Raw genomic sequence first — 56,543 nt, 5'->3', positions numbered from 1 at the left:
CCCTTCGCCGGCGACCCAGCTGACCCCTCCGCGGCTCTCGATGCCATCGAGCCGGGCCAACCACTCGACCCCCACGAACGCCAAGCGGTCGAGGAGGATCTCGCTGACCTCGCTGTATACGAGGCACTCCTCGCTCACCGCGGTATCCGCGGTCTCGTAGTCTGCTGCGAGGACTGCCAACAGGATCACTACCACGACTGGGACATGCTGCGCGCAAACCTGCTGCAGCTGCTCGTGGACGGAACCGTCCGCCCCCACGAGCCTGCCTACGACCCGATGCCTGAGGCATATGTCACGTGGGACTACTGCCGTGGATACGCCGACGCGTCGATGAACGAGGCGATGCACGGCGACGGTTTCGACAGCTGAGCGAAACCTCACCCAAGCTCATACGAAAGTGGCCGACAAGCAATTGCTTGTCGGCCACTTTCGTTTGAATTCAGATCGGAACGGTGCGATCAGGGCGGGGGTGAAGAAGAATCACCCGACGGAGACGAGGCCGGCGCCAGAGGCGTCGTTGTCGTGGTTGTCGTCGTTGTTGTCGTGGTCGTTGCCGTGGGCGACGATGACGGTGTCGACGACGCCGCGCTTGGACCAGGCGCCTGCATGATTCCAGGATTGGGCGTTGTCGTCGTGGTCACACCCCCAGGCAGCTGAGGGTTCGCCGGATTGACGGAGATCCCCGGAATCGCCGTGGGAGAGGTGGCAATCGAGGACTGCTGGTCGGTCGTCGACGGCGGCACTGCGGGTGACGTGGTCTCCTGGACCTGCGTCATCAACTTGCCCCAACGCTCGACGAGGTCGGTCTTGTCCTGCGAGTCCTTGACCGCATCGGCACGGTGAGCTGCGTTGTCCAGCACCATCTTTGCCGCAGGAATGTCTCCGGCAGCCAACAGCCGCTCGGCCTTTTCCAGCTCGGAAGTCGTGTCGATCTTCGCAACTGTCGAGTTGGCCTCGTCGGCGAAGACGACCTGCTTGACGCCCCACAGGGCATCGCCGGGCTGGGCGTCGTACGCCATCGCCGTGGCGCCACCGAAGACCACTGCTGCAACTGCTGCAGCGGCGGCGATCGGACGAACCACACGCAATCGAGAACGGGAACGTGAACGCTGACGATCGGAGAAGCCGGACGGCGTCGCTGTGATTGCAGCGATGACATCGTCCAACAACGGACCCTCGGGCATCGGAGTCGCAACGACATCGTCACGCCATTGCGAGAGGATCAACGCAAGTTCGTACTGTTCGGTGCTATCGGTTGCTACCGGCCCACCATTCGAAATGGATTCGATCAGCGCATCGTCACGCCGAACCGCAGCCAAATCCACTGGCGTACCGTCGTCGGCGAGATCACCGAGATTCGAAGCGTCATGCCCCTCGTCTCTAGCCAAAGCTCTCACCTGCTTTCGTCACTTCTTTTTTCAGTTTCGCGATCGCTCTGTGCTGAGCGACTCGTACAGCTCCGGCGGTACTACCGACGGCGACGGCCGTTTCCTCGGCCGACATCCCGACCACCAGGCGAAGTATCAAGATTTCTCGATGCTTCTCCGGAAGTGTGCCGAGAAGTTCGTGCATCTGTCTGCTGGACTCCGAATCGAGAGCTCGCTGTTCGGGACCATCATCCAGTGCTATTACATCCGGTACTTCGGAAACGGGCTCCGACTTGTTACGGGCGGAGCTTCGATGTGCGTCCGCAACCTTGTGCGCGGCAATTCCGTACACAAAGGCCATGAACGGGCGTCCCTGGTCCTGATAACGCGGCAGCGCGGTCATCACGGCCAGACAGACTTCCTGTGCGACGTCGTCAGCGGACAGGTGTCCTCTCTCGGCCGCACCCACTCGACCGCGGCAGTAGCGCACCACCATCGGTCGGATGTTCTCCAGAACCAAAGCTAGAGCTGTACGGTCGCCCTGCGCAGCAGCAGCGACCGCGGTGTCCAACTCATCGCTCGTATTTGTCATCGTCAGCGAAAATCCTGGCGTTACAGTGGCACCTCCCGAGCGGGTGTGCTCCCGCTCTCAGCGGAACCCTCTAAGAGTAACCATCCGGACCGACTGGTCTCCGCATACCTGCCCAGCAGTCGCGATATCGATACAGCTCCTTCTGGAATGTTCTCCGGAGACTTCGGTGGAGTGGTTACGACAAAGGTAGGAGTGATCCACCACGCATCGCAATCAGATCGCCGATCTCCCGGGCACTCGGTGAGGTTCTCTCACCGCTGACACCTTCGATCAACAGAGACGACGCCCAGGCCAGGGGCAGCAGGCCGTATTGCCGGCACCGCGCGAACACATCTGCTGCCATCTTCACGGCTGCGCTCGCGTCGGTTCCGGTCAGCGCGGCGCTACGCAGCAGATCCGACTTCACGCGGTGCCGCACAGACTCCGATTCCGCTGACAATTCGACGGCGCGTTCTGCGTGTCTGCGGGCACGAGCGAAGTCGCCTCCCGCCAACGCCAATTCTGCGGAGACCCATTCGATCCGAATTTCCTGCCGCCACAGCCCGCCCTCGGCATCCAGACGCGCCCGACATTGCGCCAGCAGGCGCCAGCCGAGCGTGAGCCTGCCACAGCCGAGGGCGTCTGCGGCCAGACCGGTCAGAGCGTCACAGGCAGCCTCTGGATCACCTGGCAGGCCGCCGACGATCGCCAGTGCGCGCCCGTCCCACGTGGACGCGAGTGCATGGCGTCCGCTCTGGCGAAGAAACGACGCCCTCGTGCTGGTAGACAGAGAGGCAAGAACTCGATCCGAGTGCGTCGAGAAACCGGCCGTGAGCCGATCGAGGACATCCAATGCAGCCCGCGCTCTTGCGTAGCGGCCCTGACCACCCAGCACTACTGCCGTTGTCCACCAATCTCGGGTAGAGCAAGGCGCCGGGAGGCGGACGAGATCCGGATCCGCACCGAACGCGGCAGACTCGAGGGACCCTGGAAGTGCAGTTGTTTCGTTGGGCACAGGTGATTGAGGGCGCGCAGGTGTCGACACAGGTTGATCATCGCAGCAGCACGAGCAGACATTCGCACGACCGGCGTCACACCAACGATGCCAAAAGTCGCACGAAACACGAAAAGGCAAGTTTGTCGGAGTTAATCAGATATTCAACTGAGATTTGCCAAATGTACTCGTAATGATATTTAACGGGCATATATCCGTGACGTTAACTGCGCATTACTTATTGGACGGATGTCCTAGTTGAAACTTGGGCACTAAGTCCCGAAATGGAGTGCAACCACGCCCACGCAATATCGGACAAATGACGCAAACCGAGCCGAATGACCGAGTGATTTCGCCGGGCGATCAGCCTCGAACATATCCCTGATCTGTGGGTTTCGCATCTCGAGCAGCCAGGCTTGCCGGCCGCCACCTCGATCGACCCAATTTCGACATCGGCGCAGAACAACGCACGAGGAGCCCGAAATGTAAATATATACTTCGTTAACTCTCGCATTTCGATATATGCCGATCGCCACTGAACGAGCCTATTGACGCGATTTACTCAGCACCCTTACGGTTAGCAAGCGTGAACGATTCAGAAGGCCCGGATAACCTCCGGGCAACTTGGTCCGCTCGTTGATCAACGCGAGCTTGCAGTAAGGAGTCAACATGCCTGCACCGAATCACCTTCCAGGCCCCAACGCAGACATCTGGGACTGGCAGATGCACGGTCTGTGCCGCGGAGTCGACTCCTCCATGTTCTTCCATCCCGATGGCGAACGCGGTAGAGCACGTGCCCAGCGCGAAACCCGCGCAAAAGAGATGTGCCGTCAGTGCCCGGTCCTGATGCAGTGCCGCAGCCACGCGCTGACCGTCGCCGAGCCGTACGGCATCTGGGGAGGAATGTCGGAAACCGAACGTGAACTACACGCGCGCCACCGTCGCACCACCCGCATAGCTTCCTGATACATGTAGGTAGAGCGCACTAGGCCCCCGAGAGTTTTCGGGGGCTTTTGCGTGTGGACGGGACACCGTCGAAAAGAATTTCCGACACGACCCATCCGACCGACGCCCGCCTCCGAATGCCTTCTGACAGTGCACCTCAGCACATCCCTTCAGGAAGGCAGACCCATGAACACCTCTACTCGAGTTCTGGCAGTCACCGCAGCAGCCTCTTTCGCCGTCTTCGGCGTGGTCGGTTGCTCCTCGGACGACAACGATTCGTCGACCGACACGTCCAGCGCCGCCATGACGTCTTCTGCCATGGGATCGAGCATGTCTCCCAGCAGCGCGATGGCAGAGCCCGCTTCTGATCTGGTCGGTGCAGGTTGTGCCGACTACGCAGCTGCAGTGCCGAGCGGCGCCGGATCGGTCAGCGGAATGGCCCAGGATCCGGTTGCCACAGCGGCATCCAACAATCCGTTGCTCACCACCTTGACCGCGGCAGTCTCCGGCCAGCTCAACCCGGACGTCAACCTGGTCGACACCCTCAACGGCGGCGAGTTCACCGTCTTCGCACCGATCGACTCGGCATTCGCCAAGATCGACCCCGCCACGATCGACAGCCTCAAGACGGACAGCGCCATGCTGACCAAGATCCTCACCTACCACGTGGTTCCCGGCCAGATCGCCCCTGACGCGATCGACGGAACTCACCCCACCGCCGAGGGCGGAACGGTCACCGTCACCGGATCCGGTGACAACATCAAGGTCAACGACGCAACTGTCGTCTGCGGTGGAGTCAAGACCGCAAACGCCACCGTCTACCTCATCGATTCGGTGCTGATGCCGCAGTAGTCCCCACCTGCTGTGCGCCTTTATCAACCCCCCGCGGTTAATAAAGGCGCACAGCGGCCAACGGCGGGCCAAGAGAAAAGAACCGGACATGCACGCTACGGTTGTACGCGATGAAGCGAGACAACTCTTCGTGAGCGAGCCAGACCATGCGTCGGATGCGGCCGACGCATGCCCGACGGACAATTCTGCGGCCCGCACCGCGCGCATCGCGGAATCACGCGAGCTGGCAGTGATCCTCGCGAACGTCGCCGGTGGCGACCAGAGCGCCTTCGCCGAGTTCTACGACCGAACCAGCTCCCGTGTGTACGGCATGGTTCTTCGTGTACTCCGTGATCCAGGTTTCTCCGAGGAAGCGGTCCAAGAGGTCTACCTCCAAGCCTGGAAATCAGCCGACAGCTTCGACCCCGCCAAGGGGTCCGCGCTCTCCTGGCTCCTGACACTTGCCCACCGGCGCGCAGTGGATCGCGTGCGCTCAGAACAGTCGAGTTCGGATCGACAGGCTCTCTACGACACCACCAATGCCACTCCCGAGTTCGACGTCGTCAGCGACGAAGTGACACGAAGAGACGAGCATCGTGCTGTCACCGACTGTCTCGAAACGCTGACGGACACTCAGCGCCAATCGGTGACTCTCGCCTATTACGGCGGCCGAACGTACCGCGAGGTGGCCGAAGATCTCGGCGTGGCGATTCCCACGATCAAGTCGCGAATTCGCGACGGACTACTGCGCCTACGTGGATGTTTGGGGGTGATGTGAGATGGACGAAGAGCTGATCGACTACGCGTACGCCTACGCGATCGATGCGTTGGACCTCGACGAGCGCCGTGAGGTCGACAAACGACTTGCCGCTTCGGACTCCGCGACCCACGCCGAATTCGACGCCCAGGTCCGGCTCACCGCCGAAACCATGGCCGCGATGACCGTCGTCGACGCCGTCGAGCCCCCGCCGTCGCTGCGCAGCAGCGTCCTTGCCTCGATCGCAGAGCAGGCCGCTGCTCCCAATGCCCCCGTTTCGCTGGCCGAGCGCCGTAACCGTCGACGCCCGTGGACCGTGGCTCTTGCGGCGGCCGCCGCAGTCGCAATCCTGGTCGGCGGCATCGGAATCGGGCGCACGCTGTCCGACAACACGCCGCCGCAGAACCCCGCGTCCGAAATCATGGCAGCACCCGACGTTCATGCCACGACGCGTGAAATCCCGGGCGGCGGTAGTGCCACGACGCTGTTCTCGCCCTCCGAAGACGCCGCAGTCCTCGTGATGAACGATGTGACTCCCCCGAGTCCGGATACCGTCTACCAGATGTGGCTGGTGCCGGGCGACACCGACGACACCACGATGATCCCGATGGGGACGATGGCTCCGGGCGACGTCAAACCCACTACCCAGGTGGTGCTCGACGGCATCGGTCCGAATACGAAGTTGGCGTTCACTATCGAACCGCCCGGCGGATCGCAGCAGCCGACGAGCGAGCCGTTCGCAACGATCCCGCTCATCTGATCGCCAGACGAAAAAAGATCCCCCACCGGAATCCGGTGGGGGATCTCTTCTTTGTCGAAACTACGAGCAGCGAGTCAGTGGCTGTGACCGTGTCCGGTGTCGGCAACTTCCTCGGTCGGCTTCTCGACGACGGCGCTCTCGGTCGTGAGGATCATGCGCGCGACGGAAGCGGCGTTGACCACTGCCGAGCGAGTGACCTTGACCGGGTCGACGACGCCGTCGGCAAGCAGGTTGCCGTAGGTGAGGGTGGCAGCGTTGAAGCCTTCGCCCTTGGTCATCTCGGCGACCTTGCTGACAACGACGGAACCGTCGATGCCTGCGTTGCTGGAGATCCAGAACAACGGAGCGTTGAGGGCTTCGCGGACCACGGCAACGCCGGTGGCCTCGTCACCCGTCAAGCCGAGGTTCCCGATCAGAGCCGTACCGGCCTGAACGAGAGCCGATCCGCCACCGGGGACGATGCCCTCGGAAACTGCTGCCTTGGCTGCGTTGACCGCATCCTCGACGCGGAACTTGCGTTCCTTCAGATCGGTTTCGGTGGCTGCGCCGACCTTGATGACGGCCACGCCGCCGGACAGCTTCGCCAGACGCTCTTCGAGCTTCTCGCGGTCCCAATCCGAATCGGTGTTCTCGATCTCGCGACGCAGCTGCGCAACGCGGGTCGCGATGTCGTCAGCGGTGCCTGCACCGTCGACGATGACCGTCTCGTCCTTGGTGACGACAACGCGGCGAGCGCTGCCGAGCAGCTCGAGGCCGGCTTCCTTGAGCGAGAGGCCGACGTCGGTGTTGATGACGGTGCCTGCCGTGACGACTGCGAGGTCGTCGAGGAATGCCTTGCGACGATCACCGAAGAACGGCGCCTTGACGGCGACGGCCTTGATGGTCTTGCGGATGGAGTTGACCACGAGGGTGGAGAGAACTTCACCCTCGACGTCCTCGGCGATGATCAAGAGCGGCTTGCCGGATTCGGCAACCTTCTCGAGCAGCGGAAGGAAGTCGGGAAGTGAGCTGATCTTCTCGCGGAAGAGCAGGATCAGCGCGTCTTCGTAGACGGCCTTCTGCGCATCGATGTCGGTGACGAAGTAGGGCGAGAGGTAGCCCTTGTCGAACTGAACACCTTCGGTGACAACGAGTTCGGTTGCAACGGTGGAGGATTCCTCGACCGTCACGACGCCGTCGGTTCCGACACGGGTGAGTGCCTCGCCGACGAGCTTGCCGATCTCTTCGTCACGCGAGGAGACGGTGGCGACCTGAGCGATCGACTTCTCGCCCTCGACGGGGGTGGCTGCGGCGAGCAGTTCCTCGACGACCTTGTCGGCTGCGGCGTTGATGCCGACGCCGAGAGCCATCGGGTTCGCGCCCGCTGCGATGTTCTTGAGTCCGCCGCGGACGATGGCCTGGGCCAGAACGGTCGCGGTGGTGGTGCCGTCGCCGGCAACATCGTTGGTCTTGGTGGCGACGCTCTTGACGAGCTGTGCGCCGAGGTTCTCGAAGGGATCTTCGAGCTCGATCTCACGGGCGATGCTCACACCGTCGTTGGTGACGGTGGGGCCGCCGAATGCCTTGGCGAGCACGACGTGGCGTCCACGCGGGCCCAAGGTCACCTTGACGGCGTCGGCAAGCTTGTCGACTCCGGCTTCGAGAGCGCGGCGTGCGGTCTCGTTGAACGCAATTTGCTTGGACATCTGTTCTGTCAGCTCCTGAATCTTCGGGGCGTGAACGCATTCCGCCCCGGGATCCTGTGTGGACTCCGGGGCGGATCACGTGTGTCTTACTTGGAGACGACAGCCAGCACGTCGCGTGCCGACAGGATCAGGTATTCCTGGCCGGCGTACTTGATCTCGGTTCCGCCGTACTTGGAGTAGATGACCGTGTCACCCTCCTTGACGTCGACCGGGATGCGGTTGCCCTGCTCGTTGACGCGGCCTTCGCCGACTGCAACGACGGTGCCCTCCTGGGGCTTTTCCTTGGCTGTGTCAGGAATGACCAGGCCGGAAGCCGTCGTCGTTTCAGCCTCGTTGGCCTGGACGAGGATCTTGTCCTCGAGCGGCTTGATGTTGACGCTCGCCACGATGAGCCCTCCACTTTGGGGTATGTGCGTCCGAGGCGATCCTCGGACAGCTGTTTGGGTATGCCGTTTACGGCGCGTCACTGCAGTCCCGTCGTCGCGGGTGCCGGAACTCGATCAGCGCCAATTGGCACTCTATACGTGAGAGTGCCAACCCTCAAGGACTGGGCGCATTTTTCTCTTCGTCCAGAGCGAAACAGGACAGCCGTCCACCACGTTCACCTATTGTTCACTTCGTGACGAACATCAATCGCCGTAGTTTTCTGACCTTCGCCGGACTCGGCGCCGTCGGCGCGGTCAGCCTTGGCAAGCCGTGGGGCCTGCAATATGCAGGCGCGTCGACCATTCCGACGTCAGGTCCTGGCACCACTCTCGAGTCCGTGTCCACCCCCGTCAGCAGCAGCGGCTACACCAAGCTCACCGCCGGACCCGGTTGGGCGAACATCGTGCGCAGCGAGTTGGCCGAGCCGAAGTCGGGACGCGAGGACCGACGCACCGCGCTCGCCTCACTCGTGCAGTTGACCGACGTCCACATCGTCGACGCCCAGTCCCCCATGCGATTCGAGTACGTCCACCAGATCACCGGCTCGGCGTTCCGCCCCCAGGAGACCCTGACGGCGCACGGGCTGATTTCACTTGTCCGCCGGGTCAATTCGATCGGCAGTGGCCCGCACACGTCGCGACCCTTCGATGCCGTCGTCACCACCGGCGACAACACGGACAACAAGGAATTCGCCGAACTCGACTGGTTCCTCACCTCACTCAACGGCGGAACCGTCGTCGCCAATACCGGTGCCAAGGACCGCTACGAGGGTGTACAGAACTCGGGTGCCGATCTCTACTGGAACCCCGAGTCACCGATGCTCGACATGTACAAGAAGGCCGGATTCCCGGAGATCCCCGATTTCTTCGGTGCCGCTTTCACGCCCGTGTCGAGCCCCGGCCTGAACACCCCTTGGTACTGCGTGTTCGGCAACCACGACGATTCGGTGTCCGGCACGGTGCCCAGCGGCATCCCGCCGCTCGAAGCGATGTACACGGGATCTCTCAAATTCGAGGTGCCCGGTTCACCGGAGCAGGCCAAGCAGATCGACGTCGCCACCAAGTTCGATCCCAGTGCGATACCCGGAATCCTGTCCGCCTTCACGACGCCGCCGCGCCAGGTCACCCCCGACCCGTCGCGCGCGCCGTTCACACCGCGACAGTTCATCGCCGCACATCTTGATCCCGCGCACACCGGTCCCGGCCCCGTCGGACACGGTTTCGCCCCCGACGCCGGCGACACCGGTATCGGTTACTACTCGTTCGAGATCGCACCGGGCGTCGTCGGCATCAGCATGGACTCCACCAACCGCGCGGGCCTCGTCGACGGTTCGCTGGGCGCCGCTCAGTTCCAGTGGATCGAGAACACCCTTCGCGCCGGCAGCAGCACCTACTACGACGCCGCGGGCTCTCGCGTCACCGAGTCGCGAGGTGACACGTATTTCGTGCTGTTCAGTCACCACACGAGCGACACGATGGACAATCTCATTCCCGACCCCGAGAACGTCCTCGAGCCACGCCTGCGCGGTTCACAGCTTCTCGACTTGCTGCATCGTTTCCCGAACGTACTTGCCTGGGTCAACGGACACACCCACGAGAACAAGATCACCCCGTGGCCCGGCGCGACCCCCGAGCAGGGCTTCTGGGAGATCAACACCGCCTCTCACATCGACTACCCGCAACTCGGACGCATCATCGAGATCGCGGACAACCATGACGGAACGGTGTCGTTGCTTGCGACGCTCTTCGAGGCGGAGAGTCCCAATTCCGTCGACTACAGCGACAAGTCGGCAGCCGGGCTCGCCTCGCTGTACCGCGAACTGTCGTTCAACGACATCCACCGCGACCCGAAGCTGACGGGTACCGGCGTCGACCAGAACGTCGAATTGTTGGTCCACACCGGACGATGACTCCGATTGCCGCAGTGTCCTAGGTGATTTCAGGTCCGCTCGAAGGCGAGCGGTGCGATTTCGCCCACGACACTGCGGCAACGACGAATCGAACGCCGAATCCGATCAACACCAGATTGCAGACGATCTGAAGGCTCACGAGCCCCCGGGCAAGGTCCGTCTGCGCGGCGATGTCACCGAATCCGACTGTCGAGAAGACGGACAACGAAAAGTACAGCGCCGCCATACGCGACAGCGGTTCGGTGAAACTGCCAGGGCTTGCATGCTCGACCGAAAAATAGGTGATGGACACCAACAACAAGTACGTCGGCATCACCACCGCCACAGCTTCGACCGCCTGCAGAGATGGCACATCGGAACGCAGAATTCGCCACACCTGCCAGGTGGTCACGGCAAGTACCGCGGCGCCTCCACCGATCAAGAGGAAGATTGCACTGGCGGTATGTACATCGATCCACGGCAGAAAGAAATACGCGCATCCGAAGGCGATCACCGTCAGTGTGGGCCGAAGCACTGCACCACGGATCAGCGCGCGTCGTCGTTCCCGGTCGATGTGGGGAGAATCGCCTTTTTTCCGCATGAATCAATGATCGACAATTTCGCAGGTAAAACCACCCTTTCGGTCCGAAAAGGACGTCACGGAGACGAAAAGCACTGAGCAATCCTCACGAACCTTCTGTAACGTTCATATAACGGCGGTCGATTGAACATTGACCGGTATTGACTGTGAGGAGGTGTGCGATGAGTTGTTCACTGGGAATTTCCACTGGATCTTCCGGTGTCTATTCAGCACTCGTCGACACCGATACCAGCACAAACGCGCCAGGCGCCGTGCCTGCCGAGACTCGCTTCGTCTCGGCGGATCAGGCCAATTCCAACGTCGGTGACCTTGTCAGAGCATCCATCAAGCTGATGACGACGCAGGTAACGGACGGATCTGAAGCGCCGCGCTCGATCGGTGTCAGCTATCGCACGGACGATCAACTCGCGAGCATCAGGTCATCTCTTTCGCGCTCGCCGAAGCAGGTCCGTGCAATCCCCGAACCTGCCGCCGTACACGCGTATCTCGCCGAGACAGGGAAAACCGAGCGGTACGACACGACAGCTCAGGTGGACGTCGGCGATCAAGGTCTGACGGTGTCCGTCGTCGACCACACCGGTGAAGTTCTGCACTCCGACCGTATAGACGCCCTCGCAGGGGCCGGAATCGACCGGGCATTGGTCGACTTCGTGACGGAGAAGGCGCCAGGGCACTTGCGCCGGTACACCGACGCGGAACTTCTTGCCGCCCGGTGCCATGTCGCCAAAGAGCAACTGTCCACGTCCACCAAGGTGACCGTCGACCTTCCGATCGACGCGATGGCGATCACGCGCGACGAGTTCGAGGCCATCATCGCCCCGGATATCGAGCGCGCCGTCACCTTCATCCGTGAAGTCGTGAAGGGCTCACCGCGGCCCGTCGGTGCCGTTGTACTCATCGGAGGTGGCGCACATATTCCGGCCGTGCGGTCCGCCGTCGCCGCTGCCGTCGACGTCCCCATGGTCGAGATCGTCGAGCCCGAGACTGCGGCAACCAAAGGTGCTGCACTCCTGGCAGATTCGATCACCGCAATTCGTTTCCCGCTGCTGGGCTCCGGAAGTGACCAGCGCTCCGGATCCACCGCCAAGGTATCGGGAGCGTTGATCGGTGCGCTCGTGGTCGGCGGACTGGTACTCGGTTACGGCGCAAAGGAATTGGTGCCGACCGACGACACCGCGGTCTCGCCCGTCGGAACGGGGTCGACCACGACGACGGTGAGCCCCGAAGCGACACCGAGCACCGGATCGACGATCATTCCGTCTCATGATCCTCTGCCTTCGGTAGCCGGCAGCACGTATCCTCGGTACGGGTATCCCACCACCCCGTTCGACTCACAGCCTTACGACACGCACTCGTACACAACGCATCAGTACACACTTCCGCCTGCGCCGATCCCGGACACCTCGACGACAACCACGCCGCCGACCACGACAACGACCACTCCGAATTGGCCGACCATTCCCGGAATCACGCTGCCCGATCCACCGGCGTGGTGGCCGACGCTGCCGGACACCGAGGCGACGCCCCCGGTCGATCCGACCGAGGCAAACCCCGGCGGCGGTCTCGGCCCGGGTGAGAGCGGCGGCGAGAACCCGACGACGCCGGAGACTCCTGGATCCGGTTCCACCGAAACCGAAATCACTACCCCTGGTGGCGGTGATCCGACGACGAAGCCCGGTGAACCGAATACCTCGATGCCCGAAAACGGTCCCGCGACCACACCGGATCGGGAACCGGCCCCGGTCGGCTGATTCTCAGTCGGCCGATTTTCAGTGCATCAACTGGCTGACGGAGACCGACAGACCCGGGTCCGTCGCAACACTCAATTCCGAAGGGCCTGCGCCGTTTCCGATCAGGTGAGCGGCCAACGATGCGATCATCACGCCGTTGTCCGTGCACAGTCGAGGTTTCGGAATGCGCAACGTGATGCCCGCTTCGGCGCAGCGCTGCTCGGCGAGTGAGCGGATACGCGAATTGGCCGTGGCGCCGCCGCCGAGAACCAACGTGTCGACCCCGACGTCCTTGGCTGCACGCACTGCCTTCATCGTCAGGACGTCTGCAACCGCTTCCTGGAACGAGGCAGCGATGTCCGGGATCGAAAAGGTCTCGCCTGCGCGCTCTTTCGATTCGACATAGCGCGCGACGGACGTCTTGAGTCCCGAGAACGAGAAGTCGTGCCGCGAATCGCGCGGCCCCGTCATGCCGCGAGGGAAGGCGATTACGTTCCGATCTCCCTCTTGCGCAGCAGCATCGAGTGCCGGTCCACCGGGAAAGCCGAGTCCGAGCAGTCTGGCCACCTTGTCGAAGGCCTCGCCGGCGGCGTCGTCGACAGTCGTGCCCAGTTCGACAATGGGCTTGCCCAGATCTTCGACGTGAAGCAGGTGTGTGTGACCGCCGGAGACCAACAATGCGACGCACGAGGGCAACGGACCGTGCTCGAGAGTGTCCACCGAGACGTGACCGCCGAGATGATTGACCGCATAGAACGGGATGTTCCATGCTGCCGCATAGGCTTTCGCTGCGGCTACACCGACCAGCAGCGCGCCGGCCAGGCCGGGTCCGATGGTGACGGCCAGCGCGTCGGGCTTCTCGATACCGGCGGCAGCAAGGGCACGGCGCATCGTCGGCACGATCGCCTCGAGGTGAGCCCGCGAGGCCACTTCGGGAACCACTCCCCCGTACCTGGCGTGCTGATCCACGCTCGATGCCACCTCGTCGGCCAACAGCTCGCAGGTTCCGTCACCGTTCCAGCGGACGATACCGACACCTGTTTCGTCGCAAGAACTTTCGACACCCATGACGATCATGCTTGCTGCTCCTCAATTTCGCGGACACCGAGCACGGCAGGCCGTCTCATCGTGTACGCATCTGCCCCACTGGGCTGGTAGTACTTCTTTCGTGTTCCGACGATCTCGAATCCTTCGCGCCGGTACAGCGCGATGGCAGGTTCGTTGTCGGTGCGCACTTCCAGGAACACCGGGCACTGCCGTGAATCCGCCAGAGTCAGAAGCGCATCGAGCAACGCGCCGCCGATTCCGAGTCGCTGAGCCGAGGGATCTGTACCGATGGTGTGAACCTCGGCCTCCATGTTCGGCGACGCCCCCAACAATGCGACTCCGGCGTAGCCGAGGACGTGACCGTCAGGCTCCCGGGCAACGAAGTAATGATTATGTGCGCCTGCAAGTTCCGAGACGAACGCTTGTGCGCTCCAGGGTCCGTCGCCTGCGAACAACGCGCGCTCCAACTCCGCGCACCGTTCGGTGTCATCGACGTTCATCGGCTCGATGCTGTACTTCATCTGCTCTGTCTCACTTGCCACGTTCTGCAAGGGTCTTCGCGTCCGGGCGTCGGAGGTACAGCGGCTCCAGCGGGGCCGGAACCGAGCCGGCCAGGATCTCGCGAGCAGCGACTGTCACCAACCCGGCCGGTGAAGGTGTCTCCGCCGGGTCGACGGGTAGATCGAAGAAGTCCACGTGCGAAGCGGATCCGGCAATCAGCGTCGAAGGCGAAGGATCGACGTCGCCGGCGGAATTCACAGCCGGTCCTTCGACGCGCACTCCTCCGTCATAGCGCGCCCAGTAGATCTCGCGACGCCTCGCGTCAGTCACGACGAGCAGGCTCTGTGTGGTCGGTACCGCAGCCGCGATCGCATCGAGGCTGCACACGCCGTACACGGGAACACCGAGTGCGTCGCCGAAGGCAGCGCCCGTCGCCATGCCGACACGCAGTCCGGTGTACGGCCCTGGCCCGACACCCACGACGACGGCGTTCAAGTCGGCCGGTGTGAGCCCTGCCTCGGCGAGGCATTCGAGGACGTGAGGGGTCAAGACCTCGGCGTGCGCACGAGGATTGACCGTGACACGCACGGCAAGCGTCTCCACTGTGTCCGGTGACTCTGCGTCCGGTGACACTGGGTCCGGTGACGAAGCCGACAGGGAGACGACTCCGGCAGTGACTGCCGGAGTGGAGGTGTCAATTGCGAGAACAAGCACGATTTCTCAGGGTACCCGCACGTGAAGAACTACTTCCGGCCCGGGAGGGTCACGACGTCTGTGACACGAAACGCCGTTTCACGACGTCTGTGACACCAAACTCCCTTTCACGACGTCCAGGACCAACTCGCAGTCCGCACATCCGATTCGGGTTCCCGATGAAGCTGCACTCGCAGGTGCCGTTCGACGAGCCTTTCCACGACGTCACCACCCCATTCGACCACCACCACTGCATCGGTGAGGTCGGTGTCGAGGTCGAGGGCATCGAGTTCGTCGAGCGCATGCGGTCCGCTGTCTCCCAGCCGGTATGCGTCGACGTGGATCATGCCGACGGGAACTCCGCCGCCGGGGCGGGTGCCCGGACGATGCTCACGAGCGATGACGAACGTCGGGGACGTCACCCGGCCCTGCACCCCGAGCCCGGCGCCGATTCCGCGCGTCAACGCGGTCTTGCCTGCCCCGAGTGGACCGTCCAGCACCACCAGGTCGCCGGCAACAAGTCCCGCCGCCAAGCGTCGGCCGAAAGCCTCGGTATCCTCGGCCGTTTCCAACGTGATCTGTCCGGACACGGGAAGTCCCGTGGAGTTCTCAGCCGACATCGGACCGCTCTTCTACCTGCGCTCGCTGCACCAACTTGTCGATTGCGTCCGTCACGATCGCCGGGAACTCGAGCTGCACCAGATGGCCGGCCCCGTGAACTCGCACGAGTTCGGACTCGGGGAGATCGGCAGCGAGACGCTTGGAGCTGATGAACGGAATCATCATGTCTTGATCGCCGCAGATCACGACTGCCGGTGTGTGTGCGAGGACCTCGAGAGAAGCGGACTCGTCGTGCAGTTCCAACGTCCGCAGGAAATTGACGATGGTCACAACCGAGGTCCGGTCGAGCATGCCGTCCGAGAGTTCATGCAGCCGTGGGCTGACATCGGTGCCGTACGAGGCCGCACGCAGGATCGGCGTGATCAATACTCGCGCAGCGCCCCGGGCATGCTGAACCACTCCTGGTGAGGTGCGCACTGCCAACCGGAATCCGTCGATGATCGGATTCTGCAGATTGCGGGTCAGGCCGGTCTCCGCCAGGCCTGCCGCCGTCGTCGCGACCAGCCCCACGCCGATGACTCGGCCCTCGAACCATTCGGGTCGCTGACCGGCGAGCGCGAGTACCGTCATGCCGCCCATCGAGTGACCGACCAGAACTATCGGTCCCTTGGGTACCTTGGCCTCGACGACGGTCGCGAGGTCGCGGCCGAGCTGAGAAACCGTACAACTCTTCGAACGCGGCATGCCCGAGTCTCCGTGTCCGCGCTGGTCGTAGAACACCATGCGAACCTTGTTGCCCCATCGCTCTTCGAGCTGGCGGCGCTGGAAATGCCAGGACAGCGCACTCAGGCAGTATCCGTGCACGAAAACGACTGTCAGCGGAGCGTCGTCCGGTCCCACTTCGCGAACTGCCAGCTCGACACCGTCCTCGGTGCGCACCGTGCTCTTGCGGTCGCGCGTCATGAGGTCGAAGTCCTCGTCCGCGTAGATTTCCCGGCCCGGACGCGTCGCGGTCTTGAATGCGTTCACGCCGGCCATCGAGCCGAGCGCCACGGCGCTGAGCAGGCCACCGAGAATGCTCATCTTTCCTGCAGTCTTCATGACGTCTCTCCCCCGATGTACGTACGCACAGTGCGTCCACGTATCCCGGTCACGACCTCGTAGTGAATGGTGTCGAGTACGTCGGCCCAGGCCTGCGCGTTGGGTTCGCCGTGATCGCCGTTGCCGAAGAAGATCGCGGTGTCGCCTTCGCGAACTCCGTCACCGTCCGGACCCAGGTCCACCAATACCTGGTCCATGCAGATTCGCCCGACAGCCTGGCGACGCTTACCGCCCAACTGCACTTCGAACTTGCCACTCAGTGAGCGAGACAAACCGTCGGCGTAGCCGACGGGAAGCAGCGCAAGAGTGGTGTCGTGCGGTGCGACCCACTGATGCCCGTAGGAGACGCCCTCTCCGGCGGCTACCTTCTTCACCAGAATCACCTTCGCTCGCAGCGTCATCGCCGGTCGTAAACCGAAATCTCCGAGTTCGGGCACCGGAGACAATCCATATATCGCGATTCCGGGCCGAACCATGTCAAACCGCAGGTCAGGACGGGTGACTGTAGCAGCGGAGTTGGAAAGATGAACAACTTCGGGGTCGAATCCGCGAGCGCGGACGTCGGCAACCGCGTCGATCAAACGCTGCTTCTGCATGTCGATAACGTCGTGATGCGGTTCGTCCGAGTGCGCGAGGTGAGAGAACACTCCGCGCAGCCTGATCGTGCCCACGTCCCGCGCAGTGGCGAGGTCGTCGAGCATCTGCGGCCACTCGGTTCTCGATACGCCGTTGCGATTGAGACCGGTGTCCACCTTGAGCGTCACCATCGCCTGTTGTCCCAGAACCCGTGCCGCGTCGACGACAGCGGCCAGGTGTCGCGGGGAGGACACGCCGATCTCGACGTCCGATCGGATCGCCGAGGCGAAATCGGCGTCGACGCCGTGCAGCCAGGCAAGAACGGGAGCGGTGATGCCTGCCTCGCGAAGGACCAGTGCCTCCGCGATGGTGGTGACGCCGAGTTCCCGGGCTCCCGCCGAGAGCGCCGTCCGCGCCACCGCAACTGCGCCGTGGTTGTATCCGTCCGCCTTGATGACCGCCATCAACGCTGCATCCCCGGCAAATTCACGCAGAACACGCACGTTGTGCGCGATCGCGTCCAGATCGACGACTGCCTCCGTCTGCGGCCCTACTGCGTCGTCGAGTCGGCTCGCCTTCCCCTCCGCAGGCTCCTTCGGTGCTCTTCCCTGGGCAAGCGTCATGGCGACAATCCTGCCACCCACGCAGAATCGGACACGTGTTCGGGTTTGAACACCCTCAATCGAGGGCAAAAGAGCGAAGCACACGCACTGATTCCCGCAGACCTCCCAGCAGGGGTGAAGCCGAAATCGGTGCTCCGGCGACATCGCTCTGACCGCCGGCAGCGGCGATGTTCGCAGCCAACGCGTGAGCCCGCGCCCCGACGGCCCCGGCTTCGAGAGGGCTCAGACCCGCCGCCAGCAACGCACCGATCACACCGGAGAGGATGTCACCCGAACCTGCCGTCGATGCCCAGGAGCCGCCGGCGTCGTTGACCAGCACCTCACCGCCGGGATCCGAGATCACCGTCGTATGGCCCTTCAGCAGGACCGTGACTCCGAGGCGTGCGGCAAGAGCACGCGTGGCCGCGATCCTGTCGTCGCCAAGAGTTGTGAATCGAGCGAACTCGCCGGCGTGGGGCGTCAACAGTGTCGGCGCGGTCCGGGCTGCGACAAGTTCGGGACGCTGAGCGAGGAGGGTAAGTCCGTCCGCATCGACAACAACGGGTACATCAGTAGCCAGCACCGACGCCAGAAGTCGCGCGGCGTCGTCGTCGGTACCCATACCGGGGCCGACCACCCACGCCTGAACTCGCCCGGCGGCTTGGAAGGTCTCACTCGCAATCACCTCCGGGAACCGGGCGAGCACCTCGGTGGCGCCGTGCCCGGCGTAGCGGACCAGGCCGGCGGTCGCGGTCACCGCGGCACCGGTACAGAGCACGCCCGCGCCGGGATACTGCTCACTTCCCGCAACGATGCCCACCACACCCTGCGAATACTTGTCGTCCTCCGGACCGGGCACCGGCCACAGCGCACCGACCTCCGCCGGATCGAGCGAACCGAATTCGGGTTCGCCGACGCTCAATCCGATGTCCACGAGTTCGACACGACCACACAGCGGAGCCGCGAGTACGTGTACCGGCTTGAGCGCACCGAATGTGACCGTCACATCAGCGGTCACCGACGGGCCGTCCACTGCGCCGGTGTTCGCGTCGACGCCGCTCGGAAGATCGACCGCCACGATCGGTGCATCCACCTGGCCGACGAGATCGGCCGCGTCAGGCCGTAGACCGCCGTGCCCGGAAATCCCGACGATGCCGTCGATCACCAGATCCGGCGACCCGACTTCGGCGGCGACTCGGCCGCCGGCCTTCAAGAGAGCATCGAGGCCCGCCCGATGAGCGCGCGCCGGATCGAGCAACACGGCCCGCACGCTCACACCTCGTTTGCGGAGCAACGCACCGGCCCACAGGGCATCACCGCCGTTGTCGCCCGTACCGACCAGCAGCGTCACCGACCGATGCGCGACCGACCCTGTACGGGAACGCAATTCGTCCGCGACTACTCGCGCAAGACCGTACGCCGCTCGACGCATCAGCACCCCGTCGGGCAGCTTGTCGAGCAGCGGCGCCTCAGCTGCTCGCACCTGATCGGCTGTGTAGTACCCACGCATGTCGGAACCCTTCAGTTGCCGTCGCTACCCTCGAAACCATGAAATCACGTCTTCGCCCGGCAATCGCGGGTCTCGTGCTCGCTCTCGGTCTGGTCGGGTGCAGTTCCGGCACCGACTCCACACCACCGGCTCCGGAAACGACGGCCAGCGGACCCGTGGTGACCATCTCCGGGATGGCGTACTCCCCCGCGTCCATCACCGTGAATGTCGGCGAGACGGTCACGTGGGTGTTCGACGACAACGGAATGGCCCACGACGTCAACGGCCTCGGGGACGCCAAGGGCAAACTCCGCAGTCCGCTCAAGAAATCGGGAACCTACACCTACACGTTCACCGAACCCGGAACCTACGACTACACCTGCACACCGCATCCCGAGATGCGCGGAACCGTCGTCGTCGAGACGCCGTAACGCGCTCGGGCCCCACAGTCTTGCGACTGCGGGGCCCGATTTTCTAGCGAAAGCTACTCGACCGTAACCGATTTCGCCAGGTTACGCGGCTTGTCGACGTCGTAGCCACGCGCCGCGGCAACCTCGGCCGCAAAGATCTGCAACGGAACCGTGGACAGCAACGGCTGCAGCAGAGTCGGTGACGCCGGAATCTCGATCAGGTGATCCGCGTGCGCCGCGGCGACGGTGTCGCCTTCCTCAGCGATGACGATAGTCGTCGCCCCGCGCGCCTTGATCTCCTGAATGTTGGACACCAACTTCGAGTGCAGGACAGCGCGGCCCTGCGGCGACGGCATGACGATGATGACCGGAAGGTCCTCCTCGATCAAGGCGATCGGGCCGTGCTTGAGCTCACCGGCGGCAAAGCCCTCGGCGTGCATGTACGCGAGCTCCTTGAGCTTGAGCGCACCCTCGAGCGCCACCGGGTAGCCGACGTGACGCCCCAGGAACAGCACGGTCGACGCGTGCGCGAACTGGCGCGCCAACGCGCGCACCGGTTCTGCCGTCTCGAGTACCTTGCTGACCAATGCGGGCATCGCTTCGAGGTCGGCGTACTCGCGGGCGACCTCGTCCGGATACTTGGTTCCGCGAGCCTGCGCCAAAGCCAAACCGACGAGGTAGTTCGCGGTCACCTGCGCCAGGAACGCCTTGGTGGACGCGACCGCGATTTCCGGTCCTGCCCGGGTGTAGAGGACTGCGTCGGCTTCACGCGGGATCTGTGCACCGTTGGTGTTGCAGATCGCCAGGACGCGTGCCTTCTGGTCCTTGGCGTGCTTGACAGCCTCGAGCGTATCGGCCGTTTCCCCCGACTGCGAGATTGCGACAACAAGCGTCGAGCGATCGAGAACCGGGTCGCGGTAACGGAATTCGCTGGCGAGTTCGACCTCGACAGGTAGACGCGTCCAATGCTCGATCGCGTACTTCGCCAACAGACCGGAGTGGTAAGCGCTACCGCAAGCGACAACGAACACCTTGTCGACGTCGCGCAGTTCCTGATCGGACAACCGCTGCTCGTCGAGGACGATCTTCCCGTTTTCGAAGTGGCCGAGGAGCGTGTCGGCGACAGCGGTCGGCTGCTCTTCGATCTCCTTGAGCATGAAGTAATCGTGACCACCTTTTTCGGCGGCCGCGAGATCCCAGTCGATGCGGAACGGGCGTCCTTCTGCCTCGTTACCCGCGAAGTCGGAGATCCGGTAGCTGTCGGCAGTGATCACCACTGCCTGATCCTGTCCGAGTTCAACCGCATCGCGTGTGTGCTCGATGAATGCAGCGACGTCGGAGCCGAGGAACATCTCGCCCTCACCGACACCGACTACGAGCGGTGTCGAGCGGCGCGCGGCGACAATCGTGTCCGCGTGATCAGCGTGCGTGAAGACGAGCGTGAACGCACCTTCCAACCGACGAACCACCGACAGCGCACTCTCGATGAAATCACCTGCCGTCGGCCCCTGGGCGTAAGCCCGGGCGACGAGGTGAACCGCGACCTCGGAATCCGTGTCGCTCTGCAGTTCGACGCCTGCAGCCTCGAGCTCCGCACGCAGCGGGGCAAAATTCTCGATGATTCCGTTGTGAACGACAGCCAGCTTGCCCGAGGCATCACGATGCGGGTGCGCATTGCGGTCCGTCGGACGCCCATGCGTCGCCCAACGTGTATGGCCCATACCGGACGTACCGACGAAGTGATCCGCACCGTACTCGCCGAGCTCCGCCTCGAGGTTGGCCAACTTACCGGCCTTACGCTCGATCTCGACCCCACCGGTTCCGTCGAGAATCGCGATTCCCGACGAGTCGTACCCGCGATACTCCATTCGTCGCAAAGCCTCCACCACAACGCCCAGAGCTGGGCGGTGGCCGACGTATCCCACGATTCCGCACATGGTGACTCAGGGTACTTGGACATCGGCGGTGGGCGCATTTTGCGGTTCCCGCACCTGGTTGCAGCGTCCGCTCCGCATACACGAGGCGGCTCATCGGATAACGTCTTCAACCGTGGCACCGAAACTGAAGACACTGACCCGTGAGCTGTCCAAGCGCGGCCCGCACCGAGTTCTCCGCGGCAACCTCGCCCTGGCCGGACAGCCGGGTGTCGTGTACACGCCGGAAACCGGTTTCAATCTCCCCGCCGTTGCCTTCGCGCACGGGTGGATGGTCGGGTCCCACAAGTACGAGCAGACACTCCAGCACCTCGCTTCCTGGGGAATTGTCGCAGCGGCGCCCGACAGCGAACGCGGTCCGGTCCCGTCACATCTCGGATTGGCTGCAGATCTTCGAGCGACGCTCGACATCTGCGTCGGCGTGCGACTCGGCCCCGGACAGATCAGCGTCCAACCCGATCGGGTCGCCTTTGCCGGTCACGGCATGGGCGCGGGCGCGGCGGTACTGGCCGCAGCGCAGCGCGGGGATGTCGGTGCGGTAGCCGCACTGTTCCCGGCCCCGACAGCACCCAAGGCGGAGAACTACGCGTCGAAGATCACAGCGCCCGGATTGATCCTCGCCGGCGAAGACGACGTCGATTCCTTGACCAGCAATGCCCGGCCGCTGAGCGTGGAGTGGGGCGGTCCTGTCATCGCACGTACCGTGAATGACGCCCAAGACGCCGGACTGATCGAAGGCCGCCGACTCCTCGGCGCCCTGGGCCTCGGTGGATCCGAGCGCAAGACACAGGCCGCCACACGGTGCCTGCTCACGGGCTTCCTGTTGTTCCATCTGACCGGCGACAAGAAGTACAAGGATTTTGCTGATCCCGACGTCGAGATTCCGCACACGGCGCCGTTGCTGCCGGTCGAACCTCACTCCGACGCGCGGGCCAGCCAGCTGTTGCGTAAGTAGGAGTCCGTACTCGCCACCGACTCCGGCGGCGAGCACGGCGGCGTCGGCGTCGGCGTCGGCTCTGACGCGGATCGCAGATACGGGCCGGACCTGACCGGCCCATCCGTGTCATTCTCGGCGGATGTCGTTTCGGACGGCGGCTCCTGGTGCGATTCCGCGCTCGCTGCGGCCACTCTGCGCTCACGGAAGTCGTCGAGTTGAGAATCGAGGGTTCGACGGATCGCTTCGAACGGCGCGTGAACGGACTTCACAGCGGACCAGCTCCGGCCAACTCAGCGCCCGTCTCTCCGTCGGGGACCACGATCGACTCGTCGGGGACTGTGGAAGGCGGCTCCGGGTCCGGCGCGGGCGAGAACTCGGCGTTGGATTCAACCGGCACCTCGTGCTCGCGAATCTCAGGGTCGGGAGTTTCGGGCTGGAGTGTCGCAGGCTGGGACGCTTCTTGCGGGCGCGCCTCGTGCAGCGACATCTCCGGATCGGCATCGAGCACTATTCTCGGCCAACCATTTTCGCTCAACTCCAGGGTGGCCGACACAGAGTTCCCGTCAGCACCTGCAACATCCAGACTCACCCCACGACCGTCGGACGCAATCGAGAAGCCCCAAGTGTTGCCGCCGATCGAGAAAGAGACAGGAGCGGCGGCGACACCTGATGCACTCGGCTCGGCGATCGGAAAGGTTGACGTGAACGCGTCTGTCACCCACTGGGTCGCGGCGTCAAAAGCATGACCAACCGCGCTCGCGCACTCCGCACACGCCCTGTCGAATTCATCGCGAGTATCGAGATACGCCGAACGAAAAACCGTGTCCAGCCATGGCGCCGCACCACGACCGGTGGAAGCGACGTGAGTCAGCTGGTCGATCTCCCCCGCACCCAGACCGCCGATCGTCGCCCGGTCGAGGCTTGCCACCTTGAAAGCCTTGTCTGCCAAAGCCGTTCGAACCGTCCGCGCGAACTCGTCGGCCAGCGTGATCAACAGTGGCGCCGAATCCGCATCGGACCGAGCTTCACGCCGCGCCGCGAAGGCATGATCTACGACCGCACCCACGCCGGAAACATTCCACACTGCAGGAAGATTCTCCGCCAGGGTCGTCAGCATCGCGATCTCGGCGACCGAACCGTCCACCGCTGCCGCCATGTCCGACGCATCTCGCATTAGTGCCTCGAAATCGATACCAGCCTCTGCGCGATACGCATCCTCGTAGGACGTAAGCATCCGTTCTTCGAAGCCCAACCGAGAGGCCAGGTCGTGAAATCGATCGAAGAACTGCAGTCCCCTCGCACCAGCATCCAGGATTTCGTCAGGACGCACGCGCGAATCACGCAGTGCAAGAATATCTTCGACGCAATAGTAGCTGTTTGGTACTGCCTGTGCGGTACCGCTCGTCCGTCTCATGAGACCGACCCGCTGGAGTCTCGCAATCGCTGCGCACCCTGACCGTCCACCTCAGCGATCACCTCAGCCGAAGAGGAAAGCCGACGCGCCAACGCATCGAGAAGATCCGCACGGCCAGTCAAGCGAGAATTCAGGACCGCCAATGCCGACGCCAACGCGGCTCCATGCTCGGCGTAATCACGGCCCGAAACGGCACCGCTGAATCGCAGACGCCTGATCGGCTCGGCAGAATCGCGCAGAGCCTGGGCCGCCGACACCGCATGGCGCGCCAATTCATCTGTTCCAGCGCGGTCGACATCCACGAGCGCTCCCAAGTTTCAACGGAACCACTCGAACGTCGAGCGGCCTTTGACTCCTTGGACGCAGCAGGGCGCAATTACGTTCCCTCAAAACGCGAACGCGTAATGAGGGGCTAAACCGAACCGACGATCTCGGCCAACTCGTCGGCCAGCTTCTGCGCGAGCGGAAGTTCGGTGGCCTCGACCATGACGCGGACCAGTTGCTCTGTCCCGGACGGGCGCAGGAGCACGCGACCACCGTCACCGAGGACGCGCTCTGCGTCCGCGACTGCTGCGAGTACCGACGGCGATGCTGCGACTGTCGCCTTGTCCCCGACCTTCACGTTGATCAGAACTTGCGGGAGGGTTGTCATCGTTGCGGCCAGCGCGGATGCCGACTTACCCGTGCGAGCCATGCGTCCGAGCAGCCGGAGGCCGGTGAGAATCCCATCGCCCGTGGTGCCGAACGCCGGCAACACGACATGGCCTGACTGCTCGCCACCGAGGCTGTATCCGCCCGCGCGCAGTTCCTCCAAGACGTAGCGGTCGCCTACGGCAGCAGTCACGATGTTGATACCGGCCTCGCGCATCGCGATGTGCAAACCGAGATTGCTCATGACAGTCGCGACGAGAGTGTTCTCGACCAACTCACCGGCGTCGTTCATCGCGATCGCCAGAACTGCCATGATCGCGTCACCGTCGACCACCGCTCCGGTCTCGTCGACGGCCAGGCAGCGGTCGGCGTCGCCGTCGTGCGCGAGGCCTAGGTCCGCCCCGTGATCGACTACGGCTTTCTGAAGATTCTCCAGGTGCGTCGATCCGCAGCCGTCGTTGATGTTGAGGCCGTCGGGATCGGCGCTGATCGCGATGACGCGAGCGCCCGCTGCCGCGTAGGCAACCGGTGCGAGCGCGGAAGCGGCGCCGTTGGCGCAGTCGACCACAACGGTGAGTCCAGCGAGTGGCTCGCTCGCCGCGCTCGCCAGATGCGCAAGGTACAGCTGAGCGGCGTCGTCGACCGTACGGACGCGGCCGATCCCGGCACCTGTCGGTAGGACGGGCGGTGCAGTGCCCTCGAGTGCATCCTCGATCGCCACCTCGACAGCATCATCGAGCTTGTGTCCACCGGCTGCGAAAATCTTGATTCCGTTGTCCGGCATGGGATTATGCGATGCAGAGATCATGACACCGAGACTGGCGTCGAGCTTTGCCGTCAAGTATGCAACTGCCGGAGTCGGAAGAATACCCACGTCGAGCACGTCGACACCCGCGGAACTCAATCCTGCGGTCACCGCGGCTTGAAGCATCTCACCGCTGGCGCGAGGATCGCGGCCGATCACGGCGGTCGGACGTGCGTCCGAGGTGTCGGCTGTCAGTACGCTCGCCGCGGCAACTGCCAATCTCAATGCAAGATCTGCAGTCAGATCCGAATTGGCAAGTCCACGAACACCGTCAGTACCGAACAACCGACCCATAGAACGACTCCTGAATCCTGTGAACCTCGAGAAGGGAACTCGAGAAGGGAATTTCTCCGAGAAACACAAGAGCGAGCGTCCGGTAACGATGGACGCCCGCTCTTGTGGTGAACAGGTGCCGAAGCAGACCCGTCGGGTCAACCTCGGCAAAGCATCAGCGCTTGGAGTACTGCGATGCCTTACGGGCCTTCTTCAGGCCGTACTTCTTACGCTCGACCGCGCGGGCGTCACGCGTCAGGAAGCCTGCACGCTTGAGGGCCGGACGATCATCAGGGGTTACCTCGATGAGTGCGCGCGCGATAGCCAGACGCAGTGCGCCTGCCTGACCGGACGGGCCGCCACCGTGCAGCAGTGCAATGATGTCGAAAGACTCGGGACGCTCGACGAGCACCAGCGGAGCCTTGATCAGCTGCTGGTGAACCTTGTTGGGGAAGTAGTCCTCCAACGTACGACCGTTGAGCTTGAACTGACCGGTACCGGGAGCCATCCGGACGCGAACGACAGCCTCCTTGCGGCGACCGACGGTCTGGACCGGGCGATCGAGGACGATCGGTGCGAGCGTAGCTGCAGCAACCTCTTCGACGACCTCGACTGCGTCAGAGACAAGCTCTTCCACTGCTTCGATGTTCTCTTCGGACACGTTCTGCTCTTCCGGCGATGTCACTGTGCGACCTGCTTGATCTCGAACGGCACCGGCTGCTGCGCGGTGTGGGGGTGATTCGGGCCCGCGTAAACCTTGAGCTTGCTACTCATTGCGCGGCCGAGCTTCGTCTTGGGGAGCATGCCGACAATGGCCTTCTCGACGAGACGATCGGGAGTCCTGTCGAGGACCTCACCGACAGTGCGGGACTTCAGGCCACCCGGGAATCCGGAGTGGTGGTAAACATTCTTGCCCTGCAGCTTGTTGCCGCTGATGGCAACCTTCTCTGCGTTGATGATGACAACGAAGTCACCACCGTCGATGTGCGGCGCGTAGGTGGGCTTGTGCTTGCCACGCAGCAAGTTCGCTGCCTGAACGGCAAGACGGCCGAGCACCACGTCAGTGGCGTCGATGACGTGCCACGTGTGGGTCACATCTCCGGCCTTCGGGGTGTACGTAGACACAGATCTTCCTCGTCTTAATTCATTCCACTGCTGACCATGTGCGTATCGCGTAAACGATCCTCGGCGGCCAGTTGAGACCCGAGAACCGCCGGTCTCCACGCATTTCTGCCGGAGCCCTACGGCACGCCACCGATAGACGATACCGGTCTACCCGCTGCCAGGTCAAAGCGCAGCCATTCCTGCCAACAGCATCATCGTCCAGCACAGCGACGCGAGCGATCGACATGCGCCTGCCCCGGCAACCTGACGGTACCGGGGCAGGCGGGGTGTCATCACGGCATGGGATGTTGTCAGCGACCGAACCCGTTTGCGGCGATCCGATCAGCTTCCTGCATCTTCTCCGAGCCGCTCGCCGTCGCTCCGGCGATCTGCGCGAGAACCATGTTCAGTTCTTCGGAAGCCTGGGCCCAGCGACGCTGTGCGTCGTTCCACGCTTCGGAACCTGCCCCTTCCCAGCCTGCTTGCAGCTTGTCCACGACAACCTTGATGTCGCCCTGTTTGTCGTTGATCGCTTTGGCCTGCTGTTTCATCTGATCGGACAGCATTGCGAGGCCGCTGAAGTCGTACTTGATCCTGTCGGACATAACTGCTCCCGGTTCGGTGTGACTGGAGAGAACTTGTGAGAACTAACTTGTGAGAACTACTGGCTGAGGATTGCTTGACCGGACGATGAAGTGCTGGCGGTCAGGACATGTTCACCGTCGCGCCGCGAAGCGAGCTGACGTTGTCGTCTTCGGTCGAGTCGAAGGTTCCCGCGGCCTGTTTGATCTGCTCGCAGATGTCGGTCAGAGCTGTGTCCAACTTCAGGGCCGCGCTGTTGTATCGCTCCATGATTCCTGCGTATTCGACCTGCGCCGCACCGTTCCACGAATTGTGCGAAGCGTCGGCCTCCGACCGAACAGCGTTGACCAGCCCCCTGATGTCACCGAGATGTCCGTCGATGGTCCCCGCCGAATCGATCAATTCAGCGGTAGTTGCGGTAAAGCCCATGTCGTCCCCCTGGATTCGGTGAGTACCGTTCGGTATCGGCGATCACACACAACGGGCTTTGTCCGTCGGATGTGCACCGGGGTCGAGCGGAACTCCCTGATGTGCGCTACACATACTTTGACGCGACCTTCGTACCAACGGTTCCGGCCCGACCGAAGAATATTTTCAGAACCGACCGATCCGGTCACGGTGTGAATTCGACCGACTGCCACATCCGCAGGCAGTCCGCTTCGAGACTGCCCCACTCACCGACCAGATACTGGCAGCCGATACTCACTTGCCGTCCGTTGTCGACGTATACGTGCCAACGCACCTCGGAGAAATCGTCCGGAAACTCGACGTACACCACTGCCCGTTTTCCTGCGGCATCGTCGAGCACAGCAAACTCTGCGAACCGCAAGGGGTCCTCGAACGTCGAAAACTGCTGACGCAAAACAGCTTCGACGGAATCGAATCCCACACCTTCCGCAAGACGTTTCTCGATGACCACGATCTTGCGATCCGCACCCGAACCGGGTACCAAATCGGTACGCCCGCTCGAGGTCCCTCGCGACAGAAGCTTCCAATCGGAAGGCAATTCTGCCGCAACGCTTCCCACGTCCACACGAGTAAGTTCCGGAGTGGCCCCGGACTCGATCGACGAGATCGAAGTCTTCGGTGCAGGCGTTTCCTGCTCTTTCGACGCCTCCACGATCTCGACTTCGACTTCCGCCGTGGCTGCGACCGACCCCGCCAACCGAGAATCGCCTCGATCGCGAGTGGACACCACGACCGTTGCTGCGACCGCACCGGCGACGGCGACCACCGCAAGCGCCGCCGCGAACCATCGACGGCCTCTTCGCCGCCCGCCGACGCGACGCGGCGAAGAGGCATTCGAGTCCGCGCCAGAAATCGACTTCGCGCCATCCGTATCGCCTACCCACCCGGCGCCGAAAGCCGAATTGTCGACAATTCGTCCCGAACTGTCCCGCGCGGTTGTCTGGCGAACGAGCGTCTGAGGATCCACCAGAGACGCAGCCACCCGGCTCTCGTCCAGAATTCGGATGCTCGCGTGGCCGTGAACATTCGTCGACCCCCGTTCGAGCGAAGCCGCAACAGCATGAGAGCTCGGCCCGACCAACACCACAGCGTCCCGAACCGATAGATCCCCGATTGCGGAAAACAACCCCGCAACGTCTGCGATCTCCGAACTTTGTGTTCCGTCGATTCGGAGTTCACCGTCGACCTCAGCGACAACAGAAGCGACCACCGTTCCGCCTCGCAGTTCGAGGACGACACACCGCGATCGCCAAGCCGTATGAGCCGACCTCGCCGCCGCGATCGACGTCGGAACGAGTACGACGTCGTGCGCCACTCGACGTGCGGCATCGAGCAATCGCCGCCTGCGTGGGGCACCCCAATCCGAGGGATGACTGAGATGAAGAATGTCTGCGTCGACGATTCCGCACCCGTCCATCGCACTGGAGATCAGCCTGGCCACCTCCAAGACTGTCGGGACAACCCGACCATCCACGTCGACATAATCGTCGTCGATGTAATCGATCGCATTCTCGCCGGCCGCACCGGGGCCCGACGCCGGTTCGCGTCGGAGGTCTGCACTGCAACAGAATTCGCGTTGACCCGATACGACCCAGATATTCGATGCACCCCAATGTAACGAGACCGACACTGCGGACGGAGCGGTCACAGCGGTGGCATCCACGGAACTTGGACAAGTTGGGTTTGCGAGCGGGAAACGTAGACCCCACGGCCTTCCGGCATCGCCGACGCGCGGACAGTGCCGACGAGATTTCCCTCGTCACGGCTTCCGCTCATGATCAATCCGGCCGGCGCCATGTCGCGAATTCTCGCAATGACCGGCTCGTACAGTGCTCTGGCCGCACCACCGGAACGGCGGGCAATAACCAGGTGCAAACCGATGTCCTTGGAGTGCGGAATGTATTCGAGCAACGGCGCCACCGGATTTCCACTCGGTGTGGCCACAAGGTCGTAGTCGTCGATCAGTACGTAAATCTCCGGCCCACTCCACCACGACCGTTCCCGCAATTGCTGCTGCGTTGTTTCGGCGTTCGGCATTCTGGCAGCGACGATCCGAGCCAAGTCGACCATCAATTCACCGAAGGTCGTCGACGACGCCGAGTACCCGCCGAGGTGATTCCCTTCGACCACGCCCAGCAGGGAATGCCGATAGTCACCGATGATCAGCTTGGCCTGGGCCGGTGTGTTCGACGCGATGATCCCTTCGGCTATTCCACGCAAGAGAGATGTCTTCCCACACGCGGTGTCGCCGAATATCAACAGGTGCGGGTGTTCCCGGAAGTCCATGTACACCGGGGCGAGGTCGGTCTCACCGAGCCCGATCGGCACCGTGAGGCACCGACCGTCGGCCGCGCTCGTTGAGGGCCACCGGGTCCCGACAGCTTCGAGAAGTTCTGCCCGCGAGTAGAAATCCGGGAGCATCCGCACGGTGGGTGCCGGACGCGAATTCGACATGGCTGCAATACGTTCAACCGTCGCCACCACAGCCGTACTCGAGTTCTCACTACCCGGTAGGCCGTCGATTCGAGGTAGTCCGGTGAGAAGGTGGAGTCCGTCGCGAGTGATGCCACGACCCGGTCGACCTTCCGGCACCAGGCCGGCTTTCCGGCGACCCGCATCCGAATCTCCCGGATCACCCAAACGAAGTTCGATGCGAGTACCCAGTTGATCCTTGAGTGCCGGCCGGATCTCGGCCCACCTCGACGTCGTGACGATCACGTGTACACCGAAGGACAAACCTTGACCGGCGAGCATGTTGATCTGGGGCTCGAGTGATTCGAAATCCGAACGAACGCTTGGCCAACCGTCGACGACGAGGAAGACGTCACCGTACGGGTCCTCTCGGAGTCCCGCAGCCTCACCTTCCCCGGTGGGATCAGCTGTTCGCAATCTACGGAAATCGGCCATCGATTCGATGCCGAGGTCACGAAACAGTCGCTCCCGTTTAGCGACCACACCGAGTACCTCGGCAACTGTGCGCCGGACGCGGTCGGAATCCAAGCGGTTTGCCACCGATCCGACGTGCGGCAGATCTTTCAATCCGAGGAGCGTTCCACCGCCGAAGTCGAGGCAGTAGAACTGAATCTGTTCCGGCGTGTGCGTCATGCTCAGAGACAAGATCAACGTGCGCAACGCCGTCGACTTTCCCGACTGCGGGCCGCCGACAATCGCGAGGTTGCCAGTCGATCCGTTGAGATCGGCGACGAGTAGATCGCGGCGCTGATCGAACGGCCTGTCGACTATGCCGAAGGGAGCGCTCAGATTTCCGCGAGGTTGATCACCGGTCGCCCACCGCGGCAACAACTGGTCAAGCGTCGGAGATGACTCGAGCGGCGGGAGCCACACTTCATGCGCACGTGGACCGTGACCGCGCATGCGGTCTACGAGGACTCCCATGAGAGTACGTGCATCGTCACCGATTTCACCCATGTCGACGACGTCGGGCTCGACGGGAACGACAACGGCCTCTGGTCCGATCACGGGCTTCGCGGTAAACGGCAGCGGCGCCAGTTCGACGGGGGAATCGACCGAGAATCGAGTGGGCACGATCCGCTCGCCCTCGTACGGGCCTGACACGTACGCACCTTGGAAGCGAACGATCTCAGCAGAATCGGACTTCAGGTATCCCGCACCGGGTGTGCCCGGAAGGTGATAAGCATCGGGAACGCCGAGGACGGAACGAGACTCGTTCGCCGAGAACGTTTTCAACCCGACGCGATACGAAAGATGGCTGTCGAGACCCCGGAGCTTTCCTTCGTCGAGTCGCTGACTGGCCAGCAGCAGGTGAATGTGAAGTGACCTGCCCAATCGCCCGATGGCCACGAACAATTCGGCAAATTCCGGCTGCTGACTGAGCAGTTCGGAAAACTCGTCGACAACCACGAAGAGTGCCGGCAAGGGATCTAGTGCAGCGCCGGCCAGCCTCGCCTTCTCGTAATCGGACACGTTTGCGAAGTTTCCTGCCGCACGCAACAGTTCTTGTCGACGATTCATTTCGCCGGCGAGCGCGTCCTTCATACGATCGACCATCGCCAATTCCTCGGCAAGGTTGGTGATGATCGCAGCAACGTGCGGCGCCTCCTCGAGGCCGAGAAAGGTTGCACCGCCTTTGAAGTCGATCAGGACGAGGTTCAGTGCGTCGGGAGAGTGGGTCGCGATCAGGCCGAGCACCAAGGTTCGCAGGAACTCCGACTTGCCAGAACCGGTGGCTCCGATACACAGCCCGTGCGGACCCATACCGTTCTCGGCCGACTCCTTCAGATCCAGTTCGACGGGGTTTCCGTCTTGTCCGACACCGATCGGCACACGGAGTCGGTCGCGCCCCTGACGTGGAAGCCAGCCATGCTCAGGATTGAACCTCGCAACGTTTCCTATCCCCAACATCTGGCTCCACGTCCGAAGGGATCGGTCGTCGTCAGCTGCGTCGACGGCATTCTGCGATGCCGCACGGAACGGTGCGATGCGACGGCCGAACGCCTGCGCCAGGCTCGTCGTCGCAGCGTCGGGCCTCGCAAAGTTCTCAACTCCTGCGCTGCTCACCGCGCCGATCTGATCGCTACCGACGACCAGTCGCAACCCACGCGTCGCCACCAGCCGCGGGCAGAACCCGCAGAGGTCGAGGACGGTCACCGAGTCGAGCCCGGATTCGGACAACAGGCCGGTGTCACCTTCGAGTAAGCCACCGTCCACGACCAGCACGAGATGCGGAACGCCCGCACTGGCTGGAGTGTTGCGAGCGAATCGAGCACGCATCGAAAGCGGTTCCCCGAGGGAACTTTCGAATTCGAGATACGAACCGAACACCATGCGTGCAGTGCCGGTGCCGTCCTGAGACTGCGGGTGTTGCACGTGTGGGAGCCACTTGACCCACTCCCACTCGGATTCGGTATCGGGACCGCACACCACCGCAACTTGGAGCGTGTCCGGACCGTGGAATGTGCACAGCTGCATCAACATCGAGCGGACAAGCGCACGAGCGGAATCTCTCTGCCCCTCGATGGACATCGCAGCAAATCCGCGAAGCGAGACGGCGGTCGGCAGGTCCTGCACAACCGAATGTGCACGGACGAATCGCCGAAGTGAGACAGCAGCGACGGGTTCGAGATCCTCGACCGGCCCGGTCTCCGGAGACACGAGTCTGGTGGCCAATCGCTGTGTACCCAGACCTACCCGAACGTGGCAGTAGTCCGAGTCGGTGATCTGACGCTCCCACATCCGCACAGTCCCGGCCAGTGTCCAGAGCAGCGACGGCTCGGGATTGCTCCACTCGAGAGCAGCACGCTGCGCACCAGTCGTCGCAGCAACATCACTACGCATCTGATCCAGGTACCGGAGGTAGTCCTTGCGGTCCTCGTTCGCTTCGGACGCTCTTGCTCCACCGCTACGACCGCCCCCGGCGAGCATTCCGAGCATCGACACCATCATCATGACCGGAAACAGCAGGGACATCGGATTGCGCGCCATGCCGGAAGAGAACATCAGCGCCACCATGCCGATCATGGCAACCACCATGATCACCGGAAGTAGTTTGGTCAGTAGGTTTCCCGGCGTGACGCGAGGTATCTCCGGTGGGGGCTGAAGCGTCACCTCGCCGCCCGGTGTGCGCGGCGATTCACGGCGTGCTCGACGCGCAAATCTGACAGTGCTCAATTCACCCACCCCCATCGGTGCTGCAGCTGTTGCCGCCAGACGCCTCGTCCGACTACCGCCGGCCCCCCAAGGCGTACTCGCGCAATTGCAAGAGAGTAGATCACAACACCGACACTCGGGTCGGTGCCACCTGTTGTCGGCGCTGTCTCCGATACAGGCGCGCAGTTCATGTCGTATTGTTCGGGTGAACTGGGGTGACGCGAAGGGGGAATCGCGTCATGGGAGGGGACAGATCTTGACCAGCACCACTACAACCAGCGCTGCGAACACCGGAAACGGACGAGGCGCGAGTCATTCTGCCGAACTGTGCAGGTTGACGGTACTTTCAGCCCATTCGCAGGTGGATCTTGCGGTGCCGCTTCGTGTTCCACTCACCGTGGTCATTCCGGGCATTGTGGACACAATTGTCAACCACAGCAATTTCAACGAGTTCGACCACACCACCGAACAATTCGAGCCCGTCGACTGGACTCTGTCGAAAGTCGGCAGGGCACCGCTGGCACCGACGCTGTCGCTGCACGAGCACGGAATCCGCGATGGAGAATTGCTCGTACTCGAGGCCTCGGACACCGCTGCCCCGCCCCCACTCTTCGACGACATCATGTACACCGTCGCGGCCACGGATGCGGACGTCTACCGACGCTGGACTCCGGTCACCGCGCGCATTGTCGGCTCGACCGCCGCCCTCGTCGCTGCGCTCGTCGCGGCCCTCGCCCTGGTCCTCGGCGACACGGGACTGATCGGCGCCGTCTGCGGCGGAGTGACGTCTTTGGTGCTCACCGTCGCCGCCGTCGTGGCAGCGCGGGTGTACGGAGACTCTGGAAGTTCCGTCACGCTCGGATGCGCTTCGGTGCCACTGGCGTTCGTCTCCGGCGCACTCTGCGTGCCCGGCACTGTTCTTTCGGCTCATCTGCTTCTCGGTTCGGCATCTGCCGCTGCGGTAACTCTGATCTGCTTCCGCTTGTGCGGCACCGGATTAGCTGTCTTCACAGCACTTCTCGTCGTCCTTCTCGCGGCGGTGGGCACCTTTGCCGTCACTACCACGCTTCCCGAGGCGCGCACCGCGACCGTCAGCGGCGCGGTGATTGCCGCCGCATTGATCGTTCTCACGTTCACCGCTCGACTGTCGATGTTGTTCGCGCGACTACCGCTTCCCCCTGTTCCGACGCCGAGTAATCCCCTCGACGACGACCGCGACGGACTGCCCGAACCCGAACTACCCGGGCTGACCGAGTTGGCGGAAAGGGCAGGGCGGGCGCGTAGCTATCTGACTGGGCTGATCGTGGCCACGTCAGTGGTCGCGCTCGTCGCTGCCGTCGCACTCGCGTGGTCCTGGCCTGGTCAGGGGATCGTCTGGCCGAATCTTGCTCTCGCATTCGCGACGGCCGTCGTGCTGATGTTTCGCGGGCGCACCTACGCGGGCGCACAGCAGGCTGTGCCACTCATCGCGGCAGGCATCTCGGTGATTCTCGTTCTCCTGGGCGACATGGCATGGACCCATCGCGACCATGCATTGGTCGTCTTCGCCATCACGATGACCGTTCTCCTCCTGGCACTGGTTCTGGGAATCCTTGCCCCCCAGAACACATTCAGCCCCGTGATGCGACGCGCTGCCGAGCTGTTGGACCTCGCTGCGATTGCAGCAATCGTTCCGCTGATCTGCTGGGTCAGTGGCCTCTTCGCGCTCATGCGTAGCCTCTGAGCGATCGGTGATCGATGGTGATTCGACGTGCAACAAACATCTGCGCCAGTCTCGTGATCGTTGCCTTCAGCGTTCTCGCCGGGGCAGGTGGCGCATCGAGCGCGGTTCCCTCCCCCATCGATCCTGCCGTGCTGCCGGAGGACAGTCCGCCTGCACCTCCACAACCCACCGAACAACGAACCCTGTGCGTCCCAGCCGTGGCAGGTGGTGACAATGCGGACATTCCACGTTCTCAACGAGATCTGGGATTCGATTCTGTGTGGCCGATCACCAGAGGGGCAGGACAGCGAATTGCTGTCATCGACACCGGTGTCAGCAGACATCCCCGGCTGCCGTCGCTCGACGGCGGCGGTGATTACGTCGGTACCTCCGACGGCACCGACGATTGTGACGCACACGGAACTGTCGTGGCCGGTCTCATCGCCGCCCAGCAAGTCGAGGGTTCCGGATTCTCCGGAGCTGCGCCGGACGCACAGATAATTTCGATCAGGCAGTCCAGTGCCGCCTTCTCGGTGGCCGGCCAACGCGAAGACCCTGCTGTAGCCGAGAACTCATCCGGGTACGGAAACGTCGACACCATGGCATCGGCCGTCCGTCACGCTGCGGACATGGGTGCAAGCGTCATCAACATCTCCGAAGTCGCCTGCAAGCCTGCCGGGGACGGGATCAACGACCAACGACTCGGCGCTGCAATCGAATACGCCACGATCGCGAAGAACGTCGTAGTCGTCGCAGCTGCAGGTAACGTCGGATCCGGAGGTTGCAAGAACCAGAATCCGCCGCCGGATCCCGTCGATCCCCTAGCCGATCCATGGAACTCGGTTGCGACGATTGCCAGTCCGGCTTGGTACGACGACTATGTCCTCACGGTCGGGTCGGTAGACCCCAATGGCGCCGCCAGTTCCTTCAGCCTCGGCGGTCCGTGGGTCGACGTGGCGGCGCCCGGCACCGGAATCACCTCACTTCACCCGACGTCGCCCGGTCTGACCAACGGGGTGTACGGCTCCGACGGCGCCGTACAGTCGTTCAACGGGACCAGTTTCGCTGCGCCCTTTGTCGCGGCGACCGCCGCACTGGTCCGGTCGGTTCACCCGGAACTGACTGCGCTTCAGGTCATGCAACGTATCGAAGCCACCGCCCACGCTCCGGCGCAGGGTTGGAATCCCTACGTCGGTCACGGCGTCATCGATCCACTTGCGGCAGTGACGGGCGAATTGGCCCCAGGAGAACGCGTCAAGGTCAACCATCAGTCGGTGTCGATCGATCCCCTACCCACGCCGCCGACCCCCGACAACCGATCTCGCGACACGGCACTCGTCGGAGCCGGAACGGTCGGCACCCTCGCCCTACTGACGCTGTTGGCATCGATGCCTCTTCGTCGAGTAATTCGTCGGCATCTTCCCGAACGCCAGAACATCGATCCCTGAACCGTCAGCAGTGTTCAGTTCACCGGAGCGGCCGGCGCTGTATCGGGGGCGATTCCGTCGTGAGCTATCAGTGCATTGCTCTTCTCGAGCGCGGGACCTGATGCAAGCAGGTCGAGAATCTGCCAAGGCGCGCGATCAGGCGTTCGCGTCAATCCGAGCGCGCGAGCGGAGGTTTCGTCCGGTACGCCGTACTTCACACCGGTATCGGCTACGTAGAACACTCCGTCGTGCCTGGTGCTGTTCGTCTCGATTCCGGTCGCTTGAACAAATCCGCCGAATCCCTGTTCGACATGGACGTTGTCGAGATTGTCACCCGATCCGTCCGCCTGCGCCAAGGACACCAACTTGCCACCCTCCGGGATCGGAACCTGCAATCCAGCGACAAGTTTCAGCGTTGCAGAACTACTTTCGCCGCCCTCGACTGCAGGTGGGGGAGCCCATTCCAGACAGCCGACAGGTGCGCCGTGATCATCGACGATCTCCGGAACCACCCGCGGCAACAAGTCGACGGCCAGCTCACTCACCGAGGGAATACGACTGATGGCATCAGGGGTGACGCTCGCGATCCCGGTGGCGCCCTGCGAATCCGAGAAGTAGATCAGTTGGGCGAGCGCCGCACCGATCTTCTGGATCCCGTTCTCGAGTACCACGTAGTACTGCGGGTCCGCACCCACCGAAACCTGGACGACGGAGCCGACAGTCTTGTTCTGCAGAGGAAACCGGGGCGCCGATCCCAGTTGGCGGATTCGCGGAGCCTCGATGCGCGGAACTTCGGGAATCGAATTGAGGAATCCGATACTGATCGGTCGCGCCTGTGCTCCTTCCAGGCCTAAAGCCCGCATGATCGCCGGATCGTCCACATCGATTTCCGCTCGCTTCCCGTCGTACACGAGAAAGTGATCGGAACCCGACTTCACCAGGAATGCACGGTCATTCGTCAGATATGTCGTGTTTTCGCCGACATTGGACGAGCCGACCAGGACCGAAGTCGTCAACGATTTTCTCCCGTCGGATCCGACGGAATCGCACACCGTCCACGCGGCGTTGGTAGGGTCGGCCGATTCCGGCAGCGCGGACGGTGCGCCGGGAATGCCGACGAGCGCGCCCCGGGGTTTCGCCTCGACCTCGGATGCCTTGACTATTGCCGGTTTTCCTGGCGAACCCAGAATCAGTCGTGCGGAGGCCAAGTTCAGCACAGGGCGAAACGTACCCTCCATGGCGACGAACATCGCGCCCGATTCCTTTGCAACGACGATCTCTGCATCGCCGATTCTGTCCTGTGGCCGAAACAGAGCGAGTACAGCGCAACCCGCCAATCCCAGTGCAGCGAGGACTATTCCGACGGTGAAGGCGCGCGAATGTGATCGCATCGGATCGTGAAGCATCCGCACGTCTCGTCTGACCAGCGCATGTTCCATCCGCCTGACCAAGAATCGGTACCCGTTGACCTGCCAGCGCGTGGTAGGTGTCGCAGCCATCATTCCCCCCGTGCCTTACATCCCCTTGCGAAGACACAGTACAGTTCCGCTGGGGCGGAAATTTTCGGGTAGTTCGCAGGTCAGGTATCGGGGAGGAACCGTGGACCGATCGCGGTTGAAGCATTGGCCGTCGTCACACAGGATTTCGACGCGCGAGTTCGTGCCGGCACAGATTTTCGGAATCGGTGCGGGCGGAATCGCGATGGCCAGTGGGCTCGATTGGTTCTGGGCGCTGGCAATCGGTTGTGTGGTTGCCGGATCAATGCTGCTTCATGTGGGCGGTTGGTCGGTAATGTCCTGGATTGTCAGGTACTTTCGCTATCTGCACCGCAAGGACGTCGACCGCAGCACGATCGTCAGTTTTCACACTCCCTCCGAGCAGTCCATCGGGCTCCGAGTGGACGGATCTTCGCTCGTCGCTGTCGTCGAGATCGCTCCCCCACGCGACTACCTGACCAGGATCGGCCGTCATTCGTTCGACGCTTCCCACCTTCTGCCCACGGCAGCCCTCGCCAATTGTCTCTATCAGCACGACATCTCACTCACCGGCATCGACATCGTCAGTCACGGATACCGCGCCGCGTCGGGAACGCCTGCCACCGAAGTCTACGAACGTCTCATCGGACCACTACCAGCCACCGCCACCAGAAGTGTTTGGCTTGCACTACGTTTCGACGCGCTGGAGGGTGGTGCAGCAGTCGAACGCCGGGGCGGGGGCGAACAGGGCGCCGGCCGCGCGATAGCTGTTGCCGCCAATCGTGTCATCCGGGTGCTCGATTCAGCGGGATGCAAGGCGCGGATCCTGACCGCACCGGAGATCGCGTCGTCCTCTGCCCAGGTGACAAGAGGAGTGGCCGGCCACGAGGTCACCGAAACGTGGCGAAGTACCCCCTTGCCTGGCGTGTCCAACGTCGGATTTGGGATCGAACCCCGTTTCATCACCACTGCGACCCTGACCCGAGTGTGGGCAGTGGCAACGGTCGGGACGTCCGTGACAATTCGGTTACGACCCACCGGACAACGCGGAGAGGCGAAGGTCAGTGCGACATGTCGCTTCACCACGCGCAATCCACCTGAGAACGCACCGCTGGCCGGTTTGGTCTCGCTACGTGGGCGCCAGCGCGACGGATTGCTGACCAATTTGCCAACCGCATTGGCCGCGCTGGACGGCATCACGCCGGGCGTTCGCATGGACGGGGGCACACTCGACTCACTCGCTCTACCCCTTGCCGGGTGCGGCCAACTCATCGGCTCGGACCGAAACGGGCACGGTGTCGCGGCCAGAATTTCGGGGCCGGGCGTCAACACCGTTCTTGTCGCCGGCGAACTCTATCTGGCTCAGCAGTTGATCTTTCGAGCCATCGCGACCGGCGCACTGGTACTCGTCCACACCGATCGACCGCAAGCGTGGACCGCGCTCACCGACTCGATGGGAGTGCCTGACCGACTCCGCGTGTCCGGGCAGGGCGGTGGGCCTGAGGGCGCCTTCAACACTGTCGTGTTCGACGGCGTCGAGGGGTTGTCTCCGCGTGCCGGCGTGACCGCAATCTATGTGTACGGACATCCACGCCAATGGCCTCGGGTCGACCCTGAAATCTCGATAGTCCAGCCATTCGCACTCGGTGACAAGATCACGGTCGAAACCGGCCGTACACGCGTCGACCTGACTCTGGTGACCATCGCTTCCGAGACATCGTTCATCGGCCGTCCTCGAGCCGGCGACGCTCACCAGATGGCGTGATCGCGTATGTCCAAGATCAGCCGGGATAGGGATCACTTGCACGTTGCATCCGCAATCCGCTTCCCCACCAATCCAATTCACGAATCATCTTCTCGCTTGCATCGATCGCAATCGAATCGACGCCGTACGGCTCGTGTCCGAATTGCTTACGCACCCGGTGAATGGTCACGCTTTGACGCACCGAGACCATGTGCAACTCCGCCACCACTTGCCTCAGTTGCTCGACGGCCCGAACACCACCTGAAATCCCGCCGTAGGACACGAATCCGATCGGCTTGGCACGCCACTCGTGTTTCACCGAATCGAATGCGGTCTTGAGGGCAGCCGGATACCCGTGGTTGTATTCGGAGGTCACGGCGACAACAGCGTCGGCGCGCCCGATTCGCCGGCGGAAAACCTCCGTGGCAGGTGAATCCGAGAAATCCTGGGGCAACGACAGCTCTCTGAGGTCGATCACCGATACGTTCCACGACGGGTTCGCGGTTGCGCGCTCGACAAACCAGTCCGCCACTGCTCGTCCCATTCGCCCTTCGCGGACCGAACCTACGATGACTTCGACGTTCAAAGGTGCCATGAACGTCGATGCTAGCGACTGATCACGCAGTGATCCCGTCCGTGATGAGTGCTGCCAGTTCCCGATAAGCGCTGGCATCGTCCAGACCAGTTGCCCGGTAGACCGCGCGTTGCTGGATCCGAACCATCGTCGCCGCAGCGGCATCGGCGACAAATGATGCGTGTACCTGCCGGAATGCGCCCGAATCGACTCCCTCGACGATGAGCGATCGCACACGATCAGCAGCGATCGACGTGTTCTTCTCGTAGACCTGGCTCGCCGACACCGATTCGGCCAGGTCTTCCATGAACTGACTGGACGCCGCGGACAGCCGATCACCCACTGCTTCGAGATACACCGCGACTCGACGAGTCGGGGCCGTTTCGGCGGCGACTGCACTCTCCACTGCATCGGTCGCCGCCCGGAAGAAGTGCACTGTCACCGCCCGCACCAGATCCTCTTTGCCGGCCGCCACGGTGTACAAGGTGCTCTTGGAGCAGTGCAGACGAGCTGAGATCTCGTCGAGCGTGAGGTGGGCGAAACCCTCGCTCAAGAACAGTTCGACCAATTGATCGAACAACTCTGCCCTGCGCGCAGTCGTCTTGTGAACCAGCCTTGCCATACCCACGACAGTACTGCAGTATCGTTCTCAGTACTATTACCTAGCTAGGAGCCGACCGTGCCCGTCGAACGCCTGATGCCCAGCCAAGAAGCTCGAGATCTCATCGAACTGACGCGTGATGTCGCGGACAAGGTACTCGCGCCCAAGGTCAACGAATACGAGAAGGCCGAGAAGTATCCAGACGGAGTGTTCCCCGCACTCGGACAGGCGGGTCTGCTGAGCCTTCCGTATCCCGAGGAGTTCGGCGGCGGCGATCAGCCGTACGAGGTGTATCTCCAAGTGCTCGAAGAGATCGCCTCACGCTGGGCAGCGGTTGCAGTGGCGGTGAGCGTGCACAGCCTGTCGTGCTTCCCGCTGTTCACCTTCGGCACCGACGAACAGAAGAACCGCTGGCTACCGGACATGCTGGGCGGCAACACCATCGGCGCGTACAGCCTTTCCGAAGCGCAGGCCGGATCCGACGCCGCCGCGTTGTCGTGCAAGGCGACGCCCACCGACGGTGGCTACCGCGTCAACGGTTCGAAAGCCTGGATCACCAACGGCGGCAAGGCGGACTTCTACAACCTCTTCGCACGCACCAGTGACGACGGTTCACGCGGCGTCTCCTGCCTCCTGGTGGACAAGGACGCCGAAGGCCTCAGCTTCGGAAAACCCGAAGAGAAGATGGGGCTACGCGCGGTTCCCACTGCCTCCGCGAACTACGACGACGCCTTCATTCCTGAGGAGCGATTGATCGGTCAGCGCGGCCAGGGGCTGCCGATTGCCTTCAGCGCTCTCGACTCCGGCCGACTCGGAATCGCTGCCGTTGCCGTCGGAATCGCTCAAGGCGCGCTCGACGACGCGGTCGCTTACGCGAAGGAGCGCAAGGCATTCGGCAAGCGGATCATCGATCACCAGGGACTCGGTTTCGTGCTCGCGGACATGGCTGCCGCAGTCGACTCCGCGCGAGCCACCTACCTCGATGCAGCCCGCCGCCGCGACGCCGGAGTTCCGTATTCACGCAACGCGAGCGTCGCCAAGCTCGTGGCCACCGACGCGGCAATGAAGGTCACCACCGACGCCGTTCAGGTATTCGGCGGGTACGGATACACCCAGGACTTCCCCGTCGAGCGCTACATGCGCGAGGCCAAGATCACGCAGATCTTCGAGGGCACCAACCAGATTCAGCGATTGGTCATCGCGCGCCAACTGGCGGGATAGCCCCCCCGATACGAATGCCCTCCCACACAGAGTGGGAGGGCATTTTGCATGGTGATGTTCAGTCGCCGCAGCATCCACCCGAAGACGGAATCTCGCGGGTCTCACGGGTAATCGCGTTGCGGGCAGCCAGTTCCGAGTAGTCGGGGTAGTCCACGCGGACCAACGAAAGTCCGTGCGCCGGAGCAACGAGGATGGAACTGGATCGCGACGTTTCGTCGAGCAACCCTGCCACCCAGTCGGCGGTGCGCCGTCCCTCACCGACGGAGAGGACTGCGCCGACGAGACTGCGAACCATCGACCAGCAGAATGCGTCAGCATTCACGTAGGCCGTGAACACCGTGCCCACTTGGGTCCAGTCGAAACGCTGCAGCTCCCGCACCGTCGTAGCGCCTTCTCGACGCTTGCAGAATGCCGCGAAGTTGTGCAGACCCAGCAGCCGATTCGACGCATCCTGCATCGCTCCGAGATCGAGTGGTTTGGGATACGAGACGGTGTCGCGTGCGCGTAGTGGTTCCACTCCGAACGCCGCGTTGGTCACCCGGTACTCGTAATAACGTCGCATCGCGGAGAAGCGCGCATCGAAGTCACCCGGAACCACCGATATCTGTTTGACCCGAACGTCCTTGGGCAGAAATCGTGCAAGTCTGCGCACGAGTCGAGACGGATCGTCCGGGAGCAACTCTCCCGGAACGTCGACGTGCGCTACCTGACCGGTGGCGTGGACACCGGCGTCGGTTCGACCGGCAACGGTCAACTGAACCGGGCGTCGAAGCACCGTTCCCAACTTGTCTTCGATCTCACCGCACACGGTGCGCAGATCTGTCTGGCGGGCCCAACCCGAGAAGTCGGTGCCGTCGTAGGAGATGTCGAGCCGCAATCGAACGAGCCCGCCGTCCCCGATGGGGGCGGCGGGCTCGTTCGATTCAGCGTGTGCCGAAACCAAGGGAGACTAGTCCTTCTTGGCCTCTTCGGCCTCGGGAGCGTCGGCCGCAGTTGCGGTCTCGTCCTCGATGGCCTCGACGACTGCGTCAGCGTTCTCGACCTCAGCGTCGGTCGCGTCGGCCTCTACGGCCTCGACGACGTTCTCTGCGGCGGGAGCTTCCTGCGAGGACTTGACGCGACGAGCGCGATCGGCCTCGGAGGTGACGGTCTTTTCCTTGACGAGCTCGATGATTGCCATCGGAGCGTTGTCGCCCTTGCGGGGGATCGTCTTGATGATGCGGGTGTATCCACCGTTACGGTCCGCGTAGAACGGGCCGATCTCGGCGAACAGGGTGTGAACGACATCCTTGTTACGGATGACCTTCAGCACCTCACGACGGTGAGCCAGCGTGCCGGCCTTCGCGTGCGTGACGAGCTTCTCGGCGTAGGGGCGCAGTGCCTTGGCCTTGGACTCGGTGGTGGTGATGCGACCGTGCTCGAAGAGCGCGGTAGCCAGATTGGCGAAAATCGCCTTCTGGTGGGAAGCCGACCCGCCGAAGCGGGCACCCTTCTTGGGCTTGGGCATGATGATCTCCTAGTAAAGGACCTGAGCTGCTACAGCTGTTCGGTCTCGGCGTAGTCCTCGGTACCTTCGGCATCGCCGAAGGAACCGGCATCAGTGTCACTCCACGTTCCGGTGGCGGCGTCGTAGCCGGCAACGGTGGTGGGATCGAAGGATGCGGGGCTGTCCTTGAGGGACAGGCCGAGCGAATGCAGCTTGACCTTGACCTCGTCGATGGACTTCTGTCCGAAGTTGCGGATGTCGAGCAGATCGGACTCGGTACGGCCGACAAGCTCACCGACGGTGTGAACACCTTCGCGCTTGAGGCAGTTGTAGGAGCGGACCGTGAGGTCCAGATCCTCGATGGGGAGTCCGAAGGAAGCGATGTGATCGGCCTCGGCAGGCGAGGGTCCGATCTCGATTCCTTCTGCTTCGACGTTCAGCTCACGGGCCAGGCCGAAGAGCTCAACCAGGGTCTTGCCCGCCGAAGCGAGCGCGTCCCGTGCGGTGATGGAGTTCTTCGTTTCCACGTCGAGAACGAGCCGATCGAAGTCGGTGCGCTGTTCGACGCGAGTGGCCTCCACCTTGTAGGTGACCTTGAGCACCGGCGAGTAGATCGAGTCGACCGGGATACGGCCGATCTCTGCGCCGGACGCCTTGTTCTGAACGGCGGGGACATAGCCGCGACCGCGCTCGACTACGAGCTCGATCTCCAGCTTTCCCTTGTCGTTCAGGGTGGCGATGTGCAGATCAGGGTTGTTCACGGTGACGCCTGCCGGGGGCACGATGTCGCCTGCAGTAACAGCGCCGGGGCCCTGCTTGCGGACGTACATGGTGACCGGCTCGTCCTCTTCGGAGTTCACGACGAGGCCCTTGAGGTTCAGGATGATGTCGGTGACATCTTCCTTCACGCCCGGGACGGTGGTGAACTCGTGGAGAACGCCGTCGATACGGATGCTGGTGACAGCAGCGCCGGGGATCGACGAGAGCAGCGTGCGGCGCAGCGAATTGCCGAGCGTGTACCCGAAACCTGGCTCCAGGGGCTCGATGACGAACTTCGAGCGGTTATCAGCGATGACCTCTTCGGTCAGCGTGGGTCGCTGAGAAATGAGCATTGGTATTTCCTCCTGTACGGACGTCCACTATTTGACGCCCACGATGGGAAAGGGCCTGCGGCCCTGTGAGTGGTTGAGGAGTCCGGAGACTCCTCAACCACTCACGGGGTGCGAAGCGCCTTACTTCGAGTAGTACTCGACGATGAGCTGTTCCTGCAGAGCGATGTCGATCTGCGCGCGCTCGGGAAGCTGGTGAACCAGGATCCGCAGACGCGAGCCGACAACCTGCAGCCACCCGGGAACCGGGCGATCGCCGACGGTCTCACGCGCAACCTGGAACGGAAGCGTGGAGAGCGACTTCTCCTTGACATCGATGATGTCGTACTGCGAGACGCGGTAGCTCGGGATGTCGACCTTCTTGTTGTTCACGAGAAGGTGACCGTGCGTGACCAGCTGACGTGCCTGACGGCGCGTGCGAGCGAGGCCTGCGCGGTACACGACGTTGTCGAGACGCGACTCGAGGATGCGAAGCAGGTTCTCGCCGGTCTTGCCGGGGCGGTTGTTCGCCTCCTTGTAGTACAGGCGGAACTGCTTCTCCATGACGCCGTAGGTGAAGCGAGCCTTCTGCTTCTCCTGCAGCTGGAGCAGGTACTCGCTCTCCTTGATACGCGCGCGGCCGTGCTGTCCGGGCGGGTACGGGCGACGCTCGAATGCCTGGTCGCCTCCAACGAGGTCGACGCGCAGACGACGCGACTTGCGGGTGATGGGTCCGGTATAACGTGCCATTTTCTTCTACCTATCCTTCCCGCTATACCCGACGCCGCTTGGGCGGACGGCAGCCGTTGTGCGGCTGGGGGGTTACATCGGAAATGGTGCCGACCTCGAGGCCAGCGGCCTGGAGGGAACGGATTGCGGTCTCGCGACCGGATCCCGGTCCCTTGACGAACACGTCAACCTTCTTGACACCGTGCTCCTGCGCCTTACGGGCAGCGCTCTCAGCAGCAAGCTGAGCGGCGAAGGGAGTCGACTTACGCGAACCCTTGAAGCCGACGTGTCCCGAAGACGCCCAGGAAATGACATTTCCGGCGGGGTCCGTGATGGACACGATGGTGTTGTTGAAGGTGCTCTTGATGTGAGCGGCGCCGTGCGGGATGTTCTTCTTATCCCTGCGACGCGTCTTCTGGGTCTTCTTCGGACCGGTGCTACGTGACTTCGGGGGCATTACTTCGCCTTCTTCTTGCCGGCAATGGTGCGCTTCGGACCCTTACGGGTACGGGCGTTGGTCTTGGTGCGCTGACCACGCACGGGCAGACCACGACGGTGGCGCAGGCCCTGGTAGCAGCCGATCTCGATCTTGCGACGGATGTCGGCCTGAACCTCGCGGCGAAGGTCACCCTCGACCTTGAGCGACTCCTCGATGTACTCGCGGAGCTTTGCCAGGTCCTCGTCCGAGAGGTCCTTGCTCCGGAGATCCGGGCTGACGCCGGTGGCGTCAAGGATTTCCTTGGAGCGGGTACGGCCGATGCCGTAGATGTATGTCAGTGCGATCTCCATGCGCTTTTCGCGAGGAAGATCAACACCAGAGAGACGTGCCATGGTGGCATTTCCTTATCGGTGTGCGGAGGTCTGCTCCCAGCCCTTCCCCTGTGCCTCTTGCCGAGTACCGACGCCCGAAGGCGCAGATGATCTCATCAACTAACTCAGTGGGGCCCCGGCCTCCGTGCCGGGGGTGAACCATTGTCCGACCTTGGCGATCGGTGAACGATCGCGTGGGGTCTCGTCAACAATGGCTGGTACTGGGAGGTCTTCTTTGCTTGTTGCCAAGCAGATCTTCGAAAAGCTAGATCTAGCCCTGACGCTGCTTGTGACGCAGGTTCTCGCAGATCACCATGACTCGACCGTTACGGCGAATCACTTTGCACTTCTCGCAGATCTTCTTGACGCTCGGCTGAACCTTCACGTCTTCTGATCTCCTGTTTTGTCGCAGCCCGCCGCGATGAACCGCGGCAGACATACTTCTCCCTGACCCAGGTCAGGTCCGGGAAGTTCGTTACTTGTAGCGGTAAACGATGCGTCCGCGCGACAAATCGTAGGGCGAGAGCTCTACGACAACGCGATCTTCCGGGAGGATGCGAATGTAGTGCTGACGCATCTTTCCGCTGATGTGGGCGAGGACCTTGTGGCCATTCTCGAGCTCAATGCGGAACATCGCATTGGGCAGCGGCTCGACTACTCGTCCTTCGACCTCGATGGCCCCGTCTTTCTTAGCCATATCCTCCGCGATCCGTTTGGTTTGGCATGCTTCGTGCATCGGCTTCCGTTACATTGGCACGCAATGGAAAGATCGCCGGCAGTTCGAAAGCCCGATCCCGGAGCGATCCGGGCGTAGGCACACGAACTATCGACGCGCATAGCGCACCGCCTAGCCATGTTACGCGATGTAAACGACCAGGCCAAATGCGCCTCCGGTCAGGGTGACGACGCACACCGCTCCCCCATCGAAAAAGTCCCAGCCTCGAAATGAGGCTGGGACTTCTCGAACATGAATCATGCTCGCTGCCAACACTTGTCAGCGACTGTGTCGACTACTCCGGCCGGAGTGTCAGAATCCGCGGACCGTCTTCGGTCACTGCGACAGTGTGTTCCCAGTGCGCCGCACGGGACCCGTCGGTCGTCACAACGGTCCAGTCGTCGTCGAGAATCACCGTGTCGGTGGTGCCGAGCGTGAGCATCGGCTCAATCGCCAGGCAAGATCCGACAACCAGTTCAGGACCCTTACCCGGGGCACCTTCATTGGCGAGGAACGGATCCATGTGCATTTCCCGGCCGATTCCGTGTCCGCCGTATCCGTCGACGATGCCGTAGGAACGACCGTGCAACTTCTCGGCGGCATGAGTACCGACCTCGATCGCGTGCGAAACATCCGTCAGACGGTTGCCGGCGATCATTGCCGCGATCCCGGCTTCCATCGAAAGCCGAGTGGCTTCGCTGAGCTCCTGATCGGCGACGCTGATCTCACCGACACCGAACGTCCAAGCGGAGTCACCGTGCCATCCGTCGAGGATCGCGCCACAGTCGATGGAAACCAGGTCGCCTTCAGCCAGGATGTCCTGAGCTGAAGGGATTCCGTGAACGACGCGATCGTTGACCGAAGAGCAGATCGAGCCGGTGAAGCCGTGGTACCCGAGGAACGAGGGCACGGCGCCGGCGTCACGAATGACGGATTCAGCGACCGCGTTCAATTCCAAAGTGCTGACACCGGGCTTCGCCGCAGCGCGAACCGCCACCAGAGCCGAACCCACGATGGCGCCGGCAGCAGCCATCGCGTCGAGTTCGCCCGCGGAGCGGAACGGAACAACCTTGCGTTTGCGCCCGAAGACCATTACTTACCCAACGCTGCCAGTGCGCGAGCGTTGACCTCTTCGACCTCGCCGATCGCGTCGACGGAGACGATGCTGTCCTTGTAGTAATCGAACAGCGGTGACGTCTCGTCGCGGTAGACCCGGAGTCGGTTGCGAATGACGTCCTCGGTGTCGTCTGCACGACCGCGGGCGAGCATACGCTCGACCACGATGTCCTCGTCGACGACGAAGGAGAGGACACCGTCGAGCTTGGTGTCGAGATCCTTCAAGATTCCCTCGAGTGCCTGAGCCTGTTCGACCGAGCGCGGAAATCCGTCGAGAAGGAAACCGTTTGCTGCGTCCGGTTCTGCGACGCGAGCCTTCACCATGTCGTTGGTGATCGAGCTCGGTACGAGTTCGCCGGCGTCGATGTACTTCTTTGCTTCCACACCGAGAGCGGTGGCCTGACCGATGTTCGCGCGGAAGAGATCACCCGTGGAGATATGGGGAACGCCGAACTTCTCGGACAAGATAGCGGCCTGGGTGCCCTTGCCGGCACCGGGAGGACCAAGGAGGACAAGTCTCACTTGAGGAACCCTTCATAGTTACGCTGCATTAGCTGACTCTCGATCTGCTTCACGGTGTCCAGGCCGACGCTGACCATGATCAGCACCGCGGTGCCACCGAACGGCAGGTTCTGCGCGCCGCCGCCATTCCCGATGTCGAGGAACAGGTTGGGCAGAACAGCAATGGTGCCGAGGTAAATCGCACCCGGAAGGGTGATGCGACTCAGCACGTAGTTGAGGTAGTCCGCGGTCGGCTGACCGGGTCGGATACCGGGGATGAAGCCGCCGAACTTCTTCATCTCGTCGGCGCGCTCTTCGGGATTGAAGGTGATGGCGACGTAGAAGTACGTGAAGAAGACGATCAGGCCGAAGTAGATCGCGATGTACACCGGGTTGGCCGGATTCACCAGGTAGGTGTTGATGAGGCGCTGCCACCAACTGGGGTCGACCGCTGTACTGGCCGAAGTCAGCTGTGCAATCAAGTTCGGGAGGTACAGCAGTGAAGACGCGAAGATCACCGGGATGACGCCGGCCTGGTTCACCTTCAGAGGCAGGTACGTCGAGGATCCGCCGTACATCTTGCGTCCGACCATCCGCTTCGCGTACTGCACCGGGATACGACGCTGACCCTGCTCGACGAAGACGACACCGGCGATGATCAGCAGCGCTGCGAGGCAGACGAAGGCGAAGACCAGCGGACCACGGCTGTCGAGGATTGCCTTGCCCTCGCTCGGGATACGCGATGCGATACCGGCGAAGATGAGGAGGGACATGCCGTTGCCGACGCCACGTTCGGTGATGACCTCGCCGAACCACATGACCATGGCAGCACCGGCAGTCATGACCAGCACGATGATGACAAGACCGAAGATCGACTTGTCGGCGATGATGTCGTCACAGCCCTGGAGCAACTGTCCGCGTGCCGCAAGAGCGACGATGCCGGTCGACTGCAGGATTGCCAGAGCAATGGACAGGTAACGCGTGTACTGCGTCATCTTGGCCTGGCCGGACTGGCCTTCTTTCCGAAGTTCCTCGAACTTCGGAATCACCACGGTCAGGAGCTGCACGATGATGCTCGCCGTGATGTACGGCATGATGCCGATCGCAAAGATCGACATCTGCAGCAGAGCGCCGCCGGAGAACAGGTTGATCAGCGAGTAGATACCTGCTGAGTCACCGGAGTTGGCGATATCGATGCACTGACGCACACGGCCGTAGTCGACACCTGGGGACGGGATGAGAGCGCCGACCCGATACAGAGCCACCAAGCCGAGGGTGAAGAGGATCTTCCGCCTCAGGTCTGGGGTCCTGAGGGCCGAGACGAAGGCGGAAAGCAAAGATCCTCCTGGCACGACGGTAGGGAGACAGATCGTTTTGACCTGTCGAACTTTTGAACTCTAACAGTGAGCATTTGGGAACTAGGCGGGCAGACCACGAAAACCGGGTAAGCCGAAGATACATTTGCCACTCGGTGACCAGAATACTGGCCCGTCCGAGCATGCACGACCAATCTGTGACACGACCTCGTACCTGTGACACGACCTCGTAGACGCCGATGGCCGCACCGCAGCAAACGCTGCGCTGCGGCCATCGGACTAGCTACGCGTGATCACTCACAGCTCGGTGGCGGAACCACCGGCAGCAGCAATCTTTTCCTTGGCGGAACCGGTGAACTTGTCGACGGTCACCTGAACGGCAACTGTCAGTTCGCCGTCGCCCAGAACCTTGACGAGCTGGTTCTTGCGGACTGCGCCCTTGGCGACGAGATCCTCGACCGTGATTGCTCCACCTTCGGGGAACAGACGGGCGATGTCGCCGACATTGACGACCTGGTACTCGACGCGGAACGGGTTCGTGAAGCCCTTGAGCTTGGGCAGACGCATGTGAAGCGGCATCTGTCCACCCTCGAAGCCCACGCGCACGGTGTTACGTGCCTTGGTGCCCTTGGTACCGCGACCTGCGGTCTTACCACGCTTGCCGCCCTCACCGCGTCCAACACGAATCTTGTTGGACTTGGATCCCGGAGCGGGGCGCAGGTGGTGCAGTTTGATGGTCATGGTTAGACCTCCTCAACTGTTACGAGGTGGCGCACCACGTTGATCAGACCGCGGTTCTGTGCGTTGTCCTCACGAACAACGGTCTGACGGATGCCCTTGAGACCCAGCGTGCGCAGAGAATCCTTCTGGTTCTGCTTGGTCCCGATGATGCTCTTGATCTGAGTGACCTTGAGATCTGCCATTACTTCACACTCCCAGCAGCCTGTGCGCGAGCGCGAAGCATGCCGGCGGGTGCAACCTCTTCGAGGGTGAGGCCGCGGCGAGCCGCAACTTCCTCGGGACGCTGCAGACCCTTGAGCGCAGCAACGGTCGCATGCACGACGTTGATGGCGTTGTCGCTACCGAGCGACTTCGACAGGATGTCCGCGATACCAGCGCACTCCAGCACGGCGCGCACAGCGCCACCGGCGATAACACCGGTACCGGGGCTTGCCGGGCGAAGCATGACGATGCCGGCAGCAGCCTCACCCTGAACGGGGTGAGTGATGGTGTTGGCGATCATCGGGACGCGGAAGAAGCTCTTGCGAGCCTCCTCGACACCCTTCTGGATGGCCGCGGGAACTTCCTTGGCCTTTCCGTAGCCGACGCCGACCAGTCCGTTGCCGTCTCCGACGATCACCAGAGCGGTGAAGCTGAAGCGACGACCACCCTTGACGACCTTGGAAACGCGGTTGATCGTGACAACGCGCTCGATGAACTGTGACTTCTCCGCAGCGTTTCCGCCACGGCCACCGTCGCGACGGTCACGGCCGCCACCACGGTTGTCCCCACGAGCGTTGCTGTTGTCACCGCTGTTGGGGCCATTCTGTCCGGCGGGTCCGCTTCCGCCGTCACGCCTTTGACGTCCCGGCATCAGGCTGTCCTTCCGTTGAAAATGTTGGTCATCAGAACTTCAACCCGCCTTCGCGAGCCGCGTCTGCCAGGGCCGCGATGCGACCGTGGTAGCCGTGTCCGCCGTGGTCGAAGACAACTGCTTCCACGCCGGCAGCCTTGGCGCGCTCGGCGATCAGCTGACCGACCTTCGCGCTCGCAGCCTTCTTGTCGCCTTCTGCCACGCGCACGTCTGCTTCGATGGTCGACGCGGAGGCCAGGGTGTGGCCGGCCAGGTCGTCCACGAGCTGGACGTGGATGTGGCGCGAGGACCGGTTGACGACCAAGCGGGGACGCTCGGGCGTGCCGGAGACCTTCTTGCGGAGACGGAAGTGACGACGCGTCTTCGAGAGACGACGCTTGGTGGACGCATCCTTGCCCAGCGGAATCCGCTTGGCTTTCTGGTTTGCAGTCTGGCTCATATCACTTACCCGTCTTTCCGACCTTGCGGCGGATCTGCTCACCCTCGTAACGCACGCCCTTACCCTTGTACGGGTCCGGACGACGGAGACGACGGATGTTGGCCGAGATCTGCCCGACCTTCTGCTTGTCGATGCCGGACACCGAGAACCGGGTGGGCGACTCGACGACGAAGGTGATGCCTTCAGGAGCCTCGATCGGCACCGGGTGGCTGAAGCCGAGCGCGAACTCGAGGTCCTTGCCCTTCAGTGCCACACGGTAACCAACACCGTGGATCTCCATCTTCTTCGTGTAACCCTCGGTGACACCGGTGATGATGTTCGCAACCAGGGTCCGCGACAGACCGTGCAGCGCGCGGCTACGACGCTCGTCGTCGGGGCGCGTGACGCTCAGCGAGCCGTCCTCTGCCTTTTCGATTGCGATGGGCTCGGAGATGGTCAGCGCGAGGGTGCCCTTGGGACCCTTGACGGTGACATCCTGGCCGCTGATCGTGACGTCAACGCCCGCGGGGACGGTGACCGGAATCTTTCCAATACGCGACATTGTGGTGGCCTCCCTTACCAGACGTAGGCGAGGACTTCCCCGCCTACTCCTTGATTGGCCGCCTGGCGATCGGTGAGCAGACCGGACGACGTGGAGATGATGGCCACGCCGAGGCCTCCGAGGACCTTGGGCAGGTTGGTGGACTTCGCGTAAACCCGGAGACCGGGCTTGGAAACGCGACGCACGCCGGCGAGGCTACGCTCGCGGCTGGGACCGTACTTCAGATCGACGATGAGGGTCTTGCCGACCTCTGCGTCTTCGGTACGGAAATCGGAGATGTAGCCCTCGCGCTTGAGGATCTCGGCGATGTTCGCCTTGATCTTCGAGTGGGGAAGCTTCACCTCATCGTGGTACGCCGTGTTGGCGTTGCGCAGACGCGTCAAGAAGTCTGCGATGGGGTCAGTCATGGTCATAGGTCGACCTCGACACCTTTCTCGCTGTGGTTCCCATGCAACACCGGACGAATCCGATCGTGGGCCTCCAGCAATTCGGCTGGGCCGTCCGACTTGTGTCAGACGGCGTAAGTTACCGCACCGAGCTGAACGCATGCGTCAGCCACGGCAACCGCTCTAGTGTAGGGAACTTTGGCGCAGGTGTCCACCGGGATCCCATGTCGCCTCCCCCACTGCCGCCCGAAGGATGCGATCGGGAAGCTATCGACGCACCCCGAAATCTGAACTGCTCGTTCGGCACCGAAGAACGACACCGACGAACGATGATCGCTTTCAACCAGAGTCGCAGCGGGGCAGTTCTTTTCAGGATCGGCACGATTCACATCTCGATGAAAACCACGAATGGGCGTGGGTTCCAAAGGAACCCACGCCCATTCACATGCGTGGTGTGACGAAGCCCGAGGGCCTCAGATCACCAAGAGCTCTTGCGAACTCCGGGAAGCTCGCCGGCGTGAGCCATCTCGCGAACGCAGATACGGCACAAGCCGAACTTGCGGAACACCGAGTGCGGGCGACCGCACCGCTGGCAGCGGGTGTAGGCGCGAACCGCGAACTTGGGCTTCTTGTTGGCCTTGTTGACCAATGCCTTCTTAGCCATGCGCTCAGTTCTCCTTGAACGGGAAGCCGAGGTGCTTGAGCAGTGCACGGCCTTCTTCGTTGTTGGTTGCGGTGGTCACGACGGTGATGTCCATGCCGCGGGGGCGATCGATCTTGTCCACGTCGATCTCGTGGAACATCGACTGCTCGTTGAGGCCGAACGTGTAGTTGCCGTTGCCGTCGAACTGGTTGCCCGAGAGACCGCGGAAGTCGCGGATACGGGGCAGAGCGACAGACACGAGGCGGTCCAGGAACTCCCACATGCGGTCACCACGGAGGGTGACGCGTGCACCGATGGGCATACCTTCGCGGAGCTTGAACTGCGCGATGGACTTACGTGCCTTGCGGATCTCGGGCTTCTGGCCCGTGATCAGCGACAGGTCATGGACAGCGCCGTTGATCAGCTTGGCGTCACGGGCAGCGTCGCCGACGCCCATGTTGACGACAACCTTGACGACGCCGGGGATCTGCATGACGTTCGAGTAGTCGAACTCGCTGTTGAGCGCGTCCTTGATCTCAGCGCGGTAGCGTGCCTTGAGGCGCGGCTGGACCTTGTTTTCGGTGGAGGTCATGTCAGATGTCCTTCCCGTTCTTCCGGGAAATCCGAACGCGCTTGCCGGACTCTTCGTCGGTGCGGTAGCCCACGCGGGTGGGGTTTCCGTCCGAGTCGACGACTGCAACGTTGGAAACGTGGATCGGGGCTTCCTGCGTGACGATGCCGCCGGAGGATGCTCCGCGCTCGTTCGCGGAAACCGCGGTGTGCTTCTTGATTCGGTTCACGCCTTCGACGAGGACCTTGTCGGTCGCGGGGTAGGCCTGAATGACCTTGCCCTTCGCGCCCTTGTCCTTGCCGGCGATGACCAGAACGGTGTCACCCTTGTGCACCTTCATCACAGCACCTCCGGGGCAAGCGAAACGATCTTCATGAACTTCTTCTCGCGCAGCTCACGGCCGACGGGTCCGAAGATGCGGGTTCCACGGGGATCACTGTCAGCCTTGATGAGCACTGCAGCGTTCTCGTCGAACTTGATGTAGGAACCGTCCGGACGACGGCGCTCCTTGGTCGTGCGAACGATGACGGCCTTGACGACCTCACCCTTCTTGATGTTTCCACCGGGGATTGCGTCCTTGACGGTGGCGACGATGACGTCACCGATCCCGGCGTAGCGACGTGACGAACCGCCGAGAACGCGGATGCAAAGGATTTCCTTGGCACCCGTGTTATCAGCGACGCGAACTCGCGACTCCTGCTGAATCACTTGATCTCCCTAGACCTGGAATTTCGTGCGCAACGGATTACCGACCCGGTGCGCGCGGTCATTGTTGCCACCTGCGTCGTGTCTGAGCTGCAGTCCCACCGACTGACGTCGGGAGACGATCACTGCAAGCACCGTTCGAGCTGCGCACGTGAAGACACACCTCTGCCACAGGCAACCGTTCTATTGTAGGGAAGGGTTCACCGAATACCAAATCAGCCGTACTCGACGCAACTCGAACCCTTCGCCCGGAAAGCCCCGAAAGCCCCCGGAAAGCCGAATGGCCCACTCCCCCAAGGGGAAGCGGGCCATTCGGTGATACTCGATCAGCTCGAGGATTCGATCAGGCTTACTTGGCCTTTTCGAGGACCTCGACCAGACGCCAGTGCTTCGTCGCGGACAGCGGACGGGTTTCCATCAGCTGAACGCGGTCGCCGACGCCGGCAACGCCGTTCTCGTCGTGCGCCTTCACCTTGGTCGTACGGCGGATGATCTTGCCGTAGAGCTTGTGCTTGACGCGGTCTTCGAGCTCGACCACGATCGTCTTTTCCATCTTGTCGGACACGACGTATCCGACACGGACCTTACGGCTCGCGCGCTCTTCTGTGCTCACTGCTTTTTCCTCACTCATGCCGCGTCACCTGCATCCGGACCCACAGCGAGTCCGAGCTCACGCTCACGCAGGACGGTGTAGATGCGCGCGATCTCGTGACGAACGGTGCGCAGTCGTCGGTTGTTGTCCATCTGGCCGGTAGCCATCTGGAAACGAAGGTTGAAAAGCTCTTCCTTCGACTCACGGAGCCGGGTGACCAGCTCGTCTTCACTGAGCTCGCGGAGCTCTGCTGCTGGGGTTCCAGTAGCCATCAGAACTGCTCCTCTCTGGTCACGATCCGGCACTTGCACGGGAGCTTGTGCATCGCGCGGCGCAGGGCCTCACGAGCAATCTCCTCGTTGGGGTATGTCATCTCGAACAGAACGCGTCCGGGCTTGACGTTGGCAATCCACCACTCGGGCGAACCCTTACCGGAACCCATTCGGGTTTCGGCCGGCTTCTTCGTGAGGGGGCGATCCGGGAAGATGTTGATCCAGATCTTGCCGCCACGCTTGATGTGCCGAGTCATGGCGATACGAGCGGACTCGATCTGCCGGTTGGTGATGTAGGCAGGCTCGAGAGCCTGGATGCCGTAGTCACCGAAGGTCACCTGGGTACCGCCCTTGGCGGCACCCGAACGGCTCGGGTGGTGCTGCTTGCGGTGCTTGACCCGCCGTGGGATCAACATGCGTCAGCCCTCCTGATTCTGTTCAGTTGCGGGAGCATCGGCGGTTGCGGTCGCTGCGCGGCCGGCCTCGGTGCTGGTCGCAGTGGTACCGGTGGCACCGGAACGACGCGGACGGCTCGGACGCTCACGACGCGGGCGATCCCCGGCCGGTGCGGCCGTGTTGGCGGCGAGCTCACGCTTGCCACCGACGATGTCGCCCTTGTAGATCCAGACCTTGACGCCGATGCGACCGAAGGTGGTCTTGGCCTCGTAGAGGCCGTAGTCGATGTCCGCACGAAGCGTGTGCAGCGGCACACGGCCTTCGCGGTAGAACTCCGACCGGGACATCTCGGCGCCGCCGAGACGACCGGAGCACTGAACGCGGATTCCCTTGACGTTGGGCTGACGCATGGCCGACTGGATGGCCTTGCGCATTGCACGACGGAAGGCAACGCGGTTCGAGAGCTGCTCGGCCACACCCTGTGCGACGAGCTGTGCTTCAGCTTCTGCGTTCTTGACCTCGAGGATGTTCAGCTGAACCTGCTTGCCGGTCAGCTTCTCGAGCTCGG

General features: G+C 62.6%; 65 protein-coding genes (1 of these 65 running past the window's edge). 13 read left to right on the top strand and 52 right to left on the bottom strand.

What is annotated here, in order from left to right:
* Positions 1–369, top strand: the 3' portion of a protein-coding gene (locus QM609_RS17760) for a DUF5319 domain-containing protein (protein ID WP_003940777.1). The gene continues 36 nt to the left of window position 1, outside the view; 369 of the gene's 405 nt are visible here — the last part of the coding sequence; its start codon lies beyond the left edge, outside the window; the stop codon is at positions 367–369.
* Positions 370–458: 89 nt separating this feature from the next.
* On the opposite strand, the gene QM609_RS17755 is transcribed toward QM609_RS17760, so the two are convergent.
* The 3 genes from QM609_RS17755 to QM609_RS17745 form a co-directional block, all read right to left on the bottom strand.
* Entirely contained in the window at positions 459–1,397 is a 939-nt protein-coding gene (locus QM609_RS17755; protein WP_228402069.1) for an anti-sigma-D factor RsdA, read from the bottom strand.
* Positions 1,381–1,959 (bottom strand): sigma-70 family RNA polymerase sigma factor, encoded by a 579-nt coding sequence (locus QM609_RS17750; protein ID WP_003940953.1) that lies wholly within the window; start codon positions 1,957–1,959, stop codon positions 1,381–1,383. Before QM609_RS17750 ends, QM609_RS17755 begins: the two co-directional genes overlap by 17 nt.
* Before the next feature lie 175 nt (positions 1,960–2,134).
* Positions 2,135–2,833: a hypothetical protein gene (locus QM609_RS17745; RefSeq protein WP_082239115.1), complete on the bottom strand. Its 699-nt coding sequence runs from the start codon at positions 2,831–2,833 to the stop codon at positions 2,135–2,137.
* Positions 2,834–3,601: 768 nt separating this feature from the next.
* Between QM609_RS17745 and QM609_RS17740 the strand changes: the two genes are divergently transcribed.
* The 4 genes from QM609_RS17740 to QM609_RS17725 all read left to right on the top strand — a co-directional run bounded on the left by QM609_RS17740 (position 3,602) and on the right by QM609_RS17725 (position 6,225).
* A complete protein-coding gene (locus QM609_RS17740; RefSeq protein WP_003940939.1) occupies positions 3,602–3,898 on the top strand; it encodes a WhiB family transcriptional regulator in 297 nt (98 codons plus the stop codon).
* Positions 3,899–4,063: 165 nt separating this feature from the next.
* The gene (locus QM609_RS17735; RefSeq protein ID WP_050656361.1) at positions 4,064–4,729 is read left to right on the top strand and encodes a fasciclin domain-containing protein; all 666 of its coding nucleotides are present in this window, start codon (positions 4,064–4,066) and stop codon (positions 4,727–4,729) included.
* A gap of 88 nt (positions 4,730–4,817) precedes the next feature.
* Positions 4,818–5,486, top strand: coding sequence for a sigma-70 family RNA polymerase sigma factor (locus tag QM609_RS17730; protein WP_007728615.1), 669 nt, complete (start codon positions 4,818–4,820; stop codon positions 5,484–5,486).
* Position 5,487: 1 nt separating this feature from the next.
* Positions 5,488–6,225: an anti-sigma factor gene (locus QM609_RS17725; RefSeq protein WP_076949015.1), complete on the top strand. Its 738-nt coding sequence runs from the start codon at positions 5,488–5,490 to the stop codon at positions 6,223–6,225.
* Positions 6,226–6,299: 74 nt separating this feature from the next.
* Here the strand turns inward: QM609_RS17725 and groL are convergent, their stop codons facing one another.
* Positions 6,300–7,910 (bottom strand): chaperonin GroEL, encoded by a 1,611-nt coding sequence (gene groL / locus QM609_RS17720; protein WP_003940715.1) that lies wholly within the window; start codon positions 7,908–7,910, stop codon positions 6,300–6,302.
* Positions 7,911–7,996: 86 nt separating this feature from the next.
* Positions 7,997–8,296, bottom strand: a complete 300-nt coding sequence (groES, locus tag QM609_RS17715; RefSeq protein WP_003940763.1) for a co-chaperone GroES — start codon at positions 8,294–8,296, stop codon at positions 7,997–7,999.
* A 233-nt stretch (positions 8,297–8,529) separates the two neighbouring features.
* Between groES and QM609_RS17710 the strand changes: the two genes are divergently transcribed.
* Positions 8,530–10,245 (top strand): TIGR03767 family metallophosphoesterase, encoded by a 1,716-nt coding sequence (locus QM609_RS17710; protein ID WP_050656359.1) that lies wholly within the window; start codon positions 8,530–8,532, stop codon positions 10,243–10,245.
* Positions 10,246–10,264: 19 nt separating this feature from the next.
* Here QM609_RS17710 and QM609_RS17705 read toward each other — a convergent pair whose 3' ends face one another.
* On the bottom strand, positions 10,265–10,825 hold the full coding sequence (locus QM609_RS17705) for a potassium channel family protein (RefSeq protein ID WP_054782245.1): 561 nt from the start codon (positions 10,823–10,825) through the stop codon (positions 10,265–10,267).
* A gap of 161 nt (positions 10,826–10,986) precedes the next feature.
* On the opposite strand from QM609_RS17705, the gene QM609_RS17700 reads away from it, so the two are divergent.
* A complete protein-coding gene (locus QM609_RS17700; protein ID WP_042449735.1) occupies positions 10,987–12,576 on the top strand; it encodes an Hsp70 family protein in 1,590 nt (529 codons plus the stop codon).
* 18 nt (positions 12,577–12,594) lie between these two features.
* Here the strand turns inward: QM609_RS17700 and tsaD are convergent, their stop codons facing one another.
* The 7 genes from tsaD to QM609_RS17665 all read right to left on the bottom strand — a co-directional run bounded on the left by tsaD (position 12,595) and on the right by QM609_RS17665 (position 19,146).
* Complete coding sequence (gene tsaD, locus QM609_RS17695) at positions 12,595–13,632, bottom strand: tRNA (adenosine(37)-N6)-threonylcarbamoyltransferase complex transferase subunit TsaD (RefSeq protein WP_050655848.1); 1,038 nt, start codon at positions 13,630–13,632, stop codon at positions 12,595–12,597.
* A complete protein-coding gene (gene rimI / locus QM609_RS17690) occupies positions 13,629–14,123 on the bottom strand; it encodes a ribosomal protein S18-alanine N-acetyltransferase (RefSeq protein WP_050655860.1) in 495 nt (164 codons plus the stop codon). The genes tsaD and rimI overlap by 4 nt, the downstream gene beginning before the upstream one ends.
* A gap of 10 nt (positions 14,124–14,133) precedes the next feature.
* Positions 14,134–14,817, bottom strand: a complete 684-nt coding sequence (gene tsaB / locus QM609_RS17685; protein WP_050655849.1) for a tRNA (adenosine(37)-N6)-threonylcarbamoyltransferase complex dimerization subunit type 1 TsaB — start codon at positions 14,815–14,817, stop codon at positions 14,134–14,136.
* A 107-nt stretch (positions 14,818–14,924) separates the two neighbouring features.
* Positions 14,925–15,416, bottom strand: coding sequence for a tRNA (adenosine(37)-N6)-threonylcarbamoyltransferase complex ATPase subunit type 1 TsaE (tsaE, locus tag QM609_RS17680; RefSeq protein WP_003940673.1), 492 nt, complete (start codon positions 15,414–15,416; stop codon positions 14,925–14,927).
* A complete protein-coding gene (locus tag QM609_RS17675; protein ID WP_003940782.1) occupies positions 15,406–16,458 on the bottom strand; it encodes an alpha/beta fold hydrolase in 1,053 nt (350 codons plus the stop codon). The genes tsaE and QM609_RS17675 overlap by 11 nt, the downstream gene beginning before the upstream one ends.
* A complete protein-coding gene (gene alr / locus QM609_RS17670; protein WP_050655850.1) occupies positions 16,455–17,657 on the bottom strand; it encodes an alanine racemase in 1,203 nt (400 codons plus the stop codon). The genes QM609_RS17675 and alr overlap by 4 nt, the downstream gene beginning before the upstream one ends.
* Before the next feature lie 55 nt (positions 17,658–17,712).
* Positions 17,713–19,146 carry an NAD(P)H-hydrate dehydratase gene (locus QM609_RS17665; protein ID WP_050655851.1) on the bottom strand — a complete coding sequence of 478 codons (1,434 nt, stop codon included), beginning with the start codon at positions 19,144–19,146 and terminating at the stop codon, positions 17,713–17,715.
* Positions 19,147–19,184: 38 nt separating this feature from the next.
* Here QM609_RS17665 and QM609_RS17660 point away from each other — a divergent pair, with 38 nt between their 5' ends.
* The gene (locus QM609_RS17660; RefSeq protein WP_003940908.1) at positions 19,185–19,556 is read left to right on the top strand and encodes a plastocyanin/azurin family copper-binding protein; all 372 of its coding nucleotides are present in this window, start codon (positions 19,185–19,187) and stop codon (positions 19,554–19,556) included.
* Positions 19,557–19,609: 53 nt separating this feature from the next.
* Here the strand turns inward: QM609_RS17660 and glmS are convergent, their stop codons facing one another.
* Positions 19,610–21,472 carry a glutamine--fructose-6-phosphate transaminase (isomerizing) gene (gene glmS / locus QM609_RS17655; protein ID WP_003940837.1) on the bottom strand — a complete coding sequence of 621 codons (1,863 nt, stop codon included), beginning with the start codon at positions 21,470–21,472 and terminating at the stop codon, positions 19,610–19,612.
* Between the two features lie 112 nt (positions 21,473–21,584).
* Here glmS and QM609_RS17650 point away from each other — a divergent pair, with 112 nt between their 5' ends.
* On the top strand, positions 21,585–22,424 hold the full coding sequence (locus QM609_RS17650; RefSeq protein WP_003941000.1) for a poly(ethylene terephthalate) hydrolase family protein: 840 nt from the start codon (positions 21,585–21,587) through the stop codon (positions 22,422–22,424).
* On the opposite strand, the gene QM609_RS17645 is transcribed toward QM609_RS17650, so the two are convergent.
* The 10 genes from QM609_RS17645 to eccCa form a co-directional block, all read right to left on the bottom strand.
* On the bottom strand, positions 22,385–22,675 hold the full coding sequence (locus QM609_RS17645; RefSeq protein ID WP_076949013.1) for a hypothetical protein: 291 nt from the start codon (positions 22,673–22,675) through the stop codon (positions 22,385–22,387). The two genes, QM609_RS17650 and QM609_RS17645, sit on opposite strands and share 40 nt — an antisense overlap.
* Positions 22,672–23,736: a hypothetical protein gene (locus tag QM609_RS17640; RefSeq protein ID WP_238587985.1), complete on the bottom strand. Its 1,065-nt coding sequence runs from the start codon at positions 23,734–23,736 to the stop codon at positions 22,672–22,674. The genes QM609_RS17645 and QM609_RS17640 overlap by 4 nt, the downstream gene beginning before the upstream one ends.
* A gap of 80 nt (positions 23,737–23,816) precedes the next feature.
* Positions 23,817–24,122, bottom strand: a complete 306-nt coding sequence (locus tag QM609_RS17635) for a hypothetical protein (protein WP_050655853.1) — start codon at positions 24,120–24,122, stop codon at positions 23,817–23,819.
* Between the two features lie 110 nt (positions 24,123–24,232).
* The gene (gene glmM, locus QM609_RS17630) at positions 24,233–25,570 is read right to left on the bottom strand and encodes a phosphoglucosamine mutase (RefSeq protein ID WP_050655854.1); all 1,338 of its coding nucleotides are present in this window, start codon (positions 25,568–25,570) and stop codon (positions 24,233–24,235) included.
* A 154-nt stretch (positions 25,571–25,724) separates the two neighbouring features.
* Positions 25,725–26,234, bottom strand: coding sequence for a 30S ribosomal protein S9 (gene rpsI, locus QM609_RS17625; RefSeq protein ID WP_007728596.1), 510 nt, complete (start codon positions 26,232–26,234; stop codon positions 25,725–25,727).
* The gene (rplM, locus tag QM609_RS17620) at positions 26,231–26,674 is read right to left on the bottom strand and encodes a 50S ribosomal protein L13 (RefSeq protein ID WP_003940842.1); all 444 of its coding nucleotides are present in this window, start codon (positions 26,672–26,674) and stop codon (positions 26,231–26,233) included. Before rplM ends, rpsI begins: the two co-directional genes overlap by 4 nt.
* 290 nt (positions 26,675–26,964) lie before the next feature.
* The gene (locus tag QM609_RS17615) at positions 26,965–27,258 is read right to left on the bottom strand and encodes a WXG100 family type VII secretion target (RefSeq protein ID WP_042449746.1); all 294 of its coding nucleotides are present in this window, start codon (positions 27,256–27,258) and stop codon (positions 26,965–26,967) included.
* Positions 27,259–27,358: 100 nt separating this feature from the next.
* Positions 27,359–27,664, bottom strand: coding sequence for a WXG100 family type VII secretion target (locus tag QM609_RS17610; RefSeq protein ID WP_003940986.1), 306 nt, complete (start codon positions 27,662–27,664; stop codon positions 27,359–27,361).
* A gap of 184 nt (positions 27,665–27,848) precedes the next feature.
* Positions 27,849–29,351: a type VII secretion-associated protein gene (locus QM609_RS17605; RefSeq protein ID WP_050655861.1), complete on the bottom strand. Its 1,503-nt coding sequence runs from the start codon at positions 29,349–29,351 to the stop codon at positions 27,849–27,851.
* The gene (eccCa, locus tag QM609_RS17600; protein WP_050655862.1) at positions 29,348–33,352 is read right to left on the bottom strand and encodes a type VII secretion protein EccCa; all 4,005 of its coding nucleotides are present in this window, start codon (positions 33,350–33,352) and stop codon (positions 29,348–29,350) included. Before eccCa ends, QM609_RS17605 begins: the two co-directional genes overlap by 4 nt.
* Positions 33,353–33,587: 235 nt before the next feature.
* Here eccCa and eccD point away from each other — a divergent pair, with 235 nt between their 5' ends.
* Both eccD and mycP read left to right on the top strand, forming a co-directional pair.
* A complete protein-coding gene (gene eccD, locus QM609_RS17595) occupies positions 33,588–35,054 on the top strand; it encodes a type VII secretion integral membrane protein EccD (RefSeq protein ID WP_050655863.1) in 1,467 nt (488 codons plus the stop codon).
* 14 nt (positions 35,055–35,068) lie between these two features.
* Positions 35,069–36,481 carry a type VII secretion-associated serine protease mycosin gene (gene mycP / locus QM609_RS17590; RefSeq protein WP_050655855.1) on the top strand — a complete coding sequence of 471 codons (1,413 nt, stop codon included), beginning with the start codon at positions 35,069–35,071 and terminating at the stop codon, positions 36,479–36,481.
* Between the two features lie 14 nt (positions 36,482–36,495).
* On the opposite strand, the gene eccB is transcribed toward mycP, so the two are convergent.
* The gene (gene eccB, locus QM609_RS17585) at positions 36,496–37,962 is read right to left on the bottom strand and encodes a type VII secretion protein EccB (protein ID WP_082239041.1); all 1,467 of its coding nucleotides are present in this window, start codon (positions 37,960–37,962) and stop codon (positions 36,496–36,498) included.
* Between the two features lie 97 nt (positions 37,963–38,059).
* Between eccB and eccE the strand changes: the two genes are divergently transcribed.
* Positions 38,060–39,700 (top strand): type VII secretion protein EccE, encoded by a 1,641-nt coding sequence (gene eccE / locus QM609_RS17580; RefSeq protein ID WP_050655856.1) that lies wholly within the window; start codon positions 38,060–38,062, stop codon positions 39,698–39,700.
* 16 nt (positions 39,701–39,716) lie between these two features.
* Here the strand turns inward: eccE and QM609_RS17575 are convergent, their stop codons facing one another.
* Positions 39,717–40,274: an NADPH-dependent FMN reductase gene (locus QM609_RS17575; RefSeq protein WP_003940967.1), complete on the bottom strand. Its 558-nt coding sequence runs from the start codon at positions 40,272–40,274 to the stop codon at positions 39,717–39,719.
* 22 nt (positions 40,275–40,296) lie between these two features.
* The gene (locus tag QM609_RS17570) at positions 40,297–40,875 is read right to left on the bottom strand and encodes a TetR/AcrR family transcriptional regulator (protein WP_003940885.1); all 579 of its coding nucleotides are present in this window, start codon (positions 40,873–40,875) and stop codon (positions 40,297–40,299) included.
* Between the two features lie 57 nt (positions 40,876–40,932).
* Between QM609_RS17570 and QM609_RS17565 the strand changes: the two genes are divergently transcribed.
* On the top strand, positions 40,933–42,075 hold the full coding sequence (locus tag QM609_RS17565) for an acyl-CoA dehydrogenase family protein (RefSeq protein WP_050655857.1): 1,143 nt from the start codon (positions 40,933–40,935) through the stop codon (positions 42,073–42,075).
* 58 nt (positions 42,076–42,133) lie between these two features.
* Here QM609_RS17565 and truA read toward each other — a convergent pair whose 3' ends face one another.
* The 25 genes from truA to rpsC all read right to left on the bottom strand — a co-directional run.
* A complete protein-coding gene (truA, locus tag QM609_RS17560) occupies positions 42,134–43,018 on the bottom strand; it encodes a tRNA pseudouridine(38-40) synthase TruA (protein ID WP_050655858.1) in 885 nt (294 codons plus the stop codon).
* Positions 43,019–43,024: 6 nt separating this feature from the next.
* The gene (gene rplQ / locus QM609_RS17555; protein ID WP_007728580.1) at positions 43,025–43,582 is read right to left on the bottom strand and encodes a 50S ribosomal protein L17; all 558 of its coding nucleotides are present in this window, start codon (positions 43,580–43,582) and stop codon (positions 43,025–43,027) included.
* A gap of 29 nt (positions 43,583–43,611) precedes the next feature.
* Entirely contained in the window at positions 43,612–44,673 is a 1,062-nt protein-coding gene (locus tag QM609_RS17550) for a DNA-directed RNA polymerase subunit alpha (protein ID WP_003941016.1), read from the bottom strand.
* A 120-nt stretch (positions 44,674–44,793) separates the two neighbouring features.
* Positions 44,794–45,399: a 30S ribosomal protein S4 gene (gene rpsD / locus QM609_RS17545; protein ID WP_003940769.1), complete on the bottom strand. Its 606-nt coding sequence runs from the start codon at positions 45,397–45,399 to the stop codon at positions 44,794–44,796.
* Between the two features lie 22 nt (positions 45,400–45,421).
* Entirely contained in the window at positions 45,422–45,835 is a 414-nt protein-coding gene (gene rpsK, locus QM609_RS17540; RefSeq protein WP_003940683.1) for a 30S ribosomal protein S11, read from the bottom strand.
* A complete protein-coding gene (rpsM, locus tag QM609_RS17535; protein WP_003940834.1) occupies positions 45,835–46,209 on the bottom strand; it encodes a 30S ribosomal protein S13 in 375 nt (124 codons plus the stop codon). Before rpsM ends, rpsK begins: the two co-directional genes overlap by 1 nt.
* Positions 46,210–46,459: 250 nt before the next feature.
* A complete protein-coding gene (gene rpmJ, locus QM609_RS17530) occupies positions 46,460–46,573 on the bottom strand; it encodes a 50S ribosomal protein L36 (protein ID WP_003938068.1) in 114 nt (37 codons plus the stop codon).
* A gap of 90 nt (positions 46,574–46,663) precedes the next feature.
* Positions 46,664–46,885 carry a translation initiation factor IF-1 gene (gene infA / locus QM609_RS17525; protein ID WP_003418601.1) on the bottom strand — a complete coding sequence of 74 codons (222 nt, stop codon included), beginning with the start codon at positions 46,883–46,885 and terminating at the stop codon, positions 46,664–46,666.
* Positions 46,886–47,198: 313 nt separating this feature from the next.
* On the bottom strand, positions 47,199–47,996 hold the full coding sequence (map, locus tag QM609_RS17520; protein WP_003940806.1) for a type I methionyl aminopeptidase: 798 nt from the start codon (positions 47,994–47,996) through the stop codon (positions 47,199–47,201).
* Positions 47,996–48,541, bottom strand: a complete 546-nt coding sequence (locus QM609_RS17515) for an adenylate kinase (RefSeq protein ID WP_003940868.1) — start codon at positions 48,539–48,541, stop codon at positions 47,996–47,998. Before QM609_RS17515 ends, map begins: the two co-directional genes overlap by 1 nt.
* Positions 48,538–49,857 (bottom strand): preprotein translocase subunit SecY, encoded by a 1,320-nt coding sequence (gene secY, locus QM609_RS17510; RefSeq protein ID WP_003940773.1) that lies wholly within the window; start codon positions 49,855–49,857, stop codon positions 48,538–48,540. Before secY ends, QM609_RS17515 begins: the two co-directional genes overlap by 4 nt.
* A gap of 276 nt (positions 49,858–50,133) precedes the next feature.
* Positions 50,134–50,577 carry a 50S ribosomal protein L15 gene (gene rplO, locus QM609_RS17505; protein WP_003940829.1) on the bottom strand — a complete coding sequence of 148 codons (444 nt, stop codon included), beginning with the start codon at positions 50,575–50,577 and terminating at the stop codon, positions 50,134–50,136.
* A gap of 2 nt (positions 50,578–50,579) precedes the next feature.
* Complete coding sequence (gene rpmD / locus QM609_RS17500; protein WP_003940751.1) at positions 50,580–50,759, bottom strand: 50S ribosomal protein L30; 180 nt, start codon at positions 50,757–50,759, stop codon at positions 50,580–50,582.
* Positions 50,759–51,430 carry a 30S ribosomal protein S5 gene (rpsE, locus tag QM609_RS17495; RefSeq protein WP_003940718.1) on the bottom strand — a complete coding sequence of 224 codons (672 nt, stop codon included), beginning with the start codon at positions 51,428–51,430 and terminating at the stop codon, positions 50,759–50,761. Before rpsE ends, rpmD begins: the two co-directional genes overlap by 1 nt.
* 31 nt (positions 51,431–51,461) lie before the next feature.
* Positions 51,462–51,869, bottom strand: a complete 408-nt coding sequence (rplR, locus tag QM609_RS17490; protein ID WP_003940996.1) for a 50S ribosomal protein L18 — start codon at positions 51,867–51,869, stop codon at positions 51,462–51,464.
* A 1-nt stretch (position 51,870) separates the two neighbouring features.
* Positions 51,871–52,410, bottom strand: coding sequence for a 50S ribosomal protein L6 (gene rplF, locus QM609_RS17485; protein WP_003940970.1), 540 nt, complete (start codon positions 52,408–52,410; stop codon positions 51,871–51,873).
* A gap of 14 nt (positions 52,411–52,424) precedes the next feature.
* Positions 52,425–52,823 carry a 30S ribosomal protein S8 gene (gene rpsH, locus QM609_RS17480; protein ID WP_003940873.1) on the bottom strand — a complete coding sequence of 133 codons (399 nt, stop codon included), beginning with the start codon at positions 52,821–52,823 and terminating at the stop codon, positions 52,425–52,427.
* Positions 52,824–53,274: 451 nt separating this feature from the next.
* Entirely contained in the window at positions 53,275–53,460 is a 186-nt protein-coding gene (locus tag QM609_RS17475) for a type Z 30S ribosomal protein S14 (protein ID WP_003940698.1), read from the bottom strand.
* Between the two features lie 4 nt (positions 53,461–53,464).
* On the bottom strand, positions 53,465–54,031 hold the full coding sequence (gene rplE, locus QM609_RS17470; protein ID WP_003940924.1) for a 50S ribosomal protein L5: 567 nt from the start codon (positions 54,029–54,031) through the stop codon (positions 53,465–53,467).
* 1 nt (position 54,032) lies between these two features.
* A complete protein-coding gene (gene rplX, locus QM609_RS17465; RefSeq protein WP_003941019.1) occupies positions 54,033–54,350 on the bottom strand; it encodes a 50S ribosomal protein L24 in 318 nt (105 codons plus the stop codon).
* On the bottom strand, positions 54,350–54,718 hold the full coding sequence (gene rplN / locus QM609_RS17460; protein WP_003940951.1) for a 50S ribosomal protein L14: 369 nt from the start codon (positions 54,716–54,718) through the stop codon (positions 54,350–54,352). Before rplN ends, rplX begins: the two co-directional genes overlap by 1 nt.
* Positions 54,719–55,064: 346 nt before the next feature.
* Positions 55,065–55,346, bottom strand: a complete 282-nt coding sequence (rpsQ, locus tag QM609_RS17455; protein WP_003941020.1) for a 30S ribosomal protein S17 — start codon at positions 55,344–55,346, stop codon at positions 55,065–55,067.
* The gene (gene rpmC / locus QM609_RS17450) at positions 55,343–55,579 is read right to left on the bottom strand and encodes a 50S ribosomal protein L29 (RefSeq protein WP_003940734.1); all 237 of its coding nucleotides are present in this window, start codon (positions 55,577–55,579) and stop codon (positions 55,343–55,345) included. The genes rpsQ and rpmC overlap by 4 nt, the downstream gene beginning before the upstream one ends.
* A complete protein-coding gene (gene rplP / locus QM609_RS17445; protein WP_003940899.1) occupies positions 55,579–55,995 on the bottom strand; it encodes a 50S ribosomal protein L16 in 417 nt (138 codons plus the stop codon). The genes rpmC and rplP overlap by 1 nt, the downstream gene beginning before the upstream one ends.
* A gap of 3 nt (positions 55,996–55,998) precedes the next feature.
* Positions 55,999–56,543, bottom strand: a 545-nt coding sequence (gene rpsC, locus QM609_RS17440; protein ID WP_283337322.1) for a 30S ribosomal protein S3, incomplete at its 5' end; no start/stop codon positions are given.

This window comes from Rhodococcus sp. IEGM 1302 (genome assembly GCF_030056935.1).
GTDB lineage: Bacteria > Actinomycetota > Actinomycetes > Mycobacteriales > Mycobacteriaceae > Rhodococcus_F > Rhodococcus_F qingshengii.
Note: the sequence above shows the minus strand (reverse complement) of the source record. Positions and strands in the feature narration are given on the sequence as shown.

Coding starts and splice junctions, on each gene's coding strand:
- QM609_RS17675 (WP_003940782.1), bottom strand. CDS start 16,458: ATGAAGACTGCAGGAAAGATGAGCATTCTCGGTGGCCTGCTCAGCGCC.
- rimI (WP_050655860.1), bottom strand. CDS start 14,123: ATGAAGTACAGCATCGAGCCGATGAACGTCGATGACACCGAACGGTGC.
- rpsK (WP_003940683.1), bottom strand. CDS start 45,835: ATGCCCCCGAAGTCACGTAGCACCGGTCCGAAGAAGACCCAGAAGACG.
- rpmD (WP_003940751.1), bottom strand. CDS start 50,759: ATGGCAGATCTCAAGGTCACTCAGATCAAGAGCATCATCGGGACCAAG.
- rpsM (WP_003940834.1), bottom strand. CDS start 46,209: ATGGCACGTCTCTCTGGTGTTGATCTTCCTCGCGAAAAGCGCATGGAG.
- QM609_RS17730 (WP_007728615.1), top strand. CDS start 4,818: ATGCACGCTACGGTTGTACGCGATGAAGCGAGACAACTCTTCGTGAGC.
- QM609_RS17550 (WP_003941016.1), bottom strand. CDS start 44,673: ATGCTCATTTCTCAGCGACCCACGCTGACCGAAGAGGTCATCGCTGAT.
- QM609_RS17610 (WP_003940986.1), bottom strand. CDS start 27,664: ATGGGCTTTACCGCAACTACCGCTGAATTGATCGATTCGGCGGGGACC.
- QM609_RS17705 (WP_054782245.1), bottom strand. CDS start 10,825: ATGCGGAAAAAAGGCGATTCTCCCCACATCGACCGGGAACGACGACGC.
- glmS (WP_003940837.1), bottom strand. CDS start 21,472: ATGTGCGGAATCGTGGGATACGTCGGCCACCGCCCAGCTCTGGGCGTT.
- rplX (WP_003941019.1), bottom strand. CDS start 54,350: ATGAAGGTGCACAAGGGTGACACCGTTCTGGTCATCGCCGGCAAGGAC.
- rplO (WP_003940829.1), bottom strand. CDS start 50,577: ATGACCATCAAACTGCACCACCTGCGCCCCGCTCCGGGATCCAAGTCC.
- rpsQ (WP_003941020.1), bottom strand. CDS start 55,346: ATGAGTGAGGAAAAAGCAGTGAGCACAGAAGAGCGCGCGAGCCGTAAG.
- rplF (WP_003940970.1), bottom strand. CDS start 52,410: ATGTCGCGTATTGGAAAGATTCCGGTCACCGTCCCCGCGGGCGTTGAC.
- groL (WP_003940715.1), bottom strand. CDS start 7,910: ATGTCCAAGCAAATTGCGTTCAACGAGACCGCACGCCGCGCTCTCGAA.
- rpsD (WP_003940769.1), bottom strand. CDS start 45,399: ATGGCACGTTATACCGGACCCATCACCCGCAAGTCGCGTCGTCTGCGC.
- QM609_RS17575 (WP_003940967.1), bottom strand. CDS start 40,274: ATGGCACCTTTGAACGTCGAAGTCATCGTAGGTTCGGTCCGCGAAGGG.
- map (WP_003940806.1), bottom strand. CDS start 47,996: ATGGTCTTCGGGCGCAAACGCAAGGTTGTTCCGTTCCGCTCCGCGGGC.
- rplR (WP_003940996.1), bottom strand. CDS start 51,869: ATGAGCCAGACTGCAAACCAGAAAGCCAAGCGGATTCCGCTGGGCAAG.
- rpmC (WP_003940734.1), bottom strand. CDS start 55,579: ATGGCTACTGGAACCCCAGCAGCAGAGCTCCGCGAGCTCAGTGAAGAC.
- tsaE (WP_003940673.1), bottom strand. CDS start 15,416: ATGTCGGCTGAGAACTCCACGGGACTTCCCGTGTCCGGACAGATCACG.
- tsaD (WP_050655848.1), bottom strand. CDS start 13,632: ATGATCGTCATGGGTGTCGAAAGTTCTTGCGACGAAACAGGTGTCGGT.
- alr (WP_050655850.1), bottom strand. CDS start 17,657: ATGACGCTTGCCCAGGGAAGAGCACCGAAGGAGCCTGCGGAGGGGAAG.
- rpsH (WP_003940873.1), bottom strand. CDS start 52,823: ATGACCATGACTGACCCCATCGCAGACTTCTTGACGCGTCTGCGCAAC.
- QM609_RS17740 (WP_003940939.1), top strand. CDS start 3,602: ATGCCTGCACCGAATCACCTTCCAGGCCCCAACGCAGACATCTGGGAC.
- QM609_RS17665 (WP_050655851.1), bottom strand. CDS start 19,146: ATGCGTGGGTACTACACAGCCGATCAGGTGCGAGCAGCTGAGGCGCCG.
- QM609_RS17700 (WP_042449735.1), top strand. CDS start 10,987: ATGAGTTGTTCACTGGGAATTTCCACTGGATCTTCCGGTGTCTATTCA.
- rplE (WP_003940924.1), bottom strand. CDS start 54,031: ATGACCTCCACCGAAAACAAGGTCCAGCCGCGCCTCAAGGCACGCTAC.
- rplP (WP_003940899.1), bottom strand. CDS start 55,995: ATGTTGATCCCACGGCGGGTCAAGCACCGCAAGCAGCACCACCCGAGC.
- QM609_RS17475 (WP_003940698.1), bottom strand. CDS start 53,460: ATGGCTAAGAAGGCATTGGTCAACAAGGCCAACAAGAAGCCCAAGTTC.
- infA (WP_003418601.1), bottom strand. CDS start 46,885: ATGGCTAAGAAAGACGGGGCCATCGAGGTCGAAGGACGAGTAGTCGAG.
- QM609_RS17725 (WP_076949015.1), top strand. CDS start 5,488: ATGGACGAAGAGCTGATCGACTACGCGTACGCCTACGCGATCGATGCG.
- rpsE (WP_003940718.1), bottom strand. CDS start 51,430: ATGCCGGGACGTCAAAGGCGTGACGGCGGAAGCGGACCCGCCGGACAG.
- eccB (WP_082239041.1), bottom strand. CDS start 37,962: ATGATGGCTGCGACACCTACCACGCGCTGGCAGGTCAACGGGTACCGA.
- QM609_RS17570 (WP_003940885.1), bottom strand. CDS start 40,875: ATGGCAAGGCTGGTTCACAAGACGACTGCGCGCAGGGCAGAGTTGTTC.
- QM609_RS17660 (WP_003940908.1), top strand. CDS start 19,185: ATGAAATCACGTCTTCGCCCGGCAATCGCGGGTCTCGTGCTCGCTCTC.
- QM609_RS17735 (WP_050656361.1), top strand. CDS start 4,064: ATGAACACCTCTACTCGAGTTCTGGCAGTCACCGCAGCAGCCTCTTTC.
- QM609_RS17615 (WP_042449746.1), bottom strand. CDS start 27,258: ATGTCCGACAGGATCAAGTACGACTTCAGCGGCCTCGCAATGCTGTCC.
- mycP (WP_050655855.1), top strand. CDS start 35,069: ATGGTGATTCGACGTGCAACAAACATCTGCGCCAGTCTCGTGATCGTT.
- glmM (WP_050655854.1), bottom strand. CDS start 25,570: ATGGGTCGGTTGTTCGGTACTGACGGTGTTCGTGGACTTGCCAATTCG.
- QM609_RS17750 (WP_003940953.1), bottom strand. CDS start 1,959: ATGACAAATACGAGCGATGAGTTGGACACCGCGGTCGCTGCTGCTGCG.
- rplQ (WP_007728580.1), bottom strand. CDS start 43,582: ATGCCCAAGCCCAAGAAGGGTGCCCGCTTCGGCGGGTCGGCTTCCCAC.